Source organism: Longimicrobiales bacterium, assembly GCA_029245345.1.
In the GTDB taxonomy this organism is placed as follows: domain Bacteria; phylum Gemmatimonadota; class Gemmatimonadetes; order Longimicrobiales; family Gaopeijiaceae; genus CALFPJ01.
In genome coordinates this window covers 7,501-65,171 of record JAQWPM010000010.1, presented here as the reverse complement: position 1 = coordinate 65,171, position 57,671 = coordinate 7,501, and the positions used below count along the sequence as shown (strand labels likewise).

General features: G+C 61.4%; 47 protein-coding genes (2 of these 47 only partly in view). 30 read left to right on the top strand and 17 right to left on the bottom strand.

What is annotated here, in order from left to right; all coding sequences use genetic code 11:
• Positions 1-919, top strand: partial view of a metallophosphoesterase gene (locus P8L30_02760; GenBank protein MDG2239097.1) — the 3' portion only. The gene continues 68 nt to the left of window position 1, outside the view; the window shows 919 of its 987 coding nt (coding positions 69-987); the start codon falls outside the window, past its left edge; it ends in the stop codon at positions 917-919.
• 128 nt (positions 920-1,047) lie between these two features.
• Here P8L30_02760 and P8L30_02755 read toward each other — a convergent pair whose 3' ends face one another.
• The 4 genes from P8L30_02755 to P8L30_02740 form a co-directional block, all read right to left on the bottom strand.
• Positions 1,048-2,091 carry a hypothetical protein gene (locus tag P8L30_02755; GenBank protein ID MDG2239096.1) on the bottom strand — a complete coding sequence of 348 codons (1,044 nt, stop codon included), beginning with the start codon at positions 2,089-2,091 and terminating at the stop codon, positions 1,048-1,050.
• Between the two features lie 380 nt (positions 2,092-2,471).
• Positions 2,472-4,619, bottom strand: coding sequence for an ABC transporter permease subunit (locus P8L30_02750; GenBank protein MDG2239095.1), 2,148 nt, complete (start codon positions 4,617-4,619; stop codon positions 2,472-2,474).
• Positions 4,616-5,422, bottom strand: a complete 807-nt coding sequence (locus P8L30_02745; GenBank protein MDG2239094.1) for an ABC transporter ATP-binding protein — start codon at positions 5,420-5,422, stop codon at positions 4,616-4,618. The genes P8L30_02750 and P8L30_02745 overlap by 4 nt, the downstream gene beginning before the upstream one ends.
• 1 nt (position 5,423) lies before the next feature.
• Entirely contained in the window at positions 5,424-6,719 is a 1,296-nt protein-coding gene (locus tag P8L30_02740) for an ABC transporter permease (GenBank protein ID MDG2239093.1), read from the bottom strand.
• Positions 6,720-6,852: 133 nt separating this feature from the next.
• On the opposite strand from P8L30_02740, the gene P8L30_02735 reads away from it, so the two are divergent.
• Positions 6,853-8,694 carry a DUF885 family protein gene (locus P8L30_02735; GenBank protein ID MDG2239092.1) on the top strand — a complete coding sequence of 614 codons (1,842 nt, stop codon included), beginning with the start codon at positions 6,853-6,855 and terminating at the stop codon, positions 8,692-8,694.
• A 393-nt stretch (positions 8,695-9,087) separates the two neighbouring features.
• Here the strand turns inward: P8L30_02735 and P8L30_02730 are convergent, their stop codons facing one another.
• The 9 genes from P8L30_02730 to P8L30_02690 are packed head-to-tail and all read right to left on the bottom strand — an operon-like array spanning position 9,088 to position 18,919.
• Positions 9,088-10,056 (bottom strand): ABC transporter ATP-binding protein, encoded by a 969-nt coding sequence (locus tag P8L30_02730; GenBank protein MDG2239091.1) that lies wholly within the window; start codon positions 10,054-10,056, stop codon positions 9,088-9,090.
• On the bottom strand, positions 10,053-11,063 hold the full coding sequence (locus tag P8L30_02725) for an ABC transporter ATP-binding protein (GenBank protein MDG2239090.1): 1,011 nt from the start codon (positions 11,061-11,063) through the stop codon (positions 10,053-10,055). The genes P8L30_02730 and P8L30_02725 overlap by 4 nt, the downstream gene beginning before the upstream one ends.
• Positions 11,064-11,095: 32 nt before the next feature.
• Positions 11,096-12,520, bottom strand: a complete 1,425-nt coding sequence (locus tag P8L30_02720; GenBank protein ID MDG2239089.1) for a hypothetical protein — start codon at positions 12,518-12,520, stop codon at positions 11,096-11,098.
• Entirely contained in the window at positions 12,517-13,695 is a 1,179-nt protein-coding gene (locus tag P8L30_02715; protein MDG2239088.1) for a pyridoxal phosphate-dependent aminotransferase, read from the bottom strand. The genes P8L30_02720 and P8L30_02715 overlap by 4 nt, the downstream gene beginning before the upstream one ends.
• Positions 13,692-14,918: an amidohydrolase family protein gene (locus tag P8L30_02710; protein MDG2239087.1), complete on the bottom strand. Its 1,227-nt coding sequence runs from the start codon at positions 14,916-14,918 to the stop codon at positions 13,692-13,694. The genes P8L30_02715 and P8L30_02710 overlap by 4 nt, the downstream gene beginning before the upstream one ends.
• A 12-nt stretch (positions 14,919-14,930) precedes the next feature.
• Positions 14,931-16,082: a M24 family metallopeptidase gene (locus P8L30_02705; protein ID MDG2239086.1), complete on the bottom strand. Its 1,152-nt coding sequence runs from the start codon at positions 16,080-16,082 to the stop codon at positions 14,931-14,933.
• Entirely contained in the window at positions 16,079-17,149 is a 1,071-nt protein-coding gene (locus tag P8L30_02700; GenBank protein ID MDG2239085.1) for an Ldh family oxidoreductase, read from the bottom strand. Before P8L30_02700 ends, P8L30_02705 begins: the two co-directional genes overlap by 4 nt.
• Positions 17,150-17,162: 13 nt before the next feature.
• A complete protein-coding gene (locus tag P8L30_02695) occupies positions 17,163-18,053 on the bottom strand; it encodes a DUF4438 domain-containing protein (protein MDG2239084.1) in 891 nt (296 codons plus the stop codon).
• The gene (locus P8L30_02690; GenBank protein ID MDG2239083.1) at positions 18,050-18,919 is read right to left on the bottom strand and encodes a DUF4438 domain-containing protein; all 870 of its coding nucleotides are present in this window, start codon (positions 18,917-18,919) and stop codon (positions 18,050-18,052) included. Before P8L30_02690 ends, P8L30_02695 begins: the two co-directional genes overlap by 4 nt.
• Positions 18,920-19,095: 176 nt before the next feature.
• On the opposite strand from P8L30_02690, the gene P8L30_02685 reads away from it, so the two are divergent.
• The 22 genes from P8L30_02685 (at position 19,096) to P8L30_02580 (ending at position 45,117) form a co-directional block, all read left to right on the top strand.
• Positions 19,096-20,616: a carboxypeptidase M32 gene (locus tag P8L30_02685; GenBank protein MDG2239082.1), complete on the top strand. Its 1,521-nt coding sequence runs from the start codon at positions 19,096-19,098 to the stop codon at positions 20,614-20,616.
• Complete coding sequence (locus P8L30_02680; protein MDG2239081.1) at positions 20,606-21,811, top strand: pyridoxal phosphate-dependent aminotransferase; 1,206 nt, start codon at positions 20,606-20,608, stop codon at positions 21,809-21,811. The genes P8L30_02685 and P8L30_02680 overlap by 11 nt, the downstream gene beginning before the upstream one ends.
• A 14-nt stretch (positions 21,812-21,825) precedes the next feature.
• On the top strand, positions 21,826-22,305 hold the full coding sequence (locus P8L30_02675; GenBank protein MDG2239080.1) for a VOC family protein: 480 nt from the start codon (positions 21,826-21,828) through the stop codon (positions 22,303-22,305).
• A 1-nt stretch (position 22,306) separates the two neighbouring features.
• Positions 22,307-23,299 carry a M14 family metallopeptidase gene (locus P8L30_02670; protein ID MDG2239079.1) on the top strand — a complete coding sequence of 331 codons (993 nt, stop codon included), beginning with the start codon at positions 22,307-22,309 and terminating at the stop codon, positions 23,297-23,299.
• Positions 23,300-23,301: 2 nt separating this feature from the next.
• Positions 23,302-24,222 (top strand): polysaccharide deacetylase family protein, encoded by a 921-nt coding sequence (locus P8L30_02665; GenBank protein MDG2239078.1) that lies wholly within the window; start codon positions 23,302-23,304, stop codon positions 24,220-24,222.
• Positions 24,213-24,710 (top strand): ureidoglycolate lyase, encoded by a 498-nt coding sequence (locus tag P8L30_02660; protein MDG2239077.1) that lies wholly within the window; start codon positions 24,213-24,215, stop codon positions 24,708-24,710. The genes P8L30_02665 and P8L30_02660 overlap by 10 nt, the downstream gene beginning before the upstream one ends.
• Positions 24,703-25,407, top strand: a complete 705-nt coding sequence (locus P8L30_02655) for a GntR family transcriptional regulator (protein ID MDG2239076.1) — start codon at positions 24,703-24,705, stop codon at positions 25,405-25,407. The genes P8L30_02660 and P8L30_02655 overlap by 8 nt, the downstream gene beginning before the upstream one ends.
• Positions 25,404-26,312, top strand: a complete 909-nt coding sequence (locus P8L30_02650) for an NAD-dependent epimerase/dehydratase family protein (GenBank protein MDG2239075.1) — start codon at positions 25,404-25,406, stop codon at positions 26,310-26,312. The genes P8L30_02655 and P8L30_02650 overlap by 4 nt, the downstream gene beginning before the upstream one ends.
• Positions 26,309-27,313 (top strand): Gfo/Idh/MocA family oxidoreductase, encoded by a 1,005-nt coding sequence (locus tag P8L30_02645; GenBank protein ID MDG2239074.1) that lies wholly within the window; start codon positions 26,309-26,311, stop codon positions 27,311-27,313. Before P8L30_02650 ends, P8L30_02645 begins: the two co-directional genes overlap by 4 nt.
• A gap of 23 nt (positions 27,314-27,336) precedes the next feature.
• Positions 27,337-28,890 (top strand): ABC transporter substrate-binding protein, encoded by a 1,554-nt coding sequence (locus P8L30_02640; protein ID MDG2239073.1) that lies wholly within the window; start codon positions 27,337-27,339, stop codon positions 28,888-28,890.
• Positions 28,891-28,918: 28 nt separating this feature from the next.
• Positions 28,919-29,908 carry an ABC transporter permease gene (locus P8L30_02635; protein ID MDG2239072.1) on the top strand — a complete coding sequence of 330 codons (990 nt, stop codon included), beginning with the start codon at positions 28,919-28,921 and terminating at the stop codon, positions 29,906-29,908.
• A complete protein-coding gene (locus P8L30_02630) occupies positions 29,905-30,813 on the top strand; it encodes an ABC transporter permease (GenBank protein MDG2239071.1) in 909 nt (302 codons plus the stop codon). The genes P8L30_02635 and P8L30_02630 overlap by 4 nt, the downstream gene beginning before the upstream one ends.
• A 32-nt stretch (positions 30,814-30,845) precedes the next feature.
• On the top strand, positions 30,846-31,928 hold the full coding sequence (locus P8L30_02625; GenBank protein MDG2239070.1) for a Gfo/Idh/MocA family oxidoreductase: 1,083 nt from the start codon (positions 30,846-30,848) through the stop codon (positions 31,926-31,928).
• On the top strand, positions 31,915-32,625 hold the full coding sequence (locus tag P8L30_02620; GenBank protein ID MDG2239069.1) for an SDR family NAD(P)-dependent oxidoreductase: 711 nt from the start codon (positions 31,915-31,917) through the stop codon (positions 32,623-32,625). Before P8L30_02625 ends, P8L30_02620 begins: the two co-directional genes overlap by 14 nt.
• The gene (locus P8L30_02615; GenBank protein MDG2239068.1) at positions 32,622-33,983 is read left to right on the top strand and encodes a M20/M25/M40 family metallo-hydrolase; all 1,362 of its coding nucleotides are present in this window, start codon (positions 32,622-32,624) and stop codon (positions 33,981-33,983) included. The genes P8L30_02620 and P8L30_02615 overlap by 4 nt, the downstream gene beginning before the upstream one ends.
• A gap of 83 nt (positions 33,984-34,066) precedes the next feature.
• Positions 34,067-34,435, top strand: a complete 369-nt coding sequence (locus tag P8L30_02610; GenBank protein MDG2239067.1) for a hypothetical protein — start codon at positions 34,067-34,069, stop codon at positions 34,433-34,435.
• A 307-nt stretch (positions 34,436-34,742) separates the two neighbouring features.
• Entirely contained in the window at positions 34,743-36,305 is a 1,563-nt protein-coding gene (locus tag P8L30_02605) for a M20/M25/M40 family metallo-hydrolase (GenBank protein ID MDG2239066.1), read from the top strand.
• Between the two features lie 522 nt (positions 36,306-36,827).
• A complete protein-coding gene (locus P8L30_02600) occupies positions 36,828-38,009 on the top strand; it encodes an NAD-dependent epimerase/dehydratase family protein (protein MDG2239065.1) in 1,182 nt (393 codons plus the stop codon).
• A 406-nt stretch (positions 38,010-38,415) separates the two neighbouring features.
• The gene (locus P8L30_02595) at positions 38,416-40,722 is read left to right on the top strand and encodes a penicillin acylase family protein (GenBank protein ID MDG2239064.1); all 2,307 of its coding nucleotides are present in this window, start codon (positions 38,416-38,418) and stop codon (positions 40,720-40,722) included.
• Positions 40,723-41,331: 609 nt separating this feature from the next.
• On the top strand, positions 41,332-42,123 hold the full coding sequence (locus P8L30_02590) for a hypothetical protein (protein MDG2239063.1): 792 nt from the start codon (positions 41,332-41,334) through the stop codon (positions 42,121-42,123).
• A 416-nt stretch (positions 42,124-42,539) separates the two neighbouring features.
• Positions 42,540-44,606, top strand: a complete 2,067-nt coding sequence (locus P8L30_02585; protein MDG2239062.1) for a S9 family peptidase — start codon at positions 42,540-42,542, stop codon at positions 44,604-44,606.
• Between the two features lie 220 nt (positions 44,607-44,826).
• On the top strand, positions 44,827-45,117 hold the full coding sequence (locus P8L30_02580) for an iron-sulfur cluster assembly accessory protein (GenBank protein MDG2239061.1): 291 nt from the start codon (positions 44,827-44,829) through the stop codon (positions 45,115-45,117).
• On the opposite strand, the gene P8L30_02575 is transcribed toward P8L30_02580, so the two are convergent.
• Both P8L30_02575 and P8L30_02570 read right to left on the bottom strand, forming a co-directional pair.
• Positions 45,107-45,790, bottom strand: a complete 684-nt coding sequence (locus P8L30_02575; protein MDG2239060.1) for a TenA family protein — start codon at positions 45,788-45,790, stop codon at positions 45,107-45,109. The two genes, P8L30_02580 and P8L30_02575, sit on opposite strands and share 11 nt — an antisense overlap.
• A 128-nt stretch (positions 45,791-45,918) precedes the next feature.
• Entirely contained in the window at positions 45,919-46,401 is a 483-nt protein-coding gene (locus P8L30_02570; GenBank protein MDG2239059.1) for a DUF4440 domain-containing protein, read from the bottom strand.
• Positions 46,402-46,973: 572 nt separating this feature from the next.
• Here P8L30_02570 and P8L30_02565 point away from each other — a divergent pair.
• The 3 genes from P8L30_02565 to P8L30_02555 all read left to right on the top strand — a co-directional run bounded on the left by P8L30_02565 (position 46,974) and on the right by P8L30_02555 (position 52,535).
• Positions 46,974-47,537 carry a hypothetical protein gene (locus P8L30_02565; protein ID MDG2239058.1) on the top strand — a complete coding sequence of 188 codons (564 nt, stop codon included), beginning with the start codon at positions 46,974-46,976 and terminating at the stop codon, positions 47,535-47,537.
• A 265-nt stretch (positions 47,538-47,802) separates the two neighbouring features.
• Positions 47,803-49,326, top strand: coding sequence for an alkaline phosphatase family protein (locus tag P8L30_02560; protein ID MDG2239057.1), 1,524 nt, complete (start codon positions 47,803-47,805; stop codon positions 49,324-49,326).
• Positions 49,327-49,502: 176 nt separating this feature from the next.
• Complete coding sequence (locus tag P8L30_02555; protein ID MDG2239056.1) at positions 49,503-52,535, top strand: hypothetical protein; 3,033 nt, start codon at positions 49,503-49,505, stop codon at positions 52,533-52,535.
• 102 nt (positions 52,536-52,637) lie between these two features.
• Here P8L30_02555 and P8L30_02550 read toward each other — a convergent pair whose 3' ends face one another.
• Complete coding sequence (locus P8L30_02550; protein MDG2239055.1) at positions 52,638-53,189, bottom strand: BRCT domain-containing protein; 552 nt, start codon at positions 53,187-53,189, stop codon at positions 52,638-52,640.
• Between the two features lie 62 nt (positions 53,190-53,251).
• The gene (locus tag P8L30_02545; GenBank protein ID MDG2239054.1) at positions 53,252-54,337 is read right to left on the bottom strand and encodes a hypothetical protein; all 1,086 of its coding nucleotides are present in this window, start codon (positions 54,335-54,337) and stop codon (positions 53,252-53,254) included.
• Between the two features lie 158 nt (positions 54,338-54,495).
• On the opposite strand from P8L30_02545, the gene P8L30_02540 reads away from it, so the two are divergent.
• The 3 genes in view from P8L30_02540 to ppk1 are tightly spaced (each overlapping or abutting the next) and all read left to right on the top strand, a layout consistent with a single transcriptional unit that may run on beyond the window.
• Positions 54,496-55,563, top strand: coding sequence for a DUF4956 domain-containing protein (locus P8L30_02540; protein ID MDG2239053.1), 1,068 nt, complete (start codon positions 54,496-54,498; stop codon positions 55,561-55,563).
• Positions 55,563-56,411: a hypothetical protein gene (locus P8L30_02535; GenBank protein ID MDG2239052.1), complete on the top strand. Its 849-nt coding sequence runs from the start codon at positions 55,563-55,565 to the stop codon at positions 56,409-56,411. Before P8L30_02540 ends, P8L30_02535 begins: the two co-directional genes overlap by 1 nt.
• Positions 56,408-57,671: the 5' portion of a polyphosphate kinase 1 gene (gene ppk1, locus P8L30_02530; protein MDG2239051.1), read on the top strand. Its footprint extends 1,895 nt past the window's final position; 1,264 of the gene's 3,159 nt are visible here — the first part of the coding sequence; its start codon is at positions 56,408-56,410; its stop codon lies off the right edge, out of view. The genes P8L30_02535 and ppk1 overlap by 4 nt, the downstream gene beginning before the upstream one ends.

Genomic DNA, 57,671 nt, shown 5'->3' with positions numbered 1-57,671 from the left:
GTTGGTGGTAGCGACCTCATGTGTTGGGGGAGGCGATCAGCGCATCGTGGCTTTCGGAGACGTGCACGGGGACCTCGAAGCCGCACGAGGCGCGCTTCGTCTCGCAGGTGCTATCGATGACCAGGACCGTTGGATCGGTGGTGACCTCATTGTAGTGCAGACCGGAGATCAGCTCGACCGCGGTGACCAGGAACAAGCGATTCTGGATCTCTTCGAGAGACTAAGGATTGAGTCGGAAGCTGCCGGGGGAGCGTTCCACGCCTTACTGGGTAACCACGAACTCCTGAATGCGCGCCTTGACTTCCGTTACGTGACGGACGGCGGCTATGCCGATTTCATGGACGTCGTGGAGTACGATCCCAGTGACTCTATTCAAGTCTGGGACGGATCATCTGCAAGCTTTAGATCTTCAACTATGGCCGAGTTTGAACCACATCAGCGACCTCGTGTGGCCGCGTTCATGCCGGGTGGTCCCTACGCTAACCTACTGGCCAAGAGGCAGGTGATTGCCCGGGTCGGCGACAATATTTTTGTTCACGGTGGTGTGCTTCCTGAGCACGTCGCGTACGGTATCGACGCGATCAACAGTTCAGCGCAAGCATGGCTTCGAGGGGATGCAGACCTTCCCTCAGTCTTGTCGGGCTCGTTTAGTCCCCAGTGGACTCGATTGTACTCTGATGATCCTGATTCTTCGGCATGCTCAGTCCTGGAAAAGGCATTGAATGCGTTGGAGGCCAAACGAATCGTCATGGGACATACCATCCAACAGTCGGGGATTACCAGCGCGTGCGGCGCGCGCGCGTGGCGTATCGACGTAGCCATGGCCGCCTATTACGCGGCACGAAATGATTACGGCGGCTCCGTAGAAGTACTGGAAATCGTCGGCGACTCGGTCCGGGTGCTCAAGGAGGGTGGTTGAGTACCTAACGAGAAAATAGTTAACAACCCGAGAAAATCTTTCAACACTATCGCCGCTGACCCAGAACTACTAAACACTGTTCTGCTCGTCCTGAGTTGTGGGCCTGGGGAGCGGGTAATCGGCACTCTCTACCTACCGAATAGGGCATCGAGCCCCACCGCCGAGAGGTACATGCCACTGCTTGAGTGCCCCGAGCCAGGGACGATCATCTCCTGGTGCCCATGGAGGCTAGAGAGCCAGTCCATGAAGCGCACAAGGGTTTGGCCACGTTCAAGCCGATGGCGACCCTGCAGATTCGCACCACAGCTAACATCTAATTGCGCACTGAGGGTATCGGCGCTCCCGATGAGGATACGAACGTCTCGGCGTATCAACTGGGCCCGGATGGTGTCCACTCCAACCACGGTCGCGTAGTTGTAGGGTGATTGGAGGCCGTAGTGCCAGTCGTCATAGCCCGGACATCCTGATACATCGGGAACGACGAAAGTGCTGTCGACTTCTCGCTCGGGACGGAGGTAGAGATACGTCGATGGATTTGCGACAACATAACGGAATGAGACGGCCCCGAAGTTCTCCTCAGCACGACTCGCAGCGGCATATCGATGGGCGACCTGTCCACCCGCCGAATGACCTGTCATAACAATTTCTGTCAGTGCCGGAAAACGTGCTGGATCGGACAGAAGTTCGACGATTCTATCGATCGCAGTGTACGAACTCACTCGAGGGCGTGGCCCATCGGAGGAAGAAAGACTTCCGCGCTTCCAGCCTCCGCTGCTCCAGAACGGCTCATCGGCGGCAGGGCCATCCGAAGAGGTTTGAAAGTGTGGTGAAACCACGACGGTATGCTGCCGTAGTCCGGCGGCTTCCGCTGCCTGGAAGCCTGTGCGGAAGTAGTCGTCCGCGTTACGGCCCGTGCCGTGCACGATGATCAAGCCGCGGGTGACTTCATCGTTCCCTTCATATAGCGAGTGCGTACTGAAGACAGGGAGGTACAGGGAAGTCCCGGTCGCGATTCGTTCCGTACAGATCGATTCTGTCGACAAGCACGGAACCGGGCGCGATTCGACAACGATAGGGGCGGTTGCGTTGTCTCCGCAGGCGGGGAGCAAGATCGCAGCTACCAGAGCGTGTAGCTTGACCCTCAGCGTCTTTCTCGGCGCAAGATACTTCATGACTTGAAGGTGGGGTGAAGGCTATATGTTGTTCAGTCTCGGGGCGGCCCAAGGACATGAGAGTGCACAGGATCACAAAGACATAGCCGAGTCACCGATGACTCGCGAACAAATAGCCGAGGTCCAACAGATGGACTGCGAGTGGCTTGAGGCGCATCCCCCCGGCAACTAGCCCCCAGCCCCCCCATCGCTAAAAAATTTAGGTAGTTCTCCGTGGGGGCTTAGACACAGGGCGTGGTCACGCGCGCACGCGTGAGCCTAATGCGCAGGCGTGGGAATGGGGCGTTCCCCATGGAGAACAATCACGATAGGTCAGGTTTTCCCACATCAGTAACGGGCCACGTTCAGGAGCTGGACGAGGCCCAGGAACCGGACGAGGGTCACATGAACTCCTCAGGCTTCTTCTTCTTCAGGTCTGGGTAGGGGGTCCGCACCCGCCAGAGGATCGCAAAGACGACTGCCAACCCGACGAGCCCCACGCCATACGTCCACATCGGGATCACGGTCTCTTCGGTGATCCACCCGAGTTGAACGGGCACGATGCCGATGAAGTTGTTGCCGAAATGCCAGAGCATGGCCGGGAAGATCGAACCCGTAAGCAGAGTCGCACCCGCGAACAGCACACCGAGGAAGCCAGTCGGTAGCAGTCTGAAGAGCGACACGTGGAAGAGCCCGAAGATCGCTCCCACTACGAGACAGACGACCACGGGACGGAAGGTCTTCCTGAGGCCGTGCAGCAGTGCCCCTCGGAAAGCCAGCTCCTCCAGAATCCCCGGCGTGATCGTGAGGAAGAGGATGATTTGCCAAAGCGGCAGGTCGTCGCCCAGGAGCGATTCCCCGAACGATTCGAGCACCGGTTGAGGGACCGGGAAGACGTAGGTGTTCACGAGCCCGGCAAGTCCCATGCCGACGATGTACCCCGAGGGGATTCCGATCAGCACGGCGAGCCAGACGGCCGGATGAACCGGCCTGAGTGCGAACACGGTCTTTGGATCGAGCTTGTAGACGCGCACCATCAGGAGTGATCCACCGAGGAAGATCCCCCAGAGGTTCACGAGGATCTGGCCCCGCAGCCCGAGCGATTCCCCGAACCAGAGCGAGGTGATCAGGAGCGTCACCCACATCACACCGAACCAACGCAACACGTGGCGAGGGAAAAGTGCCGCGCCGCCTGTGAGATCGGCTTCGTCCAGGTCCGATGCCGAGATCAGCCGCTCAGTCGACAGTGTCTTCTCGGTGAGCCGCGCAGCATACCACGCGGCGGTGCCGGTCGAGGCGAACGCCAGCATCAGGAAGGGCCAGTCGTACTCACCGATCATGATCTCACGAACCGCTACCCCGATGCCGGCGATCGGGAAGAACGCGATCGCGGACCTCAGGTCCATGCCCGGCAGCATTCCGGCGAGCGACGGCACGAGGAATACGAGGAAGAGCGGGAAGAAGTAGATCTGGTATTCCTTGTAACTCTTCGCATACCCCGACAGGAGCAACAGCGCGCTCGCCACGAGAACGGTGAGCGGCAGGAAGAGGATCAGGAACAGAACCAGATCGAGTGGCGATAGCGCGATCGCGAATTGCTCCGGCAGGTCCACGATCCCGAGCACGAGGTAGAGCAGCAGGTTCAGGATGTTGATGGCCGCCACCGCGATGCCCACCGCGATGACGCCCATCATCTTCGCTGTGACGATGTCCGACCGGGCCGCCGCTGTCGTAAGAAGAGTTTCGAGCGTTCCCCGTTCCTTTTCACCGCTTATCGTATCGACGGCCATGATCGAGCCGCCACTCAGCATGAGAAGAAGCAGGAAGGGCGTCAGTGCGAGCCCCAGCATCGCGCCACCTTCGCGCTCTGCGCTCGCGGTGTTCTCCGTCGTGACCGACGCGATCTGGCTGACCTCGATGGGGAGCCCACCTGCGCGGTAGACGCTGTCACGAAGCTCCGAGCGCACTTCCGCGATCCGGCTCCCGAGCAGACGCGATGCCGTGCGTGAAAAGTCACTCTGGCCTCGATGCCTGAGGCGCACCGCGGGCAGCGACAGCTCAGGCTCGGACTCGTCTTCTTCCTCTGCTTCGTCTTCTTCCCCCGCAGCTTCACGTTCCGCGTCAGCCGCGGCCTCTTCCTCCGCACGAATCCGCTCGAATGCCTCGGGCGACAGGGCTTCGACGACGACGTGGATCTCCGCCGCAATCAACAGTGAGTCGGCCTCGTTCGTCTGGACCTCCTGGAATCGAACCGGGTTCCGGGTCGTGTCCGGATCATTCGCTTCCAGTTCAAGCGCGGCCGCGACCATCCGCCGGCCCCACTCAGCTTCGTCACCGGTTACGGCGTATTCGTATACGGTATCCTCGAGTCGTCTCTCTTCGTTCTGCTCGACCGCCCGCATCACGAGGATCATGACGGGGAAGAGGACGAGTGGTGCCACGATCGCGATCAGGATCATGCGCGTATCGCGCATAAGACGCTTGATCTCGTACCGGAACAGCGTAAGGAGAACGCTCCGGTTTCCTCCGACGGAAGGTTCTCCGCTCACTGACCGGATTCTCCGGGGCCGGGCGCACCGATCGCCGCTGCTGCGCCACCACCTGCGCCCGTGGCCGCGACGTAGTGCACGAAGATGTCCTCCAGGTAGTGCTGACCCGTCGCCTGTCGGTGCTCGTCGAGGGTTCCTAGCGCGAGAATCCGACCCCGATGGATGATGCCGATCCGGTCACACAATTTTTCGGCCTCACTCATGATGTGTGTCGAGAATATGACCGTCTTCCCCTCATCGCGGAGTTCGCCGACGACACGCTGCATTTCGATCGCGGCCATCACGTCCAGTCCCACCGTCGGCTCATCAAAAATGAGGATGGGTGGATCGTGAGCGATCGTCCGCGCGATGGAGATCTTCTGCTTCATTCCACTCGACAGTTTCTCCACACGGGCGTTGGCATATTCGGCGATCCCGAATCGATCGATGAGAGACTCGACGCGCTCAGCCACGCGGTCCGGCGGGTACTGATTGATTCGGGCGAAGAACTCGAGGGTCTCTCGGCCGGTCAGCCGCGGATAGAGCGCCGTCGACGCGGAGAAGAAACCCAGCGAGCGGCGAACCGCTTCCGGCTCGGCGAGCACGTCGTGACCATTGAGCGAAGCTCTCCCGCCGGTGGGCTTCAGAATCGTCGCGAGCATTCGGAGGGTCGTCGTCTTGCCGGCGCCGTTGGCCCCGAGGAGCCCGAAGACCTCCCCGGGTCGACAGTCGAAGTCGATGCCGTCGACAGCGTGGACCTCTCCTCGAGACTCGTCCCAGAAGGACTTCTGCAGTCCCTCGACGCGGACCATGGCGTTTTCCATGTCAGACAACTCCTTGTTTGGCCCCGGCGGTCTTCTTGCCGTTCCGATTCAGAAGGCGCTCCTTCGCGAAGCGCCAGAAGCTCCCGTCGAAAGAGCCCATGAGCAGGTCCTCGAACTGAAGCACCATGCGGGCGAGCATGAGGCAAAGCGCCACCATCACCAGCAGGACGACGAGCGTCTCAGCGATGAGTGGCCACAGGAAGACCCCGTTGATCGCGTCACGGATCATCATCGCCGCGTTGGCGACCGGGATCGCAGCGATCACAGGCGTCAGGGTCCGATCCGTCTGTTGACCCAGCACGAAGGGCAGGAGAGCGAGCCAATAGACCGGCATCGCCATGGCCTGTCCGTCCTTAAAACTCTGCGCGAACGAGGCAAGAATCATCATCGCGGCCGCGAAGAAGAGCGCCAGAGAAATCGCGGCGACGATCATCACGGGCAGGGCGAGGAACGGCAGCGTGAACTGGAACTGATCGCCCGCCTCGGCGAGTAGGGGGGCCATGATCGCGCCGAGCGACAGGAACACCGCTGTGACGTTGAGCACCCCGGCTATGATTCCCACGGTCGCGACATAGAGGTACTTGGCCGTCACGACGCTCAACCGGGACGCGGAGACCGTCATCAACGTTTCCCACGTCGAGCGCTCTCGCTCTCCGGCAGTGCTGTCGATTGCCGGGATGAAGCAACCGAGCGCCACCATGAGGACCAGGAAGAGCGGGATCATCTTGCCGAGGAGGAGCGCACCCATCTGTTCGTCGCTCGATACGTTTTCCTGCACGATCCGGAACTGCTCGCGGTCCGCACCAGCGATGCCGAGTTCAGCGGCCTCGGAGTCGACCCACTCCTCTCGGTAGTTGTCGACGATGGCCTCGATCCGGTCGCTCGCCCTTCGGCTGCGCTCCACGGCGCGGTCGTACGAGATGGCGACCTGAAAGTTGTCAGCGAGCTCGTCGCCCTCCGCACCAGGCGGTGCGAACTCCACGAGCGCGTCGAGTTCGCCGTTTCGTATGAGCGAGACCGCAGATTCCGCGGTGATCTGGTCGCGAAGCTCGACGTTTTCCCGATTCTCCAACGTATCCATCAGAACCGGATGATTGCGTGGCGCATCGAGGAGCACCACACGGGAGTGCGCGCGATCGGCCAGGCCGGACACGAACATCAGTCCCGTGAACATCACCCACATCATGACCGGATATAGGAAGACCGGCATGAGGATGCTGTTCACCACGATCGTCCGCTCGCGAAATGCAGAGCGAAGCTCTCGACGGTACAGGGTCCAGACATCCTGCCAGTTCACGGCGACTCCTGGAGGGGGCGGGAGGGCGGAACCACGAGATTCCGGTCCCACAATGGGCAGCGCGCTGTGCGAAAGCTAATGTAAGCCTTCTAATTACGAACGTTTGAAAACCACCGACCTGGATGAGAGACCGATGCTTGCTGCGACTCGCCACATCCCGCTGCAGCACGCCCAAGTGCTGCTCATGATCGTCCTCTCGGTATGGGTACTCCCTGGCGCGATCCGCGCACAAACGCTCGACCATCCGCCGCAGGAAGGAGTCGTCGCCGACGTTCCGTCGCTTGATGACCTCATGTCGTTCGCGAACGGCCAGAGTGATCTCCGGGTGGCTCTGGAGCGCTACGCCGAGGACCGCGCCGCACTGCACCGGAGGTACGACGTCGAGTTCTCTCCGACCCTGCGGGCACGCATGCGACTCTTCTACCGAGGATGGCAGTCCCGGCTCGAGGAGCTCGACTTCGAGGCCCTGAACCACGAGGGGCAGGCTGACTACGTGATGTTGAGCAACCGCTTGGTCTTCGAACTCGAGACGCTGGATGCCGAAGAGCGCTTCACTGCGGAGATGGCTCCGTTGATTCCGTTCGCGCCGGTCATCACCGAATTGCAGGAGCGTCGACGAGATCGAGAGCCGATCGTGGGTCGGGCTGCGGCGCAGACCCTGGACGATCTGGCGGACGAGGTCGAGGCCCTCACTTCGACGCTGCGGTCTTCCTCGTCGGGCGAGCCCTCGCGAGCCGAGCGAGTCTCAGCGTTTCGAGCTGCCAATCATCTGGGCTCGCTTCGCCGCACCCTCCGGGACTGGTACACCTACTACTCCGGCTACGACCCTCTTTTCACATGGTGGGCCGAGACGGCGTACATCAGAGCGGACGAGGCGATCGCAGCGCACGTCGACGTCATCCGGGAAGATCTCGCGGGAATCCTGGGCAGCGATCAGGACCCCATCATCGGAGACCCCATCGGTGCCGAGGGCCTGCGAGCGCATCTCGCACACGAGATGATCCCCTATGCGGCCGAAGAGCTGATCGCGATCGGCTATGCCGAGCTCGCGTGGTGTGAGGAGCAGCTCCTCATCGCCTCCCGTGAGATGGGATACGGCGACAACTGGCAGGGTGCTCAGGAGGCGGTGAAGGAGCTCGCGGTGCCTCCGGGCGGGAAGCCGGAAGTGATTCGGCAGCTCGCGAACCAGTCGCTCACCTTCATTGAGGAGAGCGGAACGATCACGCTCCCACCGCTCGCCGCCGAGATCTGGCGCATGCAGATGATGACGCCGGAGCGGCAGCTCATCAATCCGTTCTTCACGGGGGGAGAAGTGCTCAGTGTGTCGTATCCTACGAACACGATGGGGCACGACCTCAAGCTCATGAGCATGCGGGGCAACAACCCCCATTTCAACCGCGCGACCGTGCATCACGAGCTGATTCCGGGGCACCACCTGCAGGGCTTCATGAGTGATCGCTTCAACGGTCACCGCAACATGTTCCGCACACCGTTCTGGGGTGAGGGATGGGCCGTGTACTGGGAGATGCTCCTCTGGGATCAGGGGTTTACGCGCGGTCCGGAAGACAAGATCGGCATGCTCTTCTGGCGCATGCACCGGGCGGCCCGGATCATCTTCTCGCTCTCCTTCCACCTAGAGCAGATGACGCCCCAGGAAGCCATCGACTTCCTGGTGGAGCGGGTTGGTCACGAGTACGCAAACGCGGAGGCCGAGGTGCGCCGGTCTTTCCAGAGCACGTACTCACCTCTCTACCAGGTCGGCTACATGATGGGCGCGTTGCAGTTCAGGGCGCTTTACGAGGAGCTCGTCGATTCAGGGCAGATGACCGCGCGCGAGTACCACGACGCGGTGCTGCTCGGCGGTCGCATGCCGGTCGAGATGGTGCGGGCGCGTCTTACCGGCCAGGAAATCGATCGCGACCACCAGGCTTCGTGGCGCTTTTACGGCGACCCGCTGGGTGGACGTGACCAGTAGGCCGCCGCCTACTCCTTATCTGTCGAGCCTCGCCGACCGATAGCCCCCCTCTGTGGCACCCAGCCGCGCCTAGCTGCCGAGCAGTGTGTCACTCCTCCTTAGGTGTGGGTCTGAGTGGGGCGGAGCACGATAAGGGCATGAAGAAAGCCCTGCTGTTCGTGCTCGCCCTAGCAGCCATCTCCGTTGGGGTTGGTGCACAGCTTGCTTCATCGGCTTCCTGCGCGGGCACAACCTCACTCGTCTGCGTTGGAGGATGTGCGTCCCTGACCCAGAACCTAATTCGGCTGTAGGTGAGATCTCCGAGTTGCTGCGGCGGTTGGAGCCGGCCACGGTCCTTGGCAAGTCGGCGATCCCAAATAATTCAGGCAAGCCTAAGTGGGGTGGGTGCCCTACTCAGGTCGTTAGGTGGCAGGCGCTGAAGTGGTCCGGGCCGACCGGCTTCAGTTCGGGCGTCTCTTGTGCGCAGATGGCCTTCGCACGCGGACATCTACTCCGAAAGACGCATCCGGAGGGAGGGTTGATCGCGCTGGGGATGTCCCCGGTCAGGACGGTCCTCTTCCGAGCGCGGCCGGGCTCCGGCACCGGGATCGCCGAGAGGAGCGCCTCGGTATACGGATGATTCGGCTTGTCGTACAAGGCCCCGGAGGGAGCGATCTCCATGATTTTGCCGAGGTACATCACGGCTACCCGATCGCATATGTGCTCCACCACTGCCAGGTCGTGGGCAATGAAGAGCATGGTTAGGTCCAGCTCATCCTTGAGATCACTCAGGAGGTTGATCACTTGGGCCTGGATGGACACATCGAGCGCTGAGACCGGCTCGTCCGCCACCAAGAACTCGGGGTTTACCGCCAAAGCTCGAGCGATTCCGACTCTCTGGCGCTGCCCGCCGGAGAATTCGTGGGGAAATCGGTCCAATTGAGCGGGAGAGAGCCCTACCTTGCGCATGAGTTCTACGGTACGCTCGCTCCTGCTCTCGGGCGTACCAATGCGATGCAATGCCAGGGCGTGTCCGAGGACTGTCCGAACCTTCTCCCGTGGGTTCAGGCTCGCGTAGGGATCCTGGAAGATGATCTGCATTCGCTTCCGGAAGAGCCGCATGTCTCTTTTCGACAGTTCTAGGAGGTTCGTCCCGTCGAAGATCACCTTACCCGCGGTCGCCTCCGCGAGCCGTAGCACGAGGCGGCCCACGGTAGTCTTCCCTGAACCGCTCTCACCCACGAGCCCGAGAACCTCTCCGCGGCGCACGGTGAAGGACACGCCATTCACTGCCTGGACATGATCGACCACGCGATTAAGCGTGCCTCCTCGAATGGGGAAGCGCTTCACGAGACCCTCCACGCGAAGAATGTCGTTCGTCACGAAGCACCTTCCGAAGTCAGGTCCAGATCACGCCAACGCAGGCACCGCACCTCGCGTCCGTCGGAGACCTGTTCAAGGGGGGGAGACCCGGCTCTGCAGTCAGGCTGTACGTGGCGGCATCGGGTGGAGAATCGGCAACCGGACGGACGTTCCGAAAGCGAGGGGACGTGCCCGGGAATGGTTGGGAGGCGTTGGCCCCGTCTCGAGCTGCCCAGCCGGGGAATCGATGCTATGAGTCCGGCGGTGTAGGGCATTTTGGGGTTGCTGAAGATCTCCGCCACTGGACCGGCCTCCACGACTTGTCCGGCGTACATGACCACGACCCGCTTTGCCATCTGAGCCACTACGCTCAAGTCGTGCGTAATGAAGATGAGCGCCATCCCGAGCCGGGCCTGGAGCTCTTCCATGAGATCCAAGATTTGAGCCTGGATGGTGACGTCGAGAGCGGTCGTCGGCTCGTCGGCGATGAGGATACTCGGACGACACGCCAGCGCCATGGCGATCATGGCGCGCTGGCGCATTCCTCCCGACATCTCGTGGGGATAGTTGTCGACGCGCCGCATCGGCTCTGAAATGCCGACGGTCTCAATCAGGGCGATAGCCCGCTCCCGGGCCTCCGGGGCAGTGAGCCCTTCGTGTTCGATGAGCACTTCGGCGATCTGTACGCCCACGGTGTGCACCGGGTTTAGGCTCGTCATCGGCTCCTGGAAGATCATCCCGATCTCCTGGCCGCGAATGGCGCGCATCTCTTCCTCAGATAGCGTGGTGATTTCTCGGTCTCCGAGCCGGATCGATCCTCCGGTGATCTGTCCCACCCTGGGCGGAAGCAGGCGCATGATGGAGAGCGCCGTCACCGACTTGCCCGACCCGCTCTCGCCAACGACGGCGAGTGTCTCTCCATGGTCCACCGTAAACCCGATCGCATCTACAGCGACCAGCGGCTCACGTCCGCCGAGGCTGAAGCTTGTCTGGAGGTCGCGCACCTCCAACAAGGGTGGCGACTTCATGGACCCTCCTTTGACGGCTGGTCGTTCGACGCTCACTTCAGTCCTAGTTCCTCGAGGGCCTGGGCCACGCCATCTAGGTGGGTCAGGTGCATAGAGGCGTAGTTCGGAGCTAAGACCACCCCGTCCCCACCGGCCCGGTAGGTGGCCATCACCGAGCGGTACACGATGTCCTGCGAGCATTTCGCGACCTCCGGGCGCATCCGTGGGGCGTCCACCCCGATACCCATATAGACGTTTGCCTGTCCATCCACGCCCCGCACGGCGTCCGCGCACTGGCCGTGGACGTAGCTGTCAGGGTCCATTCCAGTGGATACCAGTTCCTCGAACGGGGCCTCGTTCAGTCCAAGGATCCGAAACAGCGCCCGGGTGGCCTCGTCGGGTTCGAAGTCCCGCAGAATCGTCTTCCGAAAGAACGAGAGCTCTTTGGCCCAGATTTCACCTGCCTGATGTTGGTAGGTGATGGGCTTCACGAAGTCGGCGTAGCGCGTCTGTTCGGCCCAGGGCCACTGCGCGCGGCGGATCAGGTTGAAGTGATTGCGGTTCCACACGTTCAGCCCGAACGGAAGGTCCGGCTTGCACCACTTCACCAGGCCGTAGAGTTCCCGGTCTAGGTCCTTGTTCCGCTCAAGCCAAAATTTTTCCCAGACGAGGGCTTCGGGGTTGTCCAGGAGTACGCGGAGGAAGGTTATCAGCGGGCCGTCCGTGAAGGTCTTTCCCGCCGCTGCTTCCTGCATGAAATCGTAGAGACGGAGAAGGGCCTGCCGGCACGCCTCCACATTAATGCCACGCTCCACGGCCTCACGGCGCGCCGCTTCGGAGAAGTCGCCTGGTGCGCCTCCCTGAATCAGCGTATCGAGCGGGGAATTCCTCTCGTTGCACCACATCACGCCATCGATCGGGTGGTTGCGCACCTGGTCCTCGATCATGGAGTGGATCCAGCGTCGGTACTCGGGATGCGAGGTCGAGGGCTCAGAGCCTAGACGACCGAAGAGGTCCACCTCCATGGCCTGGGCCAGCTTAGGGGTCTCAACCGTTCCGGCCGATCCGTGCCCGGCATACTTGAAGAAGGGCTCCATCAGCTCGATGTAGACCTTCATGCCGCGGGCGTGTGCCTCGGGAATCACCATCTTCAGGATGTCGCGACCCTCGAACTCGGGATCCTGGCTCCTGAAGTCAGCCATGAACGTATCGGTGTAGTAGCGGGGGTCCGGGTCGAAGTAGGCCCCGCCCCGCATCTGGTACGGTTCCGGGACGCCGTGATCGGGCCACCCGTCGACCTCGTGGCTGATCGAACGACCGGACTTGAGTCCCAGCCAGCTCACGGTGCCCAGCATCAGGACGTTGACGCCGACCCGGTTCTGCAGCGTGTCCAGAACCGTGTCTACGCCCTCGTCTACGAAACTGATGGGACTCACTTGGATGCCGACGAAGGGGTTCTTCGATTCGGGCGTGCTCATGAGGCGGTTCTGACGCGGGAGGTGAAGGAGGCGATGCGTTCAACCGCCTCCTGGATCATCGGGAGCGGCTGGAGATAGCTGATTCGGATATAGTCGGTGCTGTCGTCCCCGAACATGGTCCCCGGGAAGACCATCACTCCCGCCTCCTGGAGGAGGCGCAGGCAAAAGTCGGGGGCCGTGAGCCCCGAAGATGAGACGTTCGTGTAGATGTAGAAGGCTCCTCCGGGGTGGCCGTAGGTGAAGCCAGCCTCGGTCAGAGCGGGCATGAGCCAGCTCCGACGTTCGCCGTATGTCTCCATCATCGCATCGATGGGTTCCTGCGGACCGGTGAGCGCCGCCAGTGCGGCGTGCTGGCTGATGGTGCAGCTGTTGATTGAGAGGGTGTGCCGCGGTTCGGTCAACGCCTCCACCAAGTCGGCGGGGGCGGCGAGGTACCCGATCCGCCATCCGGTCATGGCGTATGTCTTGGAGAAGCCGTTGAGCGTGATCGTTCTCTCGCGCATGCCGGGAAGCGTGGCGATGGAGAGATGCTCATTCGGCGTATAGATCATCCGCCCGTAAATCTCGTCGGCCACGATGATGAGGTCGTGCCTTATGGCCAGGTCGGCGATCGCCCGGATCGCCGCCGGAGGTGTCACGGCTCCAGTCGGATTATTGGGGGACACCAGCACGAACATCTTGGTGCGAGGGGTGATCCGTTTCTCGATTTCTGCCACATCTAGGGCGAAGTCGTCCCGTTCGAAGGTGGGGACGGGTACGGGTGTGCCTCCACAGAGATGAACCGCCGTGTCGTAGGTCGTGAACCGGGGACTCGTAATGAGCACCTCGTCTCCGGGTGAACAGAGACCCAGCATGGTGAGCATGATGGCCTCTTGGGCCCCAGCTGTGACCACGATCTCATCGGACCTGTAATCGAGCCCGTACTGGGAGTTGAGGTCCGCGGCGATCGCGTCGCGAAGCTCCGGGATCCCTGTGGGGCCGGTGTAGTGATGCTGGTTGGCGTCGAGTGCCGCTTTGGCGGCTGTCACGATGTGGGCCGGCGTGTGGAAGTCCGGGTCACCTCGTCCCAGAGCGATAACGTCGGTTAGGCCAGCCGCGATACCGAGCATGCGGGTCCGGAAGGCACCGTCTTCTTCGAGGATACGGGGGGCCAGGCGATCTGTGAGGAGGCTCATCCGTACATTCTTCGGCCACCGACGAAGGTCGTCGTTACGCACTCTAGGTTGCTCAGATCGTGGTCCGGACGGCCATCGACCACGATGAGGTCGGCCGCCTTCCCGACCTCAAGCGTACCCACTAAGTGATCCATCTTCGAGAGCCGGGCTGCACGAACGGTGATGGACGCCAGGGCATCCATATTGTCCGTGCACACTCCGACCTTCACCATATGGGCGAGTTCCGGTGCAATGACGTCATGCTCGACCGCCGGACTCCCTGCGTCGGTCCCGAAGACGATGGAGACACCTGCGCGGGCAGCCTTCACCAGCCCCTCATACCGATCCGGGTTGGCCACCGCCTTTTGTCGTTCTTCGATTTTCCACTCAGGAATCCCGAAGCGGCGCGCGATGTCGGGTTGGCTCTGCTGTACGAGGGGCGCGAAGGTCGTGACCACTGGGATCTCATTCTCCAGGAGTAGTGCCACGGTGGCGTCCGACATGGACCCTCCGTGCTCAATGCAGTCCACCCCGAAGCGGGCTACTCGCTCAATGCAGGCGTCGTAGGTGGCGTGCGCGGTAATGGGAAGGCCGTTGCGATGTGCCTCGTCGATGACGGCGTGCAGCTCCTCGTCGGTGAACTCGAGGGTGTCGTGGCAAGCCATGATCTTGATGAGGTCTGCTCCTCCTTTGACCTGTTCCCGAACCGCCCGGCGCATCTCGTCCGCACCGCTGGCCTCCTTGCAGACCCAGTAGGTATGCCCTCCCGTCTGGATGATGGCAGCCCCGCAGACCTTCAGTCTCGGTCCCGGAAAAATCCCCTGTTCCACTGCCTGCTTGGAGAAAAGGTTCATCTCGTGGAACCCTAGGTCTCGGACCATCGTGACGCCGGCTCGTAAGCTCTTTAGCATGTTTCCGGCTGCCTTGAACGCCGAGATCGGACGAGGGTCGTCCATCGATTGGCGAGCGAGATCGTGAATGCCGTCCCAATTCAGGTGCGCGTGGCTATTGATGAGGCCCGGCATCAGAGTACCACCGGTCTCCTCCACTAATGCGGACCCCGCCTCCAAGTCGGCCCGGGGACCGACCGCCACGATCTTGCCCTCCAGTAGCTCCACGTATCCGTCTTCGATGACGTCCCCCACCATGGTCAGCACCCGTCCCGTGAGCACTAGGTGCGGGGTCGGAAGGTCGAACATGGGCTTGGTGATTTTCTGATAACGCCAGGCAGCGGGTTCCGGCATACAACGGGCTCCTCAGCAGGAAAGGGTTCGAGTCTCAAGAGGGTGGCGGGTCTGGAAGCGGCTCGCCAGCTCAACCATTTCATGACCGACCACGAGGGTATCAATGGTACGCCATCCGTCCAAACCCGGGCGGTACACGCCGGGCTCACACGAGAAGACCATGCCTGGGGCGGTGGGGGTGTGGTCACCGGGTGCCAGCCAAGGCGCCTCGTGCCCCTCAACGCCCATTCCGTGGCCGATTCGGTGGCGAATCGAGTCCGCCAACCCAGCACCCCGAATGGGGGCGAGCGCGGCCTCGTTCACCTTGGAGCAAGTCCAACCCCGCTCGAGCGCGTGGACCGTGGCAGCGCCAGCCTCGGCCATAGCCTCCATCACCCGCCGTTGCTCGGGGCGAATCTCTCCTAGCACGAGGGTCGCCCCGCTCTCGGCATGGTAGCCCCCGAGGCTGCACCCGATTCCAGCCACGATGGGGTCTCCGGGAAGAGGGCGGCGGGCCGTCACGGAGCCGTGCGGTAGGGCGGCCCGCGAGCCGGAGTGGACCGATGCCGTGATGCGTGTTTGCGTTCCCTGGAAGGCTTCCCCGTGGGTCGCCGAAAGGAGCTTCCTTACATGCCCGGTGCAGTCCTCGAGCAGGTCCTCCTCCGTTCCGCCTTGTTGGATGATGTCTCCCCCCATCCCGAGGAGTCGCTCTAGGACCATATCGGCGAAACGCGCAGCCTCACGTATTAACCCAAGCTCTGCGCCGTCTTTGACCGCGCGCTCCGGCTTCGCGTGGTCAACGAGGTCCAGTCGGGTGAGGCTTGCCCGTGCCGGCGCAAGGAGGTTGGCGTCCAACCTGTCCACTGCGATCTGCTTCGCACCTGCCTCCTCGATCATCCAGAGGACTGGGGGACGCTCACCAGGGAACTCGTCGTAGGTACGTACCTCAACCCCGGGCACCTCCATAGCGTTCTCAAGCTCCAGATGAGGCACGAGGAGAAGCGCTGCGCCATCCACCGGGAGCCAGAGTCCCATAGGGCGCTCGTTCACGGAGAAGTGCCAGCCCGTCGCGTACCCAACATTCCCGGCTCCTAGCAGCAGAAGCCCGTCGAGTCGGTTTCCTTGAGCCCGCTCCCGCAGTCGCTGGCGGACGTTGTCGTAGAAGGAAGAGGGAAGGGGCTTCAAAGCGTTGCGTCCTCCCACGGGCCCACGACGACGATTTCCGCGGTGACGCCGAGCTCTGCTCCCAGAACTCGGAGGTCGTCGAGTGCTCCGTTCTCCAAAGGGACTCCGGCCGCGGACTTTCGGGCGACGCGTCTAGCTTCCTGCTCCCCAGGGATGAGGATTTCATCGAAGCCCGGTCGAAGGGCTCTGGACTTTACCATCGACGCGAAGTCGTCCATCCGTTTCCGGAATTCCTCGAGCGGCATGAACCAATCGATATCAAGGGCGATCAGTGTGTGACTCACGTCCATTTTCCCCTCGACGGAGTACGGCGTGAGACCGTACCCGCCTCCGGCGATGACACCGGTGAGCACGTCGGTCATAAACGCCAGCCCATAGCCTTTGTAACGTCCGATACCCAGCAGGGCTCCGGCCATGGCGGCGCTCGGATCGTCCGTCTCTTCCCCCTCGGGCGTGAGCGCCCAGTCCAGCGGCATGGAGCGCCCCTCTTGGGCATTCCAGGTCATCATGCCCTTTCCGGCCGTAGTAAGGGCGATGTCGAGCACTGCTGGGAACCCGAGTCCGGTGGGTGCGGCGATTCCCCAAGGATTCGTGCCCACGGCACCTTCCCGTGCACCCCATGGTGCCATCTCGGGCCCGGCGTTGGTGAGGGCGATGCCTATGCATCCCTCGTCTGCCGCCAGGCATGCATGTACGGCACTTGAGCCGAAGTGTGTGGAATTCCGGACCACTACCTGTCCGATTCCGCATACCTTGGCCTTCTCGATGGCCAGGCGCATGCCTCGGGCGGCGGCGACCGTGCCGATTCCGTTGTGGGCATCGACCAAGGCCAGTGCGGGGCTCTCCTTTACCGGTTCCCACGGCGCGGAGGGGTCCACGAGCCCTCGTGCGAACCGCTCGCCGTAGCGCCTCAGCTTCTTGACCCCCTGGCCGTGGCCGGGGTGGAAGCGGAGTTCGGAGAAGAGGAGGGCACCACCAAAGATCTCGGCCTCCTCCTCAGGGAGTCCCATCGCCCGAAGGACTTCGACAACGAACACGCCGAGACTCTCTCCGGTCACTGCGGTCATAGGAATCACGGCGTCAGTCTTCCAGATTCAGAAGTTGGACGAGGTTGGCTTCAGGCGACTCGAAGCTCCCGAGTTGCCCGGCGGGAGCGGTCATGAGAATGGCGATTCCCGGTCCGTAACCGGCTCGGGGACCATCGGTGGAGGCAACCACGCCGATCGCGCGCGCGCCACGCAGGTATCCGTGGTTGTAACGGCTGTCGGTGTCGTCCAGCGCCACCAGATCGCCGAGGCGTAGTTGATCTAGTCGTAGCTCCGCCAACAGCTCCCTGTCGGTGGACTGCATGTGTAGGCTTCCGCCTTCAGAGGTCAGGCCGAGCCCGGCGCCGACGAGGTGCGCGGGGATTTGTGCGGTCACGCCGAAGGCGACATGTCCCTCTTCTTCACGAACCGGCAGCGCGGCCAATAGTCCCGGCGAAATCCCCTTGAGCGTGACTCCGGGGTGATGCGTGAGGCTGAGGCCCACACCCTCGGCTCGGATCAGCACCTGGTCCCCCACGGCCATACGGGTCCTGGCCTCAGGAGCGATGTGTACGATGACCTGCTCGGAGAAGCGGCCGGACTTGCCGGTGACCACCCCCGTCGTCCCTGCGGCCCCGCCGGACACCACACGGGCTCGATTCCCAACACAGGCGAAGACGTTTAACCCCCGGTTCTGGTTGTCGTCGGGCTGGTGGATGCTCACGCCCGGATGGATGCAGTCTGCTGCCCATCCGAAGGCTCGATCTCCCGTCGAGACGTTGTAGACGATGCCCCCGTAGGTGGGGAGCAGAAAGGGCGTGCCGTCGTTTGCCAGCCGATAGGGCTCAGCGGGCAATCCCGGGAAGGCGGGGTGTGCAACGACTCCAGCCACGGAGACCGCAATGAGATCGACTTCGTTGGTGGCGATCGAATTCTGTTGGGTCATGTCGAACCCCGGATGCCGAGGGAGTGGGCTATGTTCGTTTCGGGTTCGATATGAAAGTCCAAGAGGTCGGCCGGACCTGTGATGAGGGTAAGGATTCCGGGTCCGTGGCCTGTCATGACCGAGTCTCCGTGGATGCAGAGGCAGATGGCCACCCATCCATCTCGGTAGGAGCGTCCGAAACGATGGTCGACATTCCGGATTCCGATCAGGTCCCCAAGGCGCATCTGATCAATACCGAGTTCCGCCATCAGGGCTCGGTCTCCAGACATGAGGTCCTGGTCTACGAACTCGGCGTTTAGTTCGGCACCTGAGCCCATGATGCGGGGCGGGAGCTCCATGGCCACGGGACACGTCACCTTATTGCCCTGAATCTCGAGTGCCAGCGCCCGGGCAAGGGAAGGGCTGGTCTGCTTGAATTCGAGGGCGGGATGGCTCAGCAGCCGAAGTCCGCGACCCCGGGTCCGGACCTGGACGGTGTCGCCGATGGTCATCTCCTCGAGGACTTCGGGGGGAAAATCAACGAGAAGACGGGCATGCTCGCCCGTAACCACGCCGCGGGCACCCCGAGCTAGGCCTGTCACGACCTCGGCCTCGTTCCCGATACAGCTCAAATAGTGCAGGGCGTAGTCGGCCTGTTCGTCTGGGTTGGCTATGGAAACCCCTGGCTCTACGTGGTCCCCAGCCCAACCAAAGGCCCGGTCGCCCACCCGCGCGTTATAGGTGATCCCGTACATGCCGGGGAGGATGACACCGACGCCATCGGGCCAGTGGACGTATCCGCCGCGACGCATCGCGGGCTGACTCACCTGCCCGGTCACCGCCATGTCCACGAGTTCGTCGAAGTTCCACCGAAGCTCTTCGTTCATACATCTCCGGAGCGCTGAAGCAGCCCATGTGACGGGTGTCGAGGCACCTGCTTGACAAGCCCGGTCGACGGAGGGCAGGTTGCTCAGTCGCCTGTGGATTGTCGACAACATACAGACTACGGTACCCGAGGCTCCGATGCAAATCGGGCCCCATCGTGGGAAAAAGAGGCCACAGCATGGGATACAAAGCGTTCCTAGAGCGTATGGGAGAGGTCAACGATATCCTCTGCGCTGAGTCGATGCTCAGTTGGGACTCGAGGACGATGATGCCCTCGGGTGGGGCTGCCACACGCGCGAAGCAGCTCGCCACGCTGACCGTGCTCGCTCGCGACCGCCTGGTCGCGGACGACACCCGTCGTCTCTTGGAGAAGGCCGAGGCCGAGACCGCTAATCTCGACGCAAGCAGTGTCGAACGCACGATCTGCACGCAGGTCAGGGAGGCCATCGACTATCACCTTCGCATTCCGGCAGCTCTGGTGCACAAACGTGCCGAGGTGGGTGCCATGGGGCAGGTGGTGTGGGTGAAGGCACGGGAGGACAGCGACTTCGCGTCCTTCGCTCCGGTTCTTGAAGAGACCCTCGCCCTGAACCGGGAGATGGCGGAATGCATTGGGTATGAAGAGCATCCGTATGACGCCCTCATGTACAGATTTGAGCCGGGCGAGACCGTCGCCTCCCTTCAGCCGCTCTTCGCTTCACTCAGGGAAGGACTCCTCCCCCTGCTGAAGGCTATCAGCGAAAAAGAGGCGCCGAGGGTTGACTTCCTCCAACGCCCCTTCGCGGTGGAGTCGCAGCTTGCCTTCGCCCTTAAAATGGCTAAGAAGCTCGGCTACGACACAGATCGGGGGCGATTGGACCTGACCGTCCACCCTTTCGAGATCTCCTTCACCCGTAACGACGTCCGGATCACAACGCGCGTCAATGACGAGTGGATGCCCAAGAGCCTCTTCGGCACCCTCCACGAGACGGGGCACGGTCTCTACGAGCAGTTCTGCGACCCTGCTTACACCCGCACGCCGCTGGCCACTGACCTCGTCGGACTTTACGCAGTGGGTGGCGTGAGCTTTGGGGCCCATGAGAGCCAGTCTCGCCTCTTCGAAAACCACGTAGGAAGGAGCCGTGAGTTCTGGGATCTGAATTATGGGGAACTCCACGACGCCTTCCCCGAACAGCTGGCGGGGATCGACGCCGAAACCTTCTGGCGGGCGGTGAACAGGGTCGAGCCAGGGCTCATCAGGGTGGAGTCCGACGAGTTGACCTACGACTTCCACATCATGCTCCGTGTGGATATCGAGGCAGCGCTCATCGATGGGAGTCTCAGTGTTGCGGATCTGCCTGAGATGTGGGGAGCTAAGATGAAGGAGTACTTGGATATAGATGTTCCGAATGATCGGCTTGGTGTGCTTCAAGACGTCCACTGGTCGTCGGGCCAGGTGGGCACTTTCTGCAACTACACCATCGGCAATGTCATGGCGGGGCAGCTCTTCCATTCCGCTACGAAAGACACCCAGGTGCGGGAAGGATTGTCTTCAGCGGACTACCTGCCTCTGAGAGAGTGGATGACCGAGCACATTCACCGCCACGGTCGGCGATACTCACGAGATCAGCTGCTGGAGATGGCGACGGGACAGGGACTCGACCCCAGCTTCTACATTGAACACCTCACGCAGAAGTACTCGGATATTTATGGACTCTGAAACTGGGGTGTCCCAGGGGCGAAGTCGCCTCGCCAAACGCGTCAAGCTGAAGGACGCCCACATTGTCACCCGGATGATGGACATAGCCGGGGGCCTGACTGATGTGATCAAACTTGGCCGTGGCGACCCTGATCTAGACACGCCCGATCATATCATCCGCGCGGGTCAGGAGGCGTTGGCGTCGGGGGCCACTCACTACACGCATCCACTGGGAATTCCCGAGCTTCGCCAGGCGATCGTAGAGAATATCGAGGCCCACGGGGGCGCTCGCTATGCTCCGGAAGACGTCGTGGTCACCCCGGGTGGGCAGCAGGCGATGTTCGTGCTCGCACTCGGACTTTTGGACCCGGGAGACGAGCTGCTCGTTCCGTGCCCGGGGTACAACCCGTACCACCAAGCGGCCGAGCTCAGCGGGGCCACTCTGGTGAACATCCGGACCACGAGTGCCACGAATTTCACGCTCACGGCCGACCTCGTTCGGGAATACATCACGCCTCGGTCCAAGGTTCTGGTTCTCATCAACCCGGGCAATCCGACCGGAACTGTGATTCCGCCGGACGAGGTAGTCCGGATCTGCGAGGTGGCTCGCCAGCATGACCTGCTCGTGGTGTCCGATGAGATCTACGCTCGCATCACATTCGAAGGCCACACGGTGCAGCCGGTAGCACCGCTCCCTGGCATGCAGGACCGTACCTTCACCCTTTCGGGGTTCTCGAAGGCTTACGCCATGACCGGATGGCGGATCGGCTATTTTGCTGGTCCCTCTGACCTCGTGCCGGCGCTGGCCGAGATACACCACTCCTTCGCGATCTCCACCGCCGCCGTGAGTCAGCACGCCGCGCTTGCCGCACTCACAGGTCCGCAGGAGTGCGTGGAGGAGATGCGCCGCACCTACGACGAGCGCAGGAAGGTGCTCTGCGACGGTCTCGCGTCCCTGGGTATACCGTTCGCCGAAACCCAAGGGGCCTTCTACGTCTACGCGAAGGTCGCGGAGACCGGTATCGGCGCCACAGAGTTCTGCGAGCGCCTCCTCCGCGAAGGGCAGGTCATGATTTTTTCAGGACTGATCTACGGGGACTACACGGACGACTACGCGCGCTTCTCCCTGACTCAACCCATTCCTCGCATCCACGAAGCACTGGAACGCATGGCCCGGGTGGTCGCGTCCATACGCCAAGAAACCTCCGTCGCATGACAGGACACGCACCGATGAAATCAGACAATCCGAATGTTCGCGGGATCAAGCACATGGCCTTCGCTGTGCGAGATGCCGCGAAGGCGTTGAAGTCCTACGCCCGTTTTCTACACGTTCCCGCCTCGACGGACATCGAGGTCTACCCCAAGTCGCAGAACCGGGTGGCGCTTTTTTATCTCGGGGGAATCGAGTATCAGCTCTGCGAGTCCATGGACCCCGAGGGACGGTTCGCGAAGTGGATCGCGGAGCGGGGTGCCGAAGGTCTTCACCACATCTGTTACGAGGTGGATGACATCGACGCGGCTCTAGACCACGCGAAAGCCCAGGGGGCAGAGCTCAGGATCTGCCAGGCCTGCCAGATCCACGGCTCCCATCCGCACCCTGAGGGATGGGTCGCCTTTTTGGATGACGAGGCGGGGGGTATCGAGATCGAGTTCATGCAGGTCTACACGACCGAACAGTTGAAAGAATACGAGGATTTCAAGGGAATTTGAAATGACGTCGACCCGTACCGTCACCGTAGGAACCGCCAGCGCAGCGCCAGGGACCGCTGTCCGTGGGGCGATTCCCGTAACCGAACTTGCCGGGGGGACCCCCCTCGAGATTCCCGTCGTGGTCGCCAATGGGGCCAACGAGGGGCCCTGCTTCTGGGTCAATGGGGCGATCCACGGCGATGAGCCAGAGGGGCCGTTGGCCTGTCAGATCGCGCTTGCGGAGGTGGACCCAGCACAATTGTCGGGGACGCTCGTCCTCTGCCCGGTGTTGAATGTTCCGGCCTTCGAGGCGGCGCAGCGAGGCAACCCGGCGGACACCTTCGCCTACGACATGAACCGGATTTATCCGGGGAACCCCGCCGGCTACCTCAGCGAGCGCGTGGCTGCCGCCCATGCGGCCGCCATGGGACCTGTCGCGGATCTGGAGATCTCGATTCATTCGGGTGGATCCCACTCCTTCCTCGACAAGGCCATCTTCGTGGACGAGCGGCCCGAGTCGGTGGAGTTAGCGACGGCCATGGGCGTGGGTTGGGGGTGCATCATGTCCTCCTTCAACCCGTCGGGAAGTCCCATGGCGTACATGAAGGAGCTCGGGAAGGTCGGCATCACCGTGGAGCTTGGTGGACGTTCCGCGACCTCTCCCTCCGCGTTCGCTCGCGTGGGTCGTGAGCTGGCCGACAGCATCCTCAACATCCTACGACACTACGAGATGTATCCTGGCGAGGCGCTGTATCCGTCACCGCGCTACCGGGGTCAGCAGGAGGCGCTCCTCGCTCCTGCGTCCGGGATCTTCATTCCGGAGCCGGGCGTCGAGTTCCTCACCATGATGGCGAAGGGCGATCCGATTGCGCGGATCGTAAATGTGTTCGGAGACACGCTCGCCCAACTCGAGGCGCCGGCGGATGGGATGTTCTTCGGGCTGCGGGCACTCCCCAACGTCACCACCGGGGACTGGTGTTGCTTCTTCTGTAAAGTCGAAGGGACCCGAGACTGATTGTGGAGACCCAACGCGACTTCGTGGGCTACGGCCCGAGCCCACCGGATATCTGGTGGCCGGGTGGAGCACGCGTGGCCGTAAATTTCGTACTGAATTACGAAGAGGGGTCGGAGTACTCCCTAGAGGATGGAGATGGACGCTCCGACGCAGCGCTTTCAGAGGTGGCGCAGACCCGGGTGCCCGTGGGCCAAAGGGACCTCGGGGCGGAAAGCATGTTCGAGTACGGGAGTCGGGTGGGGTTCTGGCGGTTATACCGGCTCTTCCGCGACCGGGAACTGCCGCTCACCGTGTTCGCCTCGGCGCTTGCCCTTGAGCGAAATCCTGCCGCGGCCCAGGCTGTCGCCGACAGCGATTGGGACGTGGTGTGTCACGGGAGGCGGTGGATCGAGCACTACCTCCTCGACGAGGCCACGGAACGAGATGAGATCACCCGGGCGTTCGATACGATTCATCGACTGGTCGGCCGCGCTCCTGAAGGATGGTACTGCCGCTACGCACCGTCCTCTGTCACGCGGCGGCTTCTCGTCGAGCACGGGGGCTTCACCTACGACAGCGACGCCTACAACGACGAACTGCCCTACTGGGTCTCGGTGGCGGATCAGCCCCACCTGGTCGTGCCGTACTCGCTGGTAACCAACGACGCGAAGCTCGTGGGAGGCCCCCTCGTGACGGGGAGGGCCTTCGGAGAGTTCCTCATCGACGCCTTCGAGGAACTCGCCTCGGAGGCCGCGGTGCACCCGCGGATGATGTCCGTAGGGATGCACGCCCGCATCCTGGGGCAGCCCGGTCGAATTGGGGGGCTCCGAGCTTTCATCGAACACATAGAGAATCGGGACGACACGTGGATCTGCCGGCGTGGGGATCTCGCGGCTCACTGGCGTGCGCAGGTGCCTCCCCCGGAGGTGCGCGCATGCACCTAGTCGCTCGCGACCCGGATCCGGCTGCGTTTGCGCCGTTCGGGACCTTTCTCGAATCGCCGGCCGGAGTGGGGGATCGGTCGATGTTCAGCCAGTGGCTGGAGCCGGTGCCCGGTCTTTCGCAGCAGTGCCACCTGAATCGGGTGGCTCCCTCGACGCTCCCGGTCCGCTTGGAAACGGTCGAGCGCCACCCCCATGCCTCCCAGCTCTTTCTTCCAATGGGGGTATCACGCTACCTAGTGACCGTCATGCCGGCCGACGAGGCTGGGGCCCCTGACACCGCAGGCGCGCTTGCCTTCGTCCTCCAGGGCACCATGGGCGTAGCCTACCACCCAGGGACATGGCACGCCGGGATTTCTGTACTCGATGCCGAGGCAAGCTTCGCCGTCCTTATGTGGCGGGGCGGGGACGAGGACGACGTCTTCGCTAGTATCTCCTCGCTCGAGGTAACCGGTGTGGCCCCCGCCACACGAGCACACGCAGATGGCTGAATCCGACGAGCTCGAGGGTGCGCAGTCGGAAGTTACGTCGTCGCTAGGCCCAATCGAGCAGACGCCCCTTAGGGTGCAGGTCGCCGAGCGCCTCCGCTCCGCAATCGTCACGGGCAAGCTCCGTCCGGGGGCTGCGCTGGTGGAGACCGCCCTGGCCGAACAGCTGAACGTAAGCCGTGCGCCCATCCGAGAGGCGATCCAAGACCTCGAGAATGATGGCCTGGTAGAGACCGCGGCCTACAAGGGGAAACGCGTGAAGCCGCTGACGGTTCGAGAGGTGGCTGAAATTTGCGAGATGCGAGAACACTTCGAGGTGATGGCTGTGCGCCGCATCCTGGAGAACGGCACCCCTGTGGACACGCTTTGGGCACCCTGTAGGGCCATGGAAGAGGCGGCCGGGGCGGGTGACCGAGAGGCTCTGATTGCGGCGGACGGGGCCTTCCACCGAACCCTCATCCTTCTCTGCGATCATCAATTACTGGCGCAGCTATGGGCGGGGCTGTACCTGCGTATTCATCAAGTCATGTCGCTTCGCAACGATCTGGAAGTCGACCTGGCGGACATCGCGGGAACACACCCACCCATCGTGAAAGGGCTGGAGGCCAACGACGTAGAGCAGGCGGTCCGCCTCGTCTCCGAGCATGCCAATGCCCTTACCGACTTCGATCCGGTCAGCATCGCCGAGAGGCCGGAATGAAGCCACGTCGGGTGCTGGTTACCGGAGCGGGTGGCTTCGTTGGAAACGCTCTGGCCCTGGGCTTCGCTCGGCTCGATTGGGAGGTGATCGGCCTGGACCGTTCGTTCGACGCGGCATGGGAGGACGATGGTATCCGTCAGGTTACCGCTGAACTCGCCGATGGGGTGCCGTCGGATCTACCAGGAGTAGACCTGGTGGTGCACGCAGCGTGGACTACTACGGACGCCGAGACGCTCGGCGTGACAGCGGCGGCGTATGTCGCCCTGAATGTCCGACCTCTCCTGGCTGTTTTGGAGTACAGCGCCCGGACCCGTCCGGCCGCCTTCGTCTTTCTTAGCTCGTCCGGAGTCTTTGGACTCTCGGACGGCGACGAAGGGCTCACCGATGCCCACCAGCCCACAGGGACGTCCCCCTATGCCGTAGCCAAGAGGGCGGCAGAGTTGCTGGTCCCGGTGGCCCTCGAAAAGGACACGGCGGGCCATGTAATGCGTTTGGGCTACCTCTTCGGTCCCGGCGAGGCGGCCCGACCCAGCCGATTGGGTGTGTCACAGGTGGCCGGTTGGGTGAATTCAGCCCGGGAAGGCCACCCTCTCGCCGTTCGAGCGGATGATCCCCGGCGCGACTGGACCTTCATCGCCGACCTGGCGGCAGCGCTCGAGCGGACCGTGGATGGTCCTGCCGCAGCGGGCCCTGTCCATCTAGGGAGTCCGCACGTACTGAGCGACTCTGCGTTCGCCACCCTCATCGCGTCTCAGCTTTCCGGCCCGAATCCCGTAAGAGCTTCGGCGACGGGAAAGGTCAAGCCACCGATGGTTCCTAGCGACATCCCGGCGCTCCGCGATTTTGCCTGGACTTCTCCGGACGATGGTCTGCGGGTGCTCCTGGCTCGAGAGGTACGGGCGTGACTCCCCTCCGGTTTATCTTGGTTGGGTTGGGTGCCCGGTCTCGCATTTGGCGGAGGGTGTTGGAAGAGCACTCGGACTATCGTTTGGTGGGCCTCGTGGAGACGGATCCGAACCGACTTGCTGAGGCTGTGGCGGAGACGCCTGGGGCCGTAGGTGGCGCATCGTTGGAGGAGGTGGCAGAGGGAACGGACGCGGACGTTGCTCTTCTCTGCACGCCACCGGGTGGACGACACGCGCAGGTGGCTGCCGCGTGTGCCGCCGGCCTCGCCATCTTGGCGGAGAAGCCGCTCGCCGACAGCGTTGCTGCCGCTGAGTCACATGTGACGGCCGCGGCCGAGGCCGGTGTCCCGCTCGCTGTGGGACTCAATTTTCGGTACCTCAAGGTGACTCGGGCGCTCAAGGATTTGTTCTCTCCGGAGCGACTGGGTCAGCCGGAATTTGGCCGATTCACGTATGAGCGGTGGCGAGACGGGAAGCTCCCGAAACTGAACAAGTACCCACTGACCATGACTCAACCTATGCTCTGGGAGCAGGCGATTCACCACTTCGACCTCATGCGCTTCGTTTATGGTGTGGAGCCGGTTTGCATCTCGGCCCGGACCTTCAACCCTTCGTGGTCTATGTACGAGGGCGATGCCAATGTCGGTGCACTCATCACCTTCGCCGGGGGGACCGAAGTCACCTACCAGGGAACGTGGGCTGGGAACTGGCAACACATGGGATTCGAGTGGCGGACCGAGTGTCAGCGCGGGATTGCCGTGCAGGAGGAGATGTTCGGATCGCTGAGCTACGCGTTAAGGGATGACCCGGAGCTGACCCCCGTGCCTCTTGCCCCTGAGGAACCCTGGGTCGACGATGCACGAGCTCTTCTCCAGGATTTCGTCGGCCACCTCCGGGACGAAGCACCACTCCCGTGCCCGGGGACTGATCATCTGAATTCTCTTCGTATGGTGGAAGCCTGCATTCGGTCCTCCGCTGGCGAGGGGGCTGTGAGTCTCTAAGAACAATAGAGGAATATTTGTCGATGAAACTTCGAGTGCATCTGGCCCAAGCCGCCGTATTCCTGGGGACCGTTGTCCTGGTCACCGGCTGCTCTGAACGATCCCCTGACACCATCGTGGTCGGACTTAGCGCCGACATCACGACCTTCGAGCCGGGGATGATCTCTAGTCGGGATAACGGCAACATTGCCCGCCACATTTTCGGCAGCCTCTTCTCTCTGAACCCTGACGGAGAGCACCTGCCGGAGCTTGCCCACACCATGGAGGTCTCGGACGACGGGACGGCCTATATCTACACCCTGCGCGACGGGCTGACCTGTCACGATGGCGAGCCCCTGACAGCAGAAGATGTGGCGTACACCTTCAATCGGGTGGTCGACCCAGAGAACCGCTTCACGGGCAATACGCCCGGTTTCGTCCTCACCGCCATCGCGTTCCGGGGTGCCGAAGTGATCGACGATCTTCGGGTTAAGATCAATCTGGCACGGAAGAATCCCATCGCATTCGGCCTGCTCACCGAAGTCTACATTCACTGCAAGGACAGCTATGAGAGGATGACACTCGATGAAGCGGCATCGGGCCCTGTCGGGTCGGGTTCCTATCGTCTGGCGTCCTGGACCCGAGGGTCGGAAGTGGTGCTAGAGAAGGTCCGAGACCCCGGGACCTTCCAGCAGATCGTGTGGCGAATCATTCCCGAAGCGTCCACTCGGACGGCGGAACTGATCGCCGGAAATGTGGACATCATCACGAACGTGGTCCCCGAGCAGGTCGATGCCATCAATAACTCGGGGCGCGCAGAGGTACGGGTGGTCTCGGGGACCCGGCGCATGTACTTGGGATTCAACCTATCGGAAGAGTCCCGTGCGCAGCCGGGAGGGGATGCGATCCAGGACGCCCGGGTGCGGCGCGCCCTCCAGTATGCCGTGGACGTCCCGACCATTTGCCGGCAACTCCTCAGCTTCGAATGCGAGCGTGCCACGGGGCCGGTCAATCCACCGCTCGGCAATCCCAACCTGAGTCCGTATCCGTTCGACCCCGCGACCGCTGAGCGCCTTTTGGACGAAGCGGGTTGGGCCCGAGACGCGGACGGGAATCGTTTTTCCATCCAGCTCCAAGCGGGACAGGGGCGTTATGTGAACGACGTGAACATCGTCTTAGCCATCGGCCAGTACCTGCAGGACGTGGGACTCGATGTAGATGTGCAGCTCATGGAATGGGCCTCGGTCTACACGCCTCTCCTCCGAGAGCGCAGCATGGGCCCGCTCTTCTTTCTCGGAACGGGAGGGGGGTTGTGGAGTCCCATCTACGACATGACTGATATGGCCGACGTGGCCTCGAGTACCAACTACACCCACTGGGATGACGACCGCTGGTTCAGCCGCTGGGCCGACCTGTCGGACGCTGAGACGCCCGAAGAGACGCGTTCGATCATCGACGAAATGCTGCAAGTGTTCTACGACGATGGGCCCTGGGTGCATCTGTACTTTCAACCGGACTTCTACGGGGTGTCGAATCGGGTCGTATGGGAAGCTCGCCGAGACGAGAGGGTTGAGGTCTTCGAAGCCGGGCTGAGGTGAGCCCGGTGCGGGCATAAAGGGAGGCTCGATGGGATCATATATATTGCGGAGGCTTCTCCAGAGCATCGTCGTCGTCATCGGTGTGACCCTGGTAACCTTTCTCGCGCTCCAAGCGGGAGGCGACCCGACGTACCTGTTCGTTAGTGAGCGGGCATCCCAGGAGGAAATCGAAACGACCCGTCGGGCCCTAGGGTTCGATCGGCCTCTCCATGTTCAGTACGCGAGCTTCGTGGGAGACCTCGCCCGGGGCAACTTCGGGCAGTCCCTCTCCTACCGGCAGCCTGCCATGGATATTGTCCTGGAGGCGCTCCCGGCTACAATCGAACTAACCATCTTTTCCATGGTGATTGCGCTCCTCCTGGCCATCCCGCTGGGGGTGCTGGCGGCGATCAATCGAGGGACGGCGTGGGACGGGTCTATAACCACCTTTGCCATGCTGGGTCAGTCGATTCCGAACTTTTGGCTGGGGATCATGATGATCCTCTTCTTCGGGCTCTACCTGCGCTGGTTTCCCATCTCGGGACACGTCCCGTTCATCGCGCCCATGATGGCTGGAGACTTCGGCACGGCGATTTCGAACCTTCCCCGTACAATCCTCCACCTCATTCTTCCGGGGATCGCGGTAGGGACATACTCTCTCGCGAGAAACACACGCCTTATTCGCTCCTCTTTGTTGGAGGTGATGGAGCAGGACTACGTGCGGACCGCTCGGTCGAAAGGGCTTCCTGAGATGAGGGTCCTGATTCACCACGCCCTGCGCAATGCGTGGCTCCCGGTCGTGACCATCATCGGTCTCGAGTTCGGCTTCCTGCTGGGTGGGGTGGTGGTCGTGGAGACGGTCTTCAGTTATCCGGGGATCGGTCGCCTCCTCTTTGCCGCGATCAATCAGCGGGACATCCCCCTTGTACAGGCCGGGGTCATTCTTCTGGCGGGGATCTTCATTTTGCTCAACCTCGTGGTAGATCTCGTCTACGTCCGTCTTGATCCTAGAATGAAGCTGATGGAGGGACGGGGATGAGCGATCATCTAAGCGTGCCCGCCCGGGATACCGCGTTCCGGCGGGAAATCCGACGGGCTGCTCGCGTGATGGTGGAGGCGCGCTGGCCGATATTTGCAGTGATCTTCCTGCTCGCCGCATCGATTGCGGCTGTGTTCGGCCCTTTATTCGCCCCACTCGACCCAAATCGACAGAACCTCGTTCTCCGGCTAGCCGAGCCCATGGCGGCAGGCCCGGATGGCTCCGTCTTCCTGCTGGGCTCCGATGCGCTTGGCCGGGACGTCTTTTCCCGGCTCCTTTCTGGGGCCCGGGTCTCGCTACTGGTAGGAATCGCCGCCATCACCGTTGGGGGGACGATAGGGATCGTGGCCGGGCTGCTTTCGGGGTACTTCGGGGGATGGGTGGACGATCTGATCATGCGCGTGGGTGATATCCAGCTCGCGTTCCCCTTCATTCTCCTAGCGATCATGTTTTTGGTGGTTCTGGGCGCTGGGGTTTGGAACCTCGTCCTTGTCCTCGGGGTGGGGCAGTGGGTGACGTATGCCCGAATCGTGCGAGCCGATACGCTCTCTCTGAGAGAGAAGGAATTTGTCGAAGCGGCCCGAGCTCTCGGGGACAGCACGCTGTCCATCATCTTTCGGACGATCCTGCCCAACATCTTGGCCCCGCTCACGGTCATCGCCTCGTTCAATGTGGCTTCCGTGATCCTCTCGGAAGCGGCGCTCTCCTTTCTCGGACTCGGGGTGCCTCCGTCGGTTCCTACCTGGGGCAGCATGCTGGCGGAGAGCCGTGACACGCTCATAGCCAACAAGTGGTGGCTCGCGGTCTTCCCAGGTGTGGCCATCATGCTGACGGTGCTGAGTTTCAACATCCTAGGCGACTGGCTCCGGGACTTTTTGGACCCGCGCTTGCGGGAACGCACATAGAATGCTCATAAAACGCACATGAGGAATCGTACATGAAGGTTGGGATCATTGGGGCGAGCTTCGCGAAGGCTGCTTATCTGCCGGCCCTTCGTCACGTGCCTGGAGCCGAGGTCGTGGCGCTGGCCTCGGCGCGGATTGAGCGTGCCCGTGAGGCGGCTCAGGAATTCTGCGTTCCGCACGCCTACGACGACTGGAAGTTGATGCTGGGCTCTCACGATTTCGATCTCGTGTGCATCGCTACGCCGACGGTCTTGCACCAGCCTCAGACGCTCATGGCTCTCGCCGGGGGTGCCCACGTCCTCTGCGAGAAACCCACCGCCATGGATGCTGGGGAAGCGGCCCAGATGCTCGCGGCTGCTGAGTCCGCAGGACGTGTCCATATGATCGACCATGAACTCCGGTTCAATCCCAACCGCATGCGTATCGCCGAGCTCATCTCGGAGGGAGCTCTGGGTGAAATTCGACATGTGGACATCACCAATGTCGGGAAGAGTTGGACCGATCATGCGAGTCGTCGCGAAGGCGACTGGTGGAGCCTCGCGGAAATGGGAGGGGGGCGTCTCGGAGCCAATGGGAGCCACCAGATAGACCTTCTGCGATGGTGGCTGGGCGAGGTCGCGTGGGTCAGTGGTGCTGCGCAGGTCATGATACCTGATCGGACGGACCCGGAGACGGGTCGACCGTGGACTGCGACGGCAGACGATGTGGCCTACTTCACCCTCGAAATGGAGTCGGGAGCTGTCGCTCAGGTACTCATGTCCGGGGTTGGTGCCCACAACATGGGTAACCTGACTCGGATCTGTGGCTCACGCGGAACGATCATCCTGTCCAACGACGACGAGAAACTTCAGTTCGCCAAGGAGGGTGAGGAGTTCCAGGACATCAGTGTCGCCGATCCGAACGGGGAACTCGCCGGGGTGAACGCAGGGGTCTGGAACGTCTCGGTCGTGGCTCTTCTTCAGGAGCTCGCGTCCGCGATCCGGGAAGGGCGGGAGCCCTCGCGGGGTGCCACCTTCGCCGATGGATTGGCGAATCAGAGAGTGCTCGATGCGGTCCGAATTTCGGGAACGGAGCGTCGTTGGGTCCGACCGGAGGACATTAGTGTCGGCTCTTGAAGGGAAGTCCGTCGTGCTCACTGGTGCGGCCCAGGGGCTAGGCGCTGCCATCGCGCGACACTTCCACGAGTTGGGCGCTGGGTTGATTCTGCTCGACCGCGATGGCGAAGGACTGGCCGAGACCTGTGCAGCTTGCCCGGGAGCTACCTCCGCCGTGGTCGACCTTTCCGACGTCGGTGACACGGAGCGGGCGATCGCCGCGGTGGTGACTGGTCCGATCGACACCCTCATCCACAACGCCGCGATCCTCCGGGTCGAGCCGCTTGAAACTGTGAGCCTCGGCATTTTTCAGGCGACGCTCAACGTCGGCATCCAGGCGGCCTTCCAGCTGACTCAGGCGGTGTGGCCACATATGAAGAAGCAGGGTGGTGCACTGGTTTACGTCTCCTCCCGGTCCGGCGTCGAGGGATTCGCCAACGAGACCGCGTACTGTGCCGGGAAGCATGCGCTGGAAGGGTTTTCCAAGTGCTTGGCACTAGAGGGTGAGCCTCACGGAATTCTGTCCGTGACCATCACACCCGGCATGTACATTCACACGCCGATGTCCGAGACGACCTACCCTCCGGAGCTCCGCGAGAAGTGGGTAGATCCCATCGTTTTAGCACCGGCGTTCTCCTATCTCGCTTCCCGGCCCATGCATCTTTCCGGTCAACGACTAGACGCGTGGGTCCTCACTCAGCAGGAACTCACGACATGAGCATGCAGCCCATCTACGACTGGATCGATGCCCACGCCGAGGAGTGTGTCGGAGACCTGCAGCGACTGGTACGACAGCCGTCCATCTCCGCTCAAGGCGTAGGGCTTCGAGAGTGTGCAGAGCTAGTCCGTGAGATCATGCACGACGATGAACTCCCGGCAGATTTCCACGAACTCGACGAGGGCCCTCCGGTGGTATTCGGGCATCTCAAGGCGAAGAAGCCTGCGAAGACCATCCTGTGCTACTCACACTACGACGTGCAGCCTCCGGAGCCGCTCGACGAATGGAGCCACGGCGGACCCTGGTCCGGCGACATCGTGGACGGCGTGCTCTACGGTCGGGGAGCTACGGACAATAAGTCAGGGGTGTTGGCCTTCAACAAAGCCGCGAAAGCCTTCCTGCAGGTCCGCGGTGAGGTCCCGGTGAACCTCAAGTTCCTCATCGAGGGGGAGGAAGAGATCGGGTCCCCGAATTTGGCAGCGTGGGCAGCGCGTAACAAAGAGCTCCTCGAGGCGGACGGAATGCACTGCCTGGACGGATCCATCGAGACGGGCACGGACGTTCCCGACGTCTCGCTAGGGCTCAAGTCCGTACTCTTCGTGGAACTGATTGCCCGAGGGGCGAAGAAGGATGTCCACTCCCTAAATTTTCCTCTGGTCCCGTCTCCCGTGTGGGAGCTCATCTGGGCCCTGAACACGATCCTCGATCGTAATCGCAAGATTCTCATCGACGATTGGGAGGAAGGGATTTGGCAGCTCGGTCCCGATGATGATGCCCAGTTACAGGACAAGGCAGCCCGAGTCGACCTCCACGCCATGAAGGAAGAGTGGGGCATTTCGGAGTTCGCTATGGGGCGTGACGGAGTGGACGCGATCCGAGCACGGACGTACGAACCCACGGCCAACATCCAGGGAATCATTGCTGGATATACCGGTCCCGGTACCAAGACCATCATCCCCAACGAGGCTAGGGTTCGGATCGATTTCAGGCTGATTCCCAACATTCAGCCTGCTGACGCGATCCGAAAACTGAAGGCGCACCTCGAGAAACACGGCTTCGGTCACATCGAGGTCAAGGCTTTCGATGGCGCGGAGCCACCGTACAAAATCTCGGTCAAGGAGGACATAAGCCAGGCGATCATCGCGGCTGCCACTGAGGTCTACGGTGAGCTCCCTGTGGTGAACGGAGTGTCCGCCGAGGGTGCTATTTTGCGCCACGTCTGGATTCCCTGTGTCCTGACAGGCTTCGCCAATCCTGAGGCGAACCTCCATGCTCCAGACGAGAACATCCATGTCGCGAAGTACCTCCAGGGCATCAAGTACGCCGCCGCGATTATGGAGGAGTTCGGGAAGACGTAGGGTGCCGGGTGGCTACGTGGACGAGACTGGAGGCATGAAGAGAACCCCCAGTAGCACTCGCATGGCTTGCAACCGGATTGGTGTTGCTGGCAACTGCCGTGACACTGTTTTTCGGTCGGGATTACCTCTGCGGCGGTAGCATCGTCGTCAGCATAATCATCCCGTTCATCGCTGCGATTCTGATCGTGATCGTGTGGCGCCAGTACGAAAAGCAGCGAACCAAGGAGTTCAAACAAGTTGCTGAGGAGATGGGATCCATTTTCTATCCGAAGGGCGACGACATGCAATTCCGCTGTTCTCCCAAGGGCGTTCCAGAAAGATCCGGAATATGCTGCACGGCGGCTCGGAACAGCTTGAAGTTGGGATTTGCGGCTATCAGTATACGATCGGTGGCGGCGCACATAGTGATACAGTACCAGAAAGCGTTATCTATTTTCGCTCACCAGAGTTGAACCTCCCCCAGTTCGCCCGCCGTCCGGAGAATCTCTTCCACAAAAGAGGCAGTGCGTTGGGCTATCAGGACGAAGAAGGGCTTCGGGTGTTTCGATTGTTCGCGTCCTCTCAACCTAGCTAGCCCCTAGCTCCCCCCTCCGTGGCACCCAGCCACCCTTAGCCAGCAGTGTTCTGCTCGTCCTGAGTTGCGGCCCCGCGGGTTGTCCAAGCACAATTGGGGCAACTTCGGATTTATACACCGCAACCGTTCCATATAGAAGCCTAGGGATTCGGCACCGTATTGGTAGCTCAACCGGATAAAATGCTATGAAGAAGACATGGCCCTTCCTTTTCGTACTCGCAACAATCGGCCTTTCTGGTCAGGACATTCAGGGCCAGTCATTCCCGACAGACGACGCGGTCATCCAACAGATGTGGGACGAGGGGATGGGAAGCCGATCGCAGGTCGTCAACTTGGCCCAAGCACTTCTCGATTCGATCGGCCCGCGACTCATGGGTTCGCCCGGTTTTGATGCTGCTGGTGACTGGTTGATTTCCAATTACACGGCCTGGGGTGTCAGCGCAGAAAGGCAGGTATACGGCACCTGGACCGGGTGGGATCGTGGCTACACGCACCTTGATCTTGTCGCACCTCGGAAACGAACACTGGAGGGAACCATCCTTGCCTGGAGCCCGGGGACCGAAGGCCCAATTGAGGGTGAGGTGATTGTACCGCCACTGTTCGCGAATTCTGACGAATTCGAGGCGTGGTTGCCCCAAGTCGACGGTCGAATTGTCGCGATCTCCCTGGCAGAGCCGACCTGCCGCGAAGATCAGTCTTGGTTGGACCACGCGACACAGGAGTCTTTCCAGGCGCTGAACGCCGCTAGGGATGAGGCACGGCAAGCATTTGGGATGTCAACACGGGCTATGGGACCTGGGGCTCCGGAGAGAATTGCGGCGGCGGGTGCGATCGCAGTTTTAACTGGGCGTTGGTCTGCAGGCTGGGGCGTGGACAAGATCTTCAGCTCTCCGACCACGGGCATACCCGGGGTCCATCTGAGCTGCGAGGACTACGGCCTTGTTACTCGATTAGCAGAGAGGGGACAGTCACCTAGGATCCGGATCGACGCCCAGGCTGAATTTCTCGGTGAGGTTCCGGCATTCAATGTGGTTGGCACAATTCCCGGCACCGAGTTGCCAGACGAATACGTGCTCCTGAGTGCGCACCTTGACTCGTGGGACGGAGCTTCAGGTGCAACCGACAACGGCACCGGTACGGTCATGATGCTTGAGGCGATGCGGATTCTGAAGGCAGCGTATCCCAACCCGCGTAGGACAATCATGGTCGGACATTGGGGAGGCGAAGAGCAGGGGTTGATCGGCTCGGCAGCTTTTGTAGCCGACAATCCGGAGGTTGTCGACGGTTTACAGGCCGCGTTTAACCAGGACAACGGGACTTGGCGGATTGATTACATACGGATGCAGGGATTCACCGGTGCCGGCGCGCATTTCGGTAGATGGTTCTCAAAAATGCCGGTGGAGATTACCGGCCAAATAGAATTGGATATTCCCGGGGTTCCGGAGACTGGCGGAAGCGATCATATGTCTTTCATCTGTAAGCCCGTTCCGGGATTCCGTCTCCAGTCGAACTACCCGGATTATCGGCAATACACCTGGCATACCAACCGAGACACGTTCGATAAGGTTGTTTTTGCGGACCTCCGTAATAACGCGACCCTTGCCGCGATGCTCGCGTACCAGGCGTCAGAGGATCCAGAGCGGGTGCCCGCGGACACCCGGGTCTTGCCCACCGATCCGCGTACGGGTCAACCTGGACAATGGCCTCAATGTCGGCCGCCGAGGCGCAGTCCGGGTGATGGACTATGACGAGCATCGTAGGCAATCCATTTGATCAAATCTTTTTTGCGCAGGGGATTTTCTAATTTCAAATTGAGTAGGAGCCCCAGACCCCGAAAAATTATCTGCAAAAATTTAGACCCACTATATCGAATGCTACGAATGCGAGAAGGAGATCAGCGACAAGGCACCCGCCTGTCCGCATTGTGGGGCCCCTAAGGGCGGGAAAAAGGACGGTGCGTACAAGACCTACTACGAGAACGGTAAGTTGCGGATAAGGAGCACCTAAAGGACGGGTTTCGAGACGGACCGACTGAGGGCTACCACGAGAACGGTCCGTTACAGCAGAAGCTCACCTTCATAGCGAGTCCGCTCGTTTTCCTGGCGCTAGCCGCGCTGGCGTGTATCATCCCGGCACGGAGAGTCGCACGGATCCACCCGGCTGCTGTCGTGCGGGGTGACTGAGCTGGAATAGAACAAGCGCAGCCTAGGGGAATGGGCCTCCAGTGCATCGATTCGGGCTAGTCGAACAGTATTACGGAGAACACAGTTATGGCGACCGATCCTAGGGATATCATGAAACTTACGGCCACGGCGACCGATCGCAGGGACTTCCTGAAGCTCGCCGCGGCAGCGGGGGGGGCAGCCGCTCTGACGCTCAGCGCCGCCGCATGCGTTCAAAAGAAGGGTGAGGACGGCGAGAGTCTGGTTGGATCTCCGAAGAGAGCCCTCCGGATCCTCATCCTCGGCGGCACCGGTTTCATTGGCCCTTATCAAGTTCGGTATGCGCTGGAACGAGGTCACTCGGTCACGATCTTCAACCGGGGACGTACCAACACCCATCTCTTTCCCGAAGTGGAGAGGCTTGTCGGGGACCGCAACGGGCAGTTGGACTCGTTAGCGGGGCGGACATGGGACGTCGTCTTCGACAACTCTCGATCCAATCCCGATTGGGTGCGCCTGTCTGCCGAGTTCTTGAAGGACTCCGTGGACCGGTATTTCTACGTCTCGTCACGCTCCGCGTATAGCGATACGAGTACGGTCCCCATGACCGCGGACGCGCCGACCTTCACGTATGAGACAGCTGGGGTCAGTCGGGATGCGGAGCAGCTGCCGTACGGTCTCGCGAAGGCGCTCTCCGAGAGAGAAGCCCAACGTATTTTAGAAGGCCGCACGAATATCGTGCGACCTGGGCTCATCATCGGTCCCGACGACGAGACAGACCGTTTCACATATTGGCCTGTGCGTATCCATCGGGGTGGAGAAGTGCTTGCGCCTGGTGACCCGACCGACCCCGTGCAAATCATCGACGTGCGCGACCTGACTGAATGGATGATCCGCATGGCCGAAGACGGCACGACTGGGGTATTCAATGGTGTAGGACCGAGGACGCCGCGTCCCATGGCGGAGCTTCTCTACGGGATCCGTGGCGTGACCACGGCGGAGACGACGTTCACTTGGGTGAACCGTGAGTTCCTCAGCGAGATCGGTATCCGCCCTTATTCAGATATGCCTGTCTGGAGACCACCGACCGAAGGATCTGAGGGCTTCGCGCGATTCGACCTCACCCCAGAGATCGAGGCAGGACTGACGTTCCGGCCGCTGGCGGTCACTGCCCGCGACACCTTGGAATACCACTTCTCTCGCACTCCTGAGCGGCAGGCAGATTTTAGAGCGGGCATCTCGGCGGAGCGCGAAAAGGAAGTCCTGGCTGCCTGGCACGCCCGGCGCTAGGAACGCTTACATGGAGCCAGTGGCCGATCGCGACTACTTGAAGTCCGCCGCCGCCGCGGCACCGGCGCTCACGATCGTATCGGCACGCGAGCCACTAGATGTAAAACGTACCGAAAATGCGGCCGTATCCTCGCTCCTTTCGCCTCAGGCGCTCTGGGTTGATGAGACCGATCAGAGCGCTAACGTGCGTGCGGGCGTGCGCGGGAACGTAGTTCTGGTTCCTCCGCAAACCGGAACCCCTCCCAATGCACTGGAACCATTCGTGAGCAACCGCCACGGGCCCACCCCCCTCCGTAGCATCCAGTTTTGAATAGCGCTCCGATGAAGGTGCCGCTGGGACGAGAATTGACCGATTGAGTGCTATCGCCTAAGCGTACGTTCCCCAACCTCAACCTCCGTCGAAATCATGCGCAGTGAACATCAGCAGGCCCTAGCGAGCCGACGAGCCCTCGCCCCCACTTTTTTGGCGGCAGCGGTCGTCTTGGCGCTCGCCGCCTGTGATTCCCCTCCGACCAGCTTCGACGAGCTCGCCGAGGCGAGACTGCCACAGATCGAAGGTTCGATCCAGATCCCGTCACTGCGGGCCGAAGTGGAGGTGATCCGGGACTCGTGGGGCGTTCCTCACATCTTCGCCGACAACCTCGACGACCTCTTCTTCGCTCAGGGCTTCGTTCAGGCACAGGACCGGCTCTGGCAGATGGACATGTACCGGCGGGCCGGCGAGGGTCGCCTCGCTGAGATCCTCGGGCCCGAGGCACTCCGGCACGACCGCGTCGCGCGCCTCCTCAAGTACCGTGGTCCTTGGACCGACGAGGAGTTCAACAGCTACCACCCGGAGGGGCGGCGTATCTTGCAGGCGTTCGCGTCGGGCGTGAACGCATACATGGCCCACGCAGAAAGCGCCGGCGAGTTGCCGGTGGAGTTCGAGATCACCGGCATCCGACCCCTCCCGTGGTCGATCGAGACGCCGCTTCTCAGGATCGCGACCGCGATGCCCACCGGCGATGCTCGACGTGAGTTTTCGCTCGCGCAGAGCGTTGAGGAATTCGGAGCGGCGGAGGCCAACCGGAGGGCGCGGCCGACTCCGTACCGTGACCTGATGGTTCCGAGCGACGTGGACTATTCGATCATCGGCGACGCCGTGGCCGCCGGCCTCCGCGGCTTCCAGGGAACGGTCGTCGAACCGCCCCTCGTGGCCCCATACGACTCCTGGGTGGACGCGCAAGTCTCAGCCAACCTCGGCGCTCGGGAGAACTCACCGGGCAGCAACAACTGGGCGATCAGCGGTAGCTTGACCGCCAGCGGCGAGGTGATCGTCGCGAACGATCCGCACCGAGGCGTCAACAACCCGTCGCTGAGGTACATGGTGCACCTCAACGCTCCGGGTTGGACGGCGATCGGTTCCACCGAGCCGGTCATCCCGGGTGTTGCGATCGGCCACAACGGACGCGTCGCGTGGGGCCTCACGATCGTCGGGACGGACCAGTCCGATGTCTACGTGGAGGAAGTGAATCCGAACGATCCCAACCAGGTCCTCTGGAACGGGGAGTGGGAATCGCTCCGCATCGAGTACGATACGGTCCTCGTGAAGGGAGCCGCACCCGAGGTTGTCGAACTCAAGTTCTCCCGTCACGGTCCCATTTTCTATGAGGACGCAGAGAACCAAAAGGCGTATGCGCTGCGCTCGACGATGCACGAGCCGGGGTCGACCGGATACCTGGCGGCGCTTCGCCTCAACGTCGCGGACGACTGCGTCGAATTCCTCGATGCGCTCGACGCCTGGATGGCTCCGACGGAGAACATGGTCTGCGGTGACGCGGACGGGAATATCGCCTGGCAGGCGTCAGCTCTCTCTCCGAAACGAGACGGGTGGCAGGGTCGTTTGCCCGTCCCCGGAACCGGCGCGTACGAGTGGGACGGATTTCGCGACGACCTCCCCCGGGAGTTGAACCCGGAACGCGGATGGATCGCGACCGCAAACAATGACATTCACCCCGAGGGATACGACCCCCCCCTCTTCTTCAAGACCCAGGGCCCGTTCGAGCGCTTCGATCGCGTCTCCAGCCTGCTCGCCGGCGGCAGCGACTTCACCGTCCAGGATTCCCGCGATCTGCAGCATGACGCCTATTCGGCCTCAGCGGCGACATCGCTGGAACTTTTCCGCGGATGGACCTCCGACGATCCGGAGATCGAGGGGTACCGGCAGGAACTAGTCGCATGGGACGCTGTGTACGACCGCGACAATCGTGCGGCAGCCATCTTCGGGCAACTGCGCCTCATCTTGTCGGGCGGAGGCCGCGGGGGGGGACCGGCTCCAACCAATATCGACCCTGAGGCGGCACTCACGACCGCGCTCGAGCGGCTCCGTGAGCAGCAGGGCGACGATCCGGCGCAGTGGCGGTGGGGGCGCACGAATCGGAGTGAGTTTCCCCACTCGCTCGTGTCCGCATTCGACATACCCGCGGTCGAGCGGCTCGGCGGTGGGGGTACGGTGGCCGCAGTCGGCGCAACGTATCGGGAGATCATCGACTTCTCCGATCTCGACGGCTCGGTCGCGACGAACGCACCCGGTCAGTCCGGCCGTCCCGGAAGCCCCTTCTACGGCAATCTCGCGCAGAGCTGGGCCGACCAGGAGTACTTCCCGATGTCGTTCAGTCGGGAAGCCGTCGAAGCGAACGCGGCGTATCGGCTGAGGCTCGTGCCGGGCGGCTGACCCCGGGTCAGTTGTTCGTCGCCAGGCACGAGAGTCGCGTCAGCCTTCACCTGGATCAAGCTGCAATTAGTGAGGCTATGACGGCCACACGCCGACCCTGCGGCCTAGCTGACGGCAACGAGCCCCCTCCGTGGCACCCCGCTATCCAGCACTGTTCTGCTCGTCCTGATTTGCGGGCCTGAGTGGCACGGAGCAGAATCGGGGTATGTGCCAGCTACTCTCTGACATCGCAGTGATCCCCGACCATGACCGTCGTGGTACGACGTTTGAGCGGGCGGTGAAGTGGCTGCTCGAGAACGCGCCAGAGACACGCCATCAGTTCAAGAAAGTATGGCTGTGGGACGACTATCCTGATCGCGGGGGTGGGGACCTCGGGATTGGTCTCGTAGCCGAGACCCTTGGGGGTCGAGGGAGTAGACGACGACATCTGCGTTCGGCAAAGCAACTAGGACGATGGGCCACGTGGCGAGGTGGTGTAGATCCTCCGGGGTGACCTTCCTGGCCAACCTGCTCGCATCCATGACGATGCCGCTCTACTGGCGGAGCCCTCTATTATTAGATAACAGTGTGTAGAGCTAGCTCTTGTTTTAGAAAGTCTAGGAGGATTCAATGCTGAAGAAGCTGATGACCATCGGGTTATTGAGCAGTGCGACCGTCAGTTGCGCGGATGCCCAGACTAGCGCGGACGACCAGGACGTGCTCGTCGTGGGCGCCCAGATTAGCGCGGACGCTCAGGCTAGTGAGGGGGCAACTCGGATATCGATAGCATCGTACAGCGTTCGCTTTAGTGATATCCCTGCGTTTTCTGCCCTCTATAGGGGTGCGGCAGTGCCTATAATGGAAACCCTAGTGGAAGATGGAATGATCGGGGGTTATGGCGTACGGATGCATAACGTGGGTGGTAAGTACAATATCCGCTGGAGTTTATCAGGTATGGAAGGAAGTAATTTCGAACAAGCTTGGACAGCGATCACTACTGGATTAGATGCTGCGGATTCTGAAGCATTAGAGGCATTCAACAGGAGTATTCTGGCTCACAAGGACGAGATCTGGACTCTTGGTGCGCGGAATGTGGAATCACCCGATGAAGCAGCCTACCTGTACGAGAACCTTTTTAAAGTTAATCGAGCTGACTTGGCCAAATGGAATGAACTTTGGGGCGAGGTCCTGCCAGCGCTTGATGTAGCAATCTCTGATGGACTCATGAGAGGATATGTGGTAGAGGATCATAATATGGGTGGTGAATTCAACTGGAATCTGGTCGTCTTTTTCGATGACTGGGATACCATTGATGATGCCCAGGTTGTTTTCTTCGAGAACATCCCCCTAGATCATGAAATCTGGACCATGGCTATCGCCCACAAAGATGAACTGTGGGCACAAATGCCAGACATGAACTGAACACGATACGTTATCGATCCCGAGCCGTTCTGCTGCTCTGTCGGATTTGATGGATCAACCGAAAGCCAGACAGTCAGGTCACCCCGCTTTTTCAGACCAGCCTCGTATTCGGGCCAGTTCCGCACCCGAGACTGAGACTTCGCATACTTGTATTGGCTGCGCTCGGGATACTTCATCGGTGGGGACCTCGGGCAGGGGGCGTTTCGTCCTCATCGGGTAGCTAATCCCGGAGCCATGCACCAACGCCGCTCTGGTATGCGGCATGACTCTTGATCTCACCGTCGCGCAGTCGGTGCCCCCCCCTCGCTTGTGCGCATCCGCGCCGAACAGAAAATTCGCGTCTCGCGGCTTGCCCCCTCGCCGTCGTGGTCCTATTTGTTGCGGCCCGTTTGTCCCGGTACTCAGGAGTTGTTCTGATGCGTTCTAGACTCGGCGCCTTTCTGTTCGTAGCGCTCGCGCTTGCCACTCCCGCCCAGGCTCAACAGGCCAACTCGGATCGGCTGACCCACCTGGACGTGTTCAATCTCGAGTATGTGGGCGATCCGCAGCTTTCACCGGATGGGTCGACCATCGTGTACGTGCGCCGGTATGCGGACGTCATGACGGACATGAACTACTCGAACCTCTGGGTCATCAAGAGCGATGGCTCCGGGCACCGGAGGCTCACCACCGGGGACTTTCAAGACAACGTCCCACGCTGGTCACCGGACGGCACACGTGTGGCGTATGTCTCCGATCGCGAGGGGATGCCACAGATCTTCGTGCGCTGGATGGATACGGGCGAGGCCGCACCAGTGACCGATCTCACGGAGCCCCCGATGGGCGTCGAGTGGTCGCCGGACGGTGCGCAGATTGCCTTCGCCAAGCTCGTGCCCGAAGCGGCGCTCGTGATCGGTGAGATGCCCGAGGCCCCGGCCGGAGCGGAATGGGCCGCACCGGCCAAGTATACAGATGATATGGTGTTCAGATTCGACGGTGTCGGGGAGGTTCCGCCGGGAAACACGCATCTCTTCGTCGTTCCTGCCGAGGGGGGCACCGCGCGCCAAGTCACGGGAGGAGCCCGGAGCTATGGCACCGCCTTTGGCGGGGCCAGCTTCGGTTGGACGCCGGACAGTCGCAGCCTCGTAGTGTCTGCCAATCTCCGGGAGGACGCGGAGATGGCGATGAGGGATTCCGAGATCTATGAGATTTCGGTTTCGGACGGCTCTCAGGTTCAGCTCACGGATCGTCGGGGGCCGGATGGTTCTCCGATCGTTTCGCCCGATGGCCGCCACATCGCCTACCTGGGCAACGAGGAGCGGAACCTCGGGTACCAGCTGACGAAATTGTATGTGATGAATCGCGACGGGTCGGGTGCTCGGAGCATCTCGGATCACCTGGATCGTACGGTCGGATCGCCGCAGTGGGCACCGGACGGAAGCGGGATCTACGCCGCGTATACGGATCAAGGGGACCCGAAGCTGGCGCTCTTTTCGCTTAACGGCAGTCACGAGGTCGTTGCCGAGGAGCTCGGATCAGGCCAGTCGGCATACGCGGGCGCCGCGGGCTATTCACTCGGAAGCGACGGCTCGATTGCGTTTCTGACCAACGGGCCACACCGCCCCGGTGATGTGGCCGTGATGCGCCGAGGAGGCGGGGTCAGCGTACTCACCGAGGTGAACGCCGATCTCTTCGCTGGTAAGGAGCTTGGCGAGGTGGAGGAGATCAGATGGGAGTCTTCGATAGACGGTCGCGAGATCCATGGCTGGATCATCAAGCCTCCGGGATTCGACCCCGCTCAGAAATACCCGCTGATTCTGGAAATCCACGGCGGACCGTTCGCGGCCTACGGCGATGGCTTCGACGTCGAAAAGCAGATGATGGCGGCGGATGGCAACGTGGTTCTCTACACGAACCCACGCGGCAGCACGAGCTACGGAGAGGACTTCGGAAACCTCATCCACCACGCGTATCCGGGGGACGACTTTTACGATCTGGACTCCGGTGTCGACGCGGTCATCGACCGGGGGTACATCGACGAGGACAACCTATTCGTGACTGGGGGGAGCGGGGGTGGCGTGCTCACGGCGTGGATGGTGGGCAACACCGATCGCTTCAGAGCGGCACTTTCGTTCTACCCGGTCATCAACTGGTATTCGTTCAACTTGACCGCCGACATCGCCGCGATGACGACCCGCTATTGGTTTCCCGGCAACCCGTGGGACAACGTCGAGCACTACGAGAGCCGCTCGTTGCTCTCGGTCGTGGACAACGTCACAACCCCGACGCTCATCATGACAGGGGAGGAAGACTGGCGGACGCCGATGTCCGAATCGGAGCAGTACTACAAGGCTCTGAAGTTAGTGGGCGTGGAGACGGTTCTCGTCAGAGTCCCCGGTGAGTCACACGGGATCTGGGGACGACCGAGCCACGGTATTTCGAAGATGACGACCCTCAAAGGCTGGTTCGATAAGTACCGAGTGCCGACGCGACCGGTCAGCTGATCAAGGACTGAAGGGCGGCTGAGGCAGGGGAGCGAGGAAGGGGTGATGCGGAGCGACTCGACCCGACTTCCTGAGTTCGATCCATCGCTCGGGGAGCATATGCGCGCCGAGGCTCGCTCGCCAAAGCGTAGTGCGGATGGTTCGCACGGAGATCCGCAGCGCAGCCAAAAGAATGTCTGCCCCATGATTACGATGACGCGAACGGCGACCGAGAAGGTCCTTGACTTCGTCTGGGAGCATGGCGCCGCAGGGTAACTCGGGACTCCGCGTGGCGGTGCTCCCTGGTGGATGCTCGGGCTTCCAGCACGGGTTGAACGTAGAAGAGGAACCCGAGGCCGACGACGACATCATTGAAGTAGACGGCGTGAAGGTGTTCGTGGACCCGTTCAGTGCGCAGTACCTGGAGGGGGTCGAGATCGACTGCGTCACGAGCATGATGGGTCAGGGCTTCACATTCCGGAATCCTAGCTCGAGTGGCGGCTGCGGGTGCGGGAGCTCGTTCACCGTCTGACGGCACCGCCTCCGTGGATCTCGGGCGTGCCACCATCGCCGTCCGAAGGGAGGCAGGCAGTGAAGAAGTCGAACTCACAGCGCATCGCGTACCGGTACATGCCGGCGACTTCACGACTGTCCTCGGCCAGATGATCGAGCAGTGACTCGAGCTCGCTGGCCAGTGCTTCGAACTCCGGGCTGGAGTAGGTGGCGATCCAGTCCCGATAAGGGTTTCCAGAGTGGTCGTGGGTGGCCAACCCTTGGCCTAGGTGGGCATAAAGCCGCATGCAAGGCGTCATCGCTGCCACGATCTCCCCCACTTCGGCGGTCCATGCCGTGTGAAGCAGGAAGTCCGTGTAGGCCCTCGTGGCTGGGTATGGCCGGACGTTCACCAACTCGATGCTCAGACTCTCGGCATACCCCTCGTGAAGCTTGAGTTCGTCGAGCACACCCCCCATGAGCCGGTGCAGTCTCTGGGCCACGTCGATCTGCTCTACTGCCTTGGCCGTGGCCAGGGCATAGGCGCTGAAGAAGGCCCCCAAGAAGAACGCGTCCTGGGCCACATAGCCCCTGAACGCATCCGCATCCAGGGTCCCGTCTCCCAGCCCTTGGACGAACGGATGGACTGAGCAAGCCTGAACCTGCGTGAGATTCTCCTCCCACAGGGTGACGTGCAACGGCTGAGTCGTCATCTCCTTCTCATCCCTACCAGGTCATCCGCCAGAAATCCCGCTCGTGGCGCATCACCTCGTTGAACTTCTGCTGCTGCCGATTGGTGGCGCTAGAACCTGACCGGGATCACGATCACACCGCTCTTCGACTACTGCATCTCGCCAGAGCCAGAGTTCCACATGTCGAGCGTCACCTTCCAATTGCCGGAACTGTCTTTCCTCCAAATGTGGAGGTCTCGGTCGTGGTCTGTGGTAATGCTTCCATCTGGCGCGGTGTAGGTAAAGTGGAGCATGCTAACTGTATAGCCCATGCTGCCATCTTCCGAAATCGCGGAGGACAGGTGCTCGAACTCGGCGGCTGCGTTCGGATCCGACAAACCCGCTTCGAACAAGGCACGCACCGAAGCGTTATCGGAGAGCATCTCGGCGTTTGGTGGATAGAAGAGCGCGTCATCTGCGATCCATGACATGATTCCTTCCAAGTCAAATGCCGAAATAGCCCCGGTGAACGCCACGTTCGCGGCCTCCAACTGAGAACGCTCAGTCTCGTGGTTTATGGGTGCAGTCTCCGTCGCACACGCAGCGATACTGCCCGCGATGATGAGTGAAGAGACGCTTCTGAGTCCGAGCATGAGAGTCCTCTGAACAGAGTGGGTTAACAAATGACTGTAGTGCCATAAGACCCGCTCAAGCCACTGCCGTCAACATGAGACTTGTTTCTACAAGTGAGACCACCAGTAACGGGCACGAGTGTGCTGCGCCTCCTCCCTCCATTGGTGATAGATGACGCAGGGATTGATCGTGTGGCCGCGGCTGTGATCGACGTCCTAGGTACACCGGTGTGAGTGCCCGCCGGACCTCGACGGCTGCGCCGGGCGAGTACCGTGGTGATTTCCTTCTGGTGTCCGCCCCGCTCGTGTGGCCACCACGAAGGGTGCTCCCACCGTCATCAAGTGACGTAGGCGGAGCTTCGTACCCCTCTCGTCGTCCGTGATCGTTCCACACAGCTCTGTCCGTTTCCCGCCGGTCTGCACGCATCGCTCGCCCCGGTCTCGTTTCAGGGGGGCACGTCGGTGGCACCCAGCCACACCGAGCGATCAAGCAGTGTTTTTCGCGTCCCGAGTTGCGAGCCTAAGTGGAATGGGGCAGAATTGATGCATGGGCCTCGGCTGGGCTATAGCTATTGATTTGGTGAAATAAAACAATGATTAGAATCAACTCTTCAAGCTCTGTCGTTTCCCTGGCGATCCTGATCTTCGTGTCATCAGGCCTGCCACTCGCCGCTCAACAAAGTGAAGACTTTCAGCCACGGAACGTCATTTCGGCCAACCCGTTTGGACTTATGCTGGGGTTATTCAACGCAGAGTACGAGCGTGTCATCTCTCGGACCAGCACAATTGGCTTTGGGGGTTCCACTATAGAAGTGGAAGCGTGCTGCGATGAGATGGAAAGTGATTTTTCGGTCGAAACTCAACGATATGTCAACCTTGACGTGTTCTGGCGGTTTTACCCAGGCAGTAACCGGACCCGGACGTACAGAGCTCCTGTCGGGTGGGCATTTGGCGTGAAGGCGGGCATTACCGGGGTAGAGGGTGAGACCTACTTCGGTTATGGCTTTGATCTCAATCGCAGCTGGGTCCTAGGACCAAACGACAACTTCTATGTCGGCCTCGGGATTGGCCTAAAGCGACTCGTCGGAGCCTCACAGGACGTGGATCTGACGCTTATACCAACGATCCGAATCGCGAACGTCGGCTTTATTTTTTGATCATAATGACAATTGATAGATCATAAGTGCGGTCGCTCGGAATAAGGTGAATCCTTCTTGGGAACGCCGTTTTCCCGCGCCTGCGCATATGTTCGCGAACGGTGTGCCCTCAGCCGTCCCTCTGCTCACACAAGCACAGAGCCTCCACGGGGAAGGCGCCGCATGACTCGTGAGCAAATAGGGGCCCAACGACTGTCTCGCGAGTGGCTGGAGGCGCATCCCCCCGGTGGCCACTAGCCCCTCCCACCGCACTGGAGACCTTCTTATGCGCCCATTCCTGATCCTGGCAACTGCTGTTGCGCTCACGCAGTGCACGGCGCCTCCCACTGACGAAGCACAAAAGCCCCGTGTCCTGATTCTAGTCGTGGACGGATTGCGCCCGGACTACGTGACTCCCGAACTCATGCCTCGCCTGAATGCTCTGGCAGAGCAGGGTGTTCGGGGCCTCGCTCATCACGCTGTCTTTCCTACTGAGACGAGAGTAAACGGCCCCTCGATCTTCACAGGGCGTTATCCGGGCGGTCACGGCCAGATGGGAAACACCGTCTTCTTCGAGCAAGTGGACTCGAGCCGCGTCCTCAATGCCGGAGATGCTGCGGACCTCCGCCTCATCGACGAAGCGACGAACTCCGCGCTCTTAACGGCCCCCTCACTGGGCGAGATCCTGGAAGAGCAGAGCCTGACCTATTTCGCAGCTTCGTCCGGAGGAAGTGGATCGGGACTTCTGATGAACCACCGGGGTGCCAGTGCCGGCTTGGTCCACCACACCTTCGCGCTTCCGGACACACTGGACTCGATCGTGGAAGAGCTATTGGGTCCGGTACCGAGCATCCCGACGGGTAGCCCCTCGGTGCCTCTGGCGGCACGCGCCATCGATGCCCTCCTGCGTATCGGTGTGGACCGGGCAGATGCGGATGTGCTCGCAATCTGGGTCACCGAGCCGGACGGCACGGGACACCGGCACGGAGTCGGGGCTCCCGAAACGCTCTCGGTGCTTGCTGACGTCGATGCCGAGATCGGGCGGCTGCTCGACGGGCTGAAGGAACGTGGAGTTCTCGCCACGACGAACATTCTCGTCACCTCTGACCATGGCTTCTCGACCCGCACGGGCTCGGAGTCCACATCGGCCCTTCTCGTGGAAGCGGGGCTCAAGACCTCGTCCACCTCCACGGACGTCGTCGTGGCAGGCAGTGCCATCCATGTCAGGGAAGGCGGTGAAGAACGCATCAGTAGCATCGTCCAACTGCTTCAAAAGACTGACTGGGTCGGCCCGGTATTCACGCGCACCGGTTCACCCGAAGCTGAAGTCGGGAGCCAGGCTGGCACAGTCGCGTTCTCCGCTGTGGGTTGGAGTCACGAACGCTCTTCAGACATTCTCGTGAGCCCGAACTGGAGTGACGCCGTGAATGGGTTCGGATATGCCGGAGAGGTCACAAGTCCCGGAGTTGCTGGGCACGGAAGCTCGAGCCCATTGGACATTCGGGCGACTTTTCTAGCATCGGGACCTGACGTGAAGCCGGGTGTGACGAGCAGGGTCCCGACTGGGAACATCGATATCGTCCCGACAGTACTAGCTCTTCTGGGCACATCCGTCCCTGACGGGTTGGACGGCCGAGTGATTTCAGAAGCGCTTCTGGACGGGCCCGACGTCGTGGACGTAGAGGTCGTCGCGGATTCCATCGTAGCTACCACGGGTCTCGACGGCCTACGCTACACGCTCACGGTACATCGATCTTGGGTAGGTCCCACGATGTACTTCGACGGAACGTCCGTGAGTCGTAGGCGCTGACCGGCTCCATTACCGTGCGCGCTACGCCATCGCCGAAGACTCAACTTCATCTCTCCAGGATCGTATTGAGCATGCCAAGCCCTTGCCGCCTCTTGATGTTTGGTGCCGCCCTTTTGGCGCTTCTCCTTCTGCCGAATGTTTCACAAGCCCAGGTCGACCCGTCGCTCTTCCAGTCCATGAGCTACAGAAACATAGGCCCCTTCAGGGGCGGGCGGGTCACCACGGTCACCGGGATACCAGGCCAGACCTACACGTTCTATATGGGGGCCACCGGTGGGGGCGTCTGGAAGACGACGGACGCGGGTACGACGTGGCAGAACATCTCCGACGGCTACTTCAACACCACCGGCATCGGAGCCATCACGGTGGCGCCGTCCGATCAAAATGTCGTGTACGTCGGTACAGGGGAGTCACCCGTACGGGGCGTGAAGACATCCCATGGCGACGGAGTCTATAAATCGACCGACGCGGGTGAGACCTGGACGCACATGGGCCTCGAGCCAACCCGGCACATCAGCAGGATCATCGTTGATCCCAACGATCCGGACCGGGTGTACGTGGCAGCCCAAGGAAACCCATGGGGCCCTAATGCAGAGCGTGGGATCTACCTCTCCGAAGACGGCGGAGAGACGTGGGACAAGATCCTCTACGTCAACGAGGACTCCGGCATCGTCGACCTCACCGTAGACGCAGCAAATCCGAATTTCATGATGGCCACGTCGTGGGACTTCCGCCGGAAGCCTTGGGTCGTGAAGAGTGGCGGCCCCGGCAGCCGTGTTCACAAAACGACCGACGGCGGTGAGACGTGGACCGAGATCAACGCCGGCTTACCTGACTTGAAAGGCAAGATGGGGATCGCCATTTCACCGGCGAACTCACGCATCGTCTACATGGCCATCGAAGCAGGCGAAGGGCAGGGCGGTGTGTATCGCTCGGACAACGCCGGCGAGACCTTCCGCCAAGTCAGTGACGACCCCCGCACCTGGGCCCGTGCGTGGTACTACATGCACATCATCGCGGACCCGAATGACGAAGACGAGGTCTGGGTGATGAACAGCGGCGCCATGCGTTCCATTGATGGAGGGCAGACCTACACGCGCATCCCAGACAGCCACGTCGATCACCACGCCCTGTGGATCAACCCCGACGACTCGGACATCATGATCAACGGGAACGACGGCGGCGCCTCGGTGACGTTCAACGGCGGCCAGACGTGGTCCACCGTCATGAACCAGCCGACTGCGCAGATGTACCGTGTGATCACCGACAATCAGTACCCCTACCGTGTCTACTCAGGGCAGCAGGACGCGAGTGGTATCGTCATCGACAGTCGCACGCTCGGGGGAGGTATTGGGCAGACACACTGGACCACGATCCGTTCCGGTGAATCCGCGACGATCGGCCTCGATCCTGAAGATCCAAAGTTCGTCTACTCCACCTTCTTTGCCAGCTTCCTCGGCGAATGGGATCGAGACACCCACGCCTATCGGATGGTCCGGCCCTATCCCGAACGTGTGACCGGGGAGGAGCCTCGCAACCTCAAGTACCGGGCCAACTGGAACGGCCCCGTCACCATCTCGCCGCACGATCCCGACGTGATCTACTACGGATCTCAGTACGTGATGAAGTCCACCAACCGCGGCAACAGCTGGGAGGTGCTCAGCGAGGACCTCACGCGAAATGATCCCGAGCACCAGGGCCGCGGCGGCTACCCGATCTCCAACGAGCAGATCACGGCGGAGAGCTACAACAACGTCTTCAACATCGAGGAGTCACCGCTGGAAGAAGGTGTGATCTGGGTGGGTTCGGACGACGGACTCGTCCACGTCACCCGTGATGGAGGGGGCACATGGACCAACGTCACGCCGGCCGGACTCAGTGAGAGCATCATCAACGTTGTCGAGCCGTCCCCGCACGATCCCGCGAAGGCGTACTTCGTGGCGGCTGGGTACAAGATGAACGACTTCGCCCCGCACATCTTCAAGACCACGGACTACGGGGCGTCCTGGGAGTCCATCGTCAACGGAATTCCGGGAAACACGTTCGCACGTTCCGTTCGCGAAGATCCCGATCGCATAGGCCTGTTGTATGCGGGGACGGAGACGGGCGTCTTTGTCTCGTTCGATGACGGTGGGGTCTGGCAGGAACTCCAGCTCGACCTGCCCGAGGTGCCGGTTACTGACCTACGAGTGCGGCAGAAAGACCTTGTGGTCGCCACGCAGGGGCGGTCGCTCTGGATTCTCGACGACCTGACCCCTTTGCATCAGGTCTCGGACGCCGTGGCTGAAGCCGAGCACTATCTGTACGACCCGCGTGATCCGTACCGGAGTATCGCGCGGGGCTACTACGCAGAAGGTGGCCCAGGAGAGAACCCGCCTGGCGGACTCCAGGTGAACTATGTCCTGGGTGATGCCGTTGCTGAGGACACGCCCATCTCGATGGAGATCCTGGATGCGAACGGCCGTATGGTCTTCTCGGAGCTGTCTCCAGACGACAGCACGGACTGCGCAGCGTCACCGCGTAGTCGTGCTCTCCGGCGGACCGCCGGGGCCAACACGTGGAGTTGGGACATGCAAGTGGGTCGCTTCGCTTGTATTCCTGAGATCACTGCCACGTCCCCCGGGTTGAGCGCCTATCCGGCTGCACCGGGGCAGTATCAGGCACGCCTGACCGTGGGTGATTTCTCCCAGACTCAGAGCTTCGAGATCCTGATCGACCCACGCTTGAAGGATGTCGCAGCAGACCCGGCAGCCGAATATGCGGAGTTGGATCGTATCTCCGCTTCGCTCCTGGCCGGTGCGACCGAGATGTCGCAGGGCGTCATGGACATGCGCCAGGTGAAGCAACAGCTCGATTTCGTTCTGGAGGTCTCTGCCTCAGCCGGGGTGACGGAACAGAGCGAAGCATTGAACGCCGCAGTGGACGCTTGGATCGCGAAGATCCTCCAACGGGAGTTGAAGACGTTTCAGAACGCCTATCAGCACGAGGCCAGGCTTCTCATGAAGTACAAGGACCTGCTGGGCCGAATAGGGGGCGCGAACGTCCCGGTAACGGACGGGGTCAAAGAGGTCGCGGCGGACTACCTCACGGAATGGAGCGAGTACGCGACTGAACTTCAGACTCTGAAGACGCGCGATATTCCTGAGCTCAACCAGGTGCTACGCGCGGCTGGGCTGCCTGAGATCTACCTGCCCAGGCCGGTGACCTGAGGTCTGCGGCTCAGGCTGGGGCGGCCACATGGGTCGCCCCGTCAGCGGAACTCTCCACGGTTTCTTTGAAGGCCAGGAGAATCTTCGGTAGTCCCCGGTTTGTCAGGGCAGCGCAGCCGTCCAGTGTTCTTCTGAGATCACCGCGATCGGTACTCCCCGAGCGCGGTAGTGGACCACCTCGTTGATCACTTTGCCGAAGGGCGCTTGGCACCAGTCGGCCGCGCCGATCGCTCCAAGGACCACATAGTCCGTGCGGCGGTTGATTCCACGCTCAGCCGTGCCCCCCAATTCCTGGACTTCTCGCTCGCAGGCGTGAGTCGGGCCGTACGCCATTTCTCCCGTGAATAGGAAGGTCTTGCCCTCGAACGTCACAGCGGGCTCCGGGACCGTCAGAGGTAGGTCAGTCGCGGTCGGAAATCCACCACCGAGCCCGCCTGGATTTTCCGCGAGTTGGCTAAGGAGCGCACCGAGGTGTTTCCGCTCGCGGCTGTCCACGTGCCCATCCGCGAAGATCCTCTCTAGTCGACGGGAGAGAATGTTGGCCGGCCACCGGGTTGCCACCTCCGGGTTTTCTCGAGTCCATTCGGAAAGGTGGTTCGCCTCGTCCTCGGACACGGAACCGTCTGCGATCACACCCCGAACAAGGCCCACCATTTCAGCTAGGCCTTGTTCGACTTTTCTCTGTGTTTGGAGTTTTTTCGCCCGGCCGCCGGCAGTCACCAGTTTCTACAAGCCTGCATGATCTCACGATCAAATTTTTGAGGATCATCCATCACTTCGTAGAAGTCTTCGAAAAACTCAATCACGTCCTCTTTGTGATCCTCGTCGAGCAGGGTGGACCCCTCGTACAAGTTCCATACGGCCTGACGCTGTCCGTCGAATAGTGCTCTCATGGGCTCATACTGCAGCTCTGGTCGGCAGAAGCCTCGATACAGGCGATCGGTGACCCTCCGGATCGACAAGCTAGGAGCGGGCGTCGCATAGCGGGTGTCTACGGCGCCGGAAAAGTCGAAGTCGTACGGTACCGGAAGGTACCGGCTGTCCTGAGTCAAAATGAGCTTCGCGTTGTGGAAGAACACGGGGGAGGAATCGGTATTCCCGATCATATAGTTGAACATAGAAGCGACCACGGCACCCTCGCCGTCCAGGAGGGCGGGGTGCATCTGCTCAAGGTCCTGAACCAAAGCGCTGTTCCGCTCGGCCATCCGCTCCTCGTCCTCGATCAGGAAGCCGATCTTAGTGCGGGAGTCGTAGTCGTCGTTGATATCGACGAACGTGATCTCCACAAGTCTGACCCGAAACGAGATCGGCGAGATCAACGCCTGGAGCTTGTAGACCAAGTACTCCTTGTAGATGTAGCGCTGGAAGTCGTCCCGAGAGTCGTGACACGGACTCACAAGTTTCAGCTTGTCCTGGCCCTCGAAGACCGTCCCTTCCATCTCACTCTTAGGGAAATCCAATCGGATCGGCGGAAAATTGCAGTTCTGCTTGTCACGTCGGAAGTTCCCACGGGTTCTCACCTCGACAGTTGACTCGGTCATCGAGCCGTCTAGGTCCCGGAACGTGACCGTCCCGTCGACCTCCATCGTGTCGATACGCCTGTCTCTCAGCCACTTGATGTCGGTCAGGAGCGTGATCTTAATTGGCTCCTCAGACTGAAAGAGCGGAGCCGCTTCTGCCTCCGCGGCCGCTTCCGCGTACTCGGCCGGCGTCGGGAACTCGACGACGTCCTGAGCCGCAGCGGAACCGGTGTAGGCAAGAGCGACAAGCACCACGAATGGAAGGGAGAATTGAACAGTCATCAGTATCCTCACTTGAGATGGTAGTGGTTACAATATCGGTATGATGCGGACAATTCCAAGGATTCCTTGCAAGGTACCCTACACCGGGCGCATCATGCTCGGTGTAGGAACGTCGATTCGCCGGATTCTCCCGGTTCGCCCCCTATCTTCGAGTGGTCATGACGCAGCCCCGTAATCCAGTGTCCTCCGGACGTGGCCTCGGTCGGGTTTTGGTCTACTACGTAGTCCTCGTGGCTGCGGTACTCGCGCTCGCGCAATACTTACCAGCCGTCGCGAACGCGATCTCGGGCCAGCGTCTGCAAGAGCTTTCCGCAGCTGACATCTTCGGCGCAGGCGCGCCGGCAGCGGTCGGCAGTCCAATTGCCGCACCCTCCACCTGGATGGGCCCGCTCCTGGCGCTGATCTCCATGGTCGGTGCGCTCGCGATCATGGTTCCGGTCACATGGGTTTATATGGTGACGCGCCGCCACCGCGGATACCACGAGTCGGTGGTGCACACGCTCCTGATTCTGCCGATCGCGGTGACCGGGATCGTGATGATCGTACAGAACAGCGTAGCGCTCGCCTTCTCACTGGCGGGAATCGTTGCGGCGGTCCGATTCCGGACCACGCTCGAAGACACTAAAGACGCGGTCTACGTTTTTCTGGCTATTGGCGTGGGTCTCGCCTCGGGAGTTCAGGCGTTAGGCATCGCTTTCGTACTCTCGGTTGTATTCAACGTTGTTGTACTCGTCTTGTGGCGGACCCAGTTCGGAAACATTTATGCGGACCAGAACACGAGATCTGGCCCTCTGGCCCTGGGGGATGTGCTCGCTGGACCGGCATCAGCCGCATCCGCGCTCCGAGTCGGCGATCCTGCCATCCTAGATGCGGCAGCTCCGGAAGATCTCGCAGAAATCGCCGAGCGTGCGGTCCGAATCGAGCGATACCTCGCTGGGGAACGCGAAAAGAAGAAGGAACAGCGCGCAAACGTCCTCGTATTGGCGCACGGGCCGAGTGCAGAAACCGCGCAAGCGTATGTCGATCAGCTGTTAGAGGAACTCGCGGTCCGCTTCAAGCTCCTGGAGATCGGTCCTGTAGAAGGCCAAGGGCATCTCCTTCACTACCTCGCGCGGCTCGATGGTCCTTCTGCAGAAGGCGCGGTCGTCGACCGGCTGCACAATGCACCCGATGGTGTAATCACCAGTGCAGAACTCCGCTCGCTCAAAGGCTTAAAGAAGCTCTAGTGAGATCCATCGGAATCCTCGTCCTGTTCGCTGCAGCGTTCAGTGCGACGTTTGCGGCGACGCAAGAACCAGGGTTGCTGTCGCGCTACGACCTCGGCACCAGATCCTTGCGCGCAGACCTGCCAGGCCGGTTGGCCGAGGTCTCAGGCCTAGCCATCACACCGGATGGTCGCCTGTTCGCCCACGATGATGAACGTGCGTGGGTGCATGAGATCGACGTGGAGACTGGCGAAGTCGGAAAACGGTTCATGTTCGGGAACCAGACGGCCCGCGACGACTTTGAGGGGATGGCGATCGTCGGGGAGCGGTTCTTTCTGATTTCGAGTGGCGGACTCCTCTACGAATCCCGGGAGGGTGCTGACAGGGAGGAGATGCCATACCGCGTCACGGATACGGGCATCGGAAGGCACTGTGAAGTCGAGGGGTTGGACTACCAGGCTAACTGGGACGAGTTGCTCATCCTCTGTAAGACATCCACGCCGGATCGTGGGACGATCGTTCTGCACCGTCTTCCCCTTGATCCAGACAAGGAACGGCGCCCGCCCATTGAAATTTCGCGGAGCCTTCTTGGGGCCTTCGGGCTCTCCAGCGATTTCCACGGATCCGCGGTTGTTTCTGATCCCTCAGCACCCAGCCTGATTCTGGTGGCAGCCCGAGAGGAGGCCATGATCGAAGTCTCTGAGGAGGGCCAGATCATCGCTGGGTTCAAACTGGCGCGTCGTCGCCATGCACAGGCCGAAGGACTCGCGATCGGCCCTGACGGCACCTTGTTCATAGCAGATGAGCAGAACGGACGAAGTGCACGTATCACGATGTACTATCCAACGAACCCGGAGGTCTCCCGGTGAGCCGCAGGCTCAACATCCCGATCCCCGATGCTCTGACGCTCGAAGCGATGGCGGGCGCCAAGCGGACTGCCCGCATGTCCGGCTGCCAATCGACCTATCAGCTGCTTCGCGAGACCTTCTTCGACACTCCAGAGGGGACGTTACGCGAGAATCAGATCACACTCCGACTGCGCGCCGAGGCGCGTGGGCGCCAGGTCCTGGAACTGCGCGTCCTGGATGCCGTGAATCTGCAGGGCGTCGTCGAAGAGACGATTCTTGAAACACCCGTCGTGTCTGGCGGGCTTTATGGCACACTGGCTGGCACTTCTGAAGTTGCGACCCGCGTTCGGGAGTTCACCGAGCTGGACGCACTTCGGCCTCAGGTCGCGTTGGACATCGATCGAGAAACGCGAGACCTGAAGGCCCGTTTCTGGCGCCGACCCCAACATCGAATCTCCTTCGATCAGATCGTGGCTCACGTTCCCGGGGCGACTCGGGCCTTTCAAGAGATCACCCTGATCGAGATGGGTGCCGGCGCGACTACGCTTGAAACGCTGGGGAATCGACTTCGGTCCGACTTCTCCGTCGACAACGATGGTCTGGACACGTTCGAGCGCGTCCGGCAAGCCCTTTCTACATCTCCGAAGGCGCCTAAGGCGGAGGTTCCGCAAGAGGTGCTCGTTACACCGCTGCTGCTTCTTGACGGAAAAGTGGCACTCATTGAAGCGAGAAAGGGCCTGACGCTCCCGCGCACGAGGGGTTCGGGTGAGGATCTCGCTCGCGAATACATCTCCGAGTTGCTCGAGCACGAGGGCGCCGAGCTGGAACTTGACCTCGTAGGCTTCGCCCCGATGAGCCAGGGGGGAGGGGACTTAGAGGTTTGGCTCCACCAACTACCGTCCATGGTCGAGCCGCCATCCGGCCTCGTTTGGATCCCGCTCGATGAGCTGATGGAACGCATCGGGGGACCGCGGCTCCGTGAACCGGGCCTCGTCGCGACGCTGCTGTTGCTTGTTCGGTCTGAAATCGGACTCAAGCTGCTGCGTGACGCTCCGGTCCGTCTAGGGGTTCCCACCGAGCTGCCCCTCGAGGCACGAGACGGGGGAACGAAGCCAGGGAAGGGGGATGATGATTATCTCGACCTCGAGCTGAGCATTCTCGAGTTCAATCAGCGTGTCCTGGAGATGGCAGAAGACGATTCGCTTCCGCTTCTAGAGCGGTTCCTCTTTTTGTCGATCTTCTCCGCGAACATGGACGAATTCTTCGTCGTCCGGGTCGGAC

Bases quoted from the DNA above. Each gene is read 5' to 3' on its own strand.
- P8L30_02605 (MDG2239066.1), top strand. From the start codon at position 34,743: ATGAAGAAGACATGGCCCTTCCTTTTCGTACTCGCAACAATCGGCCTT.
- P8L30_02590 (MDG2239063.1), top strand. From the start codon at position 41,332: ATGCTGAAGAAGCTGATGACCATCGGGTTATTGAGCAGTGCGACCGTC.
- P8L30_02710 (MDG2239087.1), bottom strand. From the start codon at position 14,918: ATGCCGGAACCCGCTGCCTGGCGTTATCAGAAAATCACCAAGCCCATG.
- P8L30_02555 (MDG2239056.1), top strand. From the start codon at position 49,503: ATGAGCTACAGAAACATAGGCCCCTTCAGGGGCGGGCGGGTCACCACG.
- P8L30_02655 (MDG2239076.1), top strand. From the start codon at position 24,703: ATGGCTGAATCCGACGAGCTCGAGGGTGCGCAGTCGGAAGTTACGTCG.
- P8L30_02600 (MDG2239065.1), top strand. From the start codon at position 36,828: ATGGCGACCGATCCTAGGGATATCATGAAACTTACGGCCACGGCGACC.
- P8L30_02650 (MDG2239075.1), top strand. From the start codon at position 25,404: ATGAAGCCACGTCGGGTGCTGGTTACCGGAGCGGGTGGCTTCGTTGGA.
- P8L30_02670 (MDG2239079.1), top strand. From the start codon at position 22,307: ATGACGTCGACCCGTACCGTCACCGTAGGAACCGCCAGCGCAGCGCCA.
- P8L30_02640 (MDG2239073.1), top strand. From the start codon at position 27,337: ATGAAACTTCGAGTGCATCTGGCCCAAGCCGCCGTATTCCTGGGGACC.
- P8L30_02635 (MDG2239072.1), top strand. From the start codon at position 28,919: ATGGGATCATATATATTGCGGAGGCTTCTCCAGAGCATCGTCGTCGTC.
- P8L30_02615 (MDG2239068.1), top strand. From the start codon at position 32,622: ATGAGCATGCAGCCCATCTACGACTGGATCGATGCCCACGCCGAGGAG.
- P8L30_02570 (MDG2239059.1), bottom strand. From the start codon at position 46,401: ATGCTCGGACTCAGAAGCGTCTCTTCACTCATCATCGCGGGCAGTATC.
- P8L30_02545 (MDG2239054.1), bottom strand. From the start codon at position 54,337: ATGACTGTTCAATTCTCCCTTCCATTCGTGGTGCTTGTCGCTCTTGCC.
- P8L30_02630 (MDG2239071.1), top strand. From the start codon at position 29,905: ATGAGCGATCATCTAAGCGTGCCCGCCCGGGATACCGCGTTCCGGCGG.
- P8L30_02675 (MDG2239080.1), top strand. From the start codon at position 21,826: ATGAAATCAGACAATCCGAATGTTCGCGGGATCAAGCACATGGCCTTC.
- P8L30_02575 (MDG2239060.1), bottom strand. From the start codon at position 45,790: ATGACGACTCAGCCGTTGCACGTCACCCTGTGGGAGGAGAATCTCACG.
- P8L30_02700 (MDG2239085.1), bottom strand. From the start codon at position 17,149: ATGACCGCAGTGACCGGAGAGAGTCTCGGCGTGTTCGTTGTCGAAGTC.
- P8L30_02565 (MDG2239058.1), top strand. From the start codon at position 46,974: ATGATTAGAATCAACTCTTCAAGCTCTGTCGTTTCCCTGGCGATCCTG.
- P8L30_02560 (MDG2239057.1), top strand. From the start codon at position 47,803: ATGCGCCCATTCCTGATCCTGGCAACTGCTGTTGCGCTCACGCAGTGC.
- P8L30_02745 (MDG2239094.1), bottom strand. From the start codon at position 5,422: ATGGAAAACGCCATGGTCCGCGTCGAGGGACTGCAGAAGTCCTTCTGG.
- P8L30_02585 (MDG2239062.1), top strand. From the start codon at position 42,540: ATGCGTTCTAGACTCGGCGCCTTTCTGTTCGTAGCGCTCGCGCTTGCC.
- P8L30_02720 (MDG2239089.1), bottom strand. From the start codon at position 12,520: ATGAGCACGCCCGAATCGAAGAACCCCTTCGTCGGCATCCAAGTGAGT.
- P8L30_02595 (MDG2239064.1), top strand. From the start codon at position 38,416: ATGCGCAGTGAACATCAGCAGGCCCTAGCGAGCCGACGAGCCCTCGCC.
- P8L30_02540 (MDG2239053.1), top strand. From the start codon at position 54,496: ATGACGCAGCCCCGTAATCCAGTGTCCTCCGGACGTGGCCTCGGTCGG.
- P8L30_02690 (MDG2239083.1), bottom strand. From the start codon at position 18,919: ATGAACGAAGAGCTTCGGTGGAACTTCGACGAACTCGTGGACATGGCG.
- P8L30_02550 (MDG2239055.1), bottom strand. From the start codon at position 53,189: ATGGTGGGCCTTGTTCGGGGTGTGATCGCAGACGGTTCCGTGTCCGAG.
- P8L30_02755 (MDG2239096.1), bottom strand. From the start codon at position 2,091: ATGAAGTATCTTGCGCCGAGAAAGACGCTGAGGGTCAAGCTACACGCT.
- P8L30_02660 (MDG2239077.1), top strand. From the start codon at position 24,213: ATGCACCTAGTCGCTCGCGACCCGGATCCGGCTGCGTTTGCGCCGTTC.
- P8L30_02695 (MDG2239084.1), bottom strand. From the start codon at position 18,053: ATGACCCAACAGAATTCGATCGCCACCAACGAAGTCGATCTCATTGCG.
- P8L30_02680 (MDG2239081.1), top strand. From the start codon at position 20,606: ATGGACTCTGAAACTGGGGTGTCCCAGGGGCGAAGTCGCCTCGCCAAA.
- P8L30_02725 (MDG2239090.1), bottom strand. From the start codon at position 11,063: ATGAAGTCGCCACCCTTGTTGGAGGTGCGCGACCTCCAGACAAGCTTC.
- P8L30_02625 (MDG2239070.1), top strand. From the start codon at position 30,846: ATGAAGGTTGGGATCATTGGGGCGAGCTTCGCGAAGGCTGCTTATCTG.
- P8L30_02715 (MDG2239088.1), bottom strand. From the start codon at position 13,695: ATGAGCCTCCTCACAGATCGCCTGGCCCCCCGTATCCTCGAAGAAGAC.
- P8L30_02735 (MDG2239092.1), top strand. From the start codon at position 6,853: ATGCTTGCTGCGACTCGCCACATCCCGCTGCAGCACGCCCAAGTGCTG.
- P8L30_02685 (MDG2239082.1), top strand. From the start codon at position 19,096: ATGGGATACAAAGCGTTCCTAGAGCGTATGGGAGAGGTCAACGATATC.